Annotated in this window: 52 protein-coding genes (2 of these 52 only partly in view); 19 read left to right on the top strand and 33 right to left on the bottom strand. The window is 56.5% G+C overall.

Features of this window, described 5'->3' with window-relative positions:
* Positions 1-12 carry the end of an aminotransferase family protein gene (locus tag AC0J4F_RS09810; protein ID WP_133951902.1) on the top strand. Its footprint begins 1,371 nt before the window's first position, so the window shows 12 of its 1,383 coding nt (coding positions 1,372-1,383); its start codon lies beyond the left edge, outside the window; the stop codon is at positions 10-12.
* Positions 13-114: 102 nt separating this feature from the next.
* On the opposite strand, the gene AC0J4F_RS09805 is transcribed toward AC0J4F_RS09810, so the two are convergent.
* The 12 genes from AC0J4F_RS09805 to AC0J4F_RS09750 all read right to left on the bottom strand — a co-directional run bounded on the left by AC0J4F_RS09805 (position 115) and on the right by AC0J4F_RS09750 (position 16,341).
* The gene (locus tag AC0J4F_RS09805) at positions 115-2,556 is read right to left on the bottom strand and encodes a GcvT family protein (RefSeq protein ID WP_473026105.1); all 2,442 of its coding nucleotides are present in this window, start codon (positions 2,554-2,556) and stop codon (positions 115-117) included.
* A gap of 53 nt (positions 2,557-2,609) precedes the next feature.
* Positions 2,610-5,057 carry a GcvT family protein gene (locus tag AC0J4F_RS09800; RefSeq protein WP_473026104.1) on the bottom strand — a complete coding sequence of 816 codons (2,448 nt, stop codon included), beginning with the start codon at positions 5,055-5,057 and terminating at the stop codon, positions 2,610-2,612.
* Positions 5,058-5,126: 69 nt separating this feature from the next.
* A complete protein-coding gene (locus tag AC0J4F_RS09795; protein ID WP_133951896.1) occupies positions 5,127-5,675 on the bottom strand; it encodes a helix-turn-helix domain-containing protein in 549 nt (182 codons plus the stop codon).
* Between the two features lie 126 nt (positions 5,676-5,801).
* On the bottom strand, positions 5,802-6,950 hold the full coding sequence (locus AC0J4F_RS09790; RefSeq protein ID WP_473026103.1) for an acetate/propionate family kinase: 1,149 nt from the start codon (positions 6,948-6,950) through the stop codon (positions 5,802-5,804).
* Positions 6,951-6,973: 23 nt separating this feature from the next.
* Positions 6,974-8,743, bottom strand: coding sequence for a sulfoacetaldehyde acetyltransferase (gene xsc / locus AC0J4F_RS09785; RefSeq protein ID WP_473026102.1), 1,770 nt, complete (start codon positions 8,741-8,743; stop codon positions 6,974-6,976).
* Positions 8,744-8,881: 138 nt separating this feature from the next.
* Positions 8,882-10,339, bottom strand: a complete 1,458-nt coding sequence (gene pdxR, locus AC0J4F_RS09780; protein WP_473026101.1) for a MocR-like pyridoxine biosynthesis transcription factor PdxR — start codon at positions 10,337-10,339, stop codon at positions 8,882-8,884.
* A 162-nt stretch (positions 10,340-10,501) separates the two neighbouring features.
* The gene (gene nqrF / locus AC0J4F_RS09775; protein ID WP_133951888.1) at positions 10,502-11,722 is read right to left on the bottom strand and encodes an NADH:ubiquinone reductase (Na(+)-transporting) subunit F; all 1,221 of its coding nucleotides are present in this window, start codon (positions 11,720-11,722) and stop codon (positions 10,502-10,504) included.
* Between the two features lie 12 nt (positions 11,723-11,734).
* On the bottom strand, positions 11,735-12,343 hold the full coding sequence (gene nqrE, locus AC0J4F_RS09770; protein WP_008195880.1) for an NADH:ubiquinone reductase (Na(+)-transporting) subunit E: 609 nt from the start codon (positions 12,341-12,343) through the stop codon (positions 11,735-11,737).
* Positions 12,343-12,996 carry an NADH:ubiquinone reductase (Na(+)-transporting) subunit D gene (locus tag AC0J4F_RS09765; protein WP_055670668.1) on the bottom strand — a complete coding sequence of 218 codons (654 nt, stop codon included), beginning with the start codon at positions 12,994-12,996 and terminating at the stop codon, positions 12,343-12,345. Before AC0J4F_RS09765 ends, nqrE begins: the two co-directional genes overlap by 1 nt.
* Positions 12,996-13,802: a Na(+)-translocating NADH-quinone reductase subunit C gene (locus tag AC0J4F_RS09760; protein ID WP_209174590.1), complete on the bottom strand. Its 807-nt coding sequence runs from the start codon at positions 13,800-13,802 to the stop codon at positions 12,996-12,998. The genes AC0J4F_RS09765 and AC0J4F_RS09760 overlap by 1 nt, the downstream gene beginning before the upstream one ends.
* Positions 13,795-14,994, bottom strand: a complete 1,200-nt coding sequence (locus AC0J4F_RS09755; protein WP_133951884.1) for an NADH:ubiquinone reductase (Na(+)-transporting) subunit B — start codon at positions 14,992-14,994, stop codon at positions 13,795-13,797. The genes AC0J4F_RS09760 and AC0J4F_RS09755 overlap by 8 nt, the downstream gene beginning before the upstream one ends.
* 3 nt (positions 14,995-14,997) lie before the next feature.
* A complete protein-coding gene (locus AC0J4F_RS09750; protein ID WP_133951882.1) occupies positions 14,998-16,341 on the bottom strand; it encodes a Na(+)-translocating NADH-quinone reductase subunit A in 1,344 nt (447 codons plus the stop codon).
* Between the two features lie 112 nt (positions 16,342-16,453).
* On the opposite strand from AC0J4F_RS09750, the gene AC0J4F_RS09745 reads away from it, so the two are divergent.
* Positions 16,454-17,545 carry an FAD:protein FMN transferase gene (locus tag AC0J4F_RS09745; RefSeq protein ID WP_473026100.1) on the top strand — a complete coding sequence of 364 codons (1,092 nt, stop codon included), beginning with the start codon at positions 16,454-16,456 and terminating at the stop codon, positions 17,543-17,545.
* Positions 17,546-17,569: 24 nt separating this feature from the next.
* Positions 17,570-17,800, top strand: coding sequence for a (Na+)-NQR maturation NqrM (gene nqrM, locus AC0J4F_RS09740; protein ID WP_008195323.1), 231 nt, complete (start codon positions 17,570-17,572; stop codon positions 17,798-17,800).
* 27 nt (positions 17,801-17,827) lie between these two features.
* On the opposite strand, the gene AC0J4F_RS09735 is transcribed toward nqrM, so the two are convergent.
* Positions 17,828-18,004, bottom strand: a complete 177-nt coding sequence (locus tag AC0J4F_RS09735) for a hypothetical protein (RefSeq protein ID WP_166672807.1) — start codon at positions 18,002-18,004, stop codon at positions 17,828-17,830.
* Positions 18,005-18,088: 84 nt separating this feature from the next.
* On the opposite strand from AC0J4F_RS09735, the gene AC0J4F_RS09730 reads away from it, so the two are divergent.
* Positions 18,089-18,610, top strand: coding sequence for a CBS domain-containing protein (locus AC0J4F_RS09730; protein ID WP_133951880.1), 522 nt, complete (start codon positions 18,089-18,091; stop codon positions 18,608-18,610).
* 96 nt (positions 18,611-18,706) lie between these two features.
* Here the strand turns inward: AC0J4F_RS09730 and AC0J4F_RS09725 are convergent, their stop codons facing one another.
* Both AC0J4F_RS09725 and AC0J4F_RS09720 read right to left on the bottom strand, forming a co-directional pair.
* Positions 18,707-19,357 carry a peroxiredoxin gene (locus AC0J4F_RS09725; protein ID WP_008189344.1) on the bottom strand — a complete coding sequence of 217 codons (651 nt, stop codon included), beginning with the start codon at positions 19,355-19,357 and terminating at the stop codon, positions 18,707-18,709.
* A 115-nt stretch (positions 19,358-19,472) separates the two neighbouring features.
* Positions 19,473-20,132 (bottom strand): GntR family transcriptional regulator, encoded by a 660-nt coding sequence (locus tag AC0J4F_RS09720; RefSeq protein WP_133951879.1) that lies wholly within the window; start codon positions 20,130-20,132, stop codon positions 19,473-19,475.
* Between the two features lie 153 nt (positions 20,133-20,285).
* Between AC0J4F_RS09720 and AC0J4F_RS09715 the strand changes: the two genes are divergently transcribed.
* From AC0J4F_RS09715 to AC0J4F_RS09670, 10 genes are all read left to right on the top strand, one after another.
* Positions 20,286-21,089: a transporter substrate-binding domain-containing protein gene (locus AC0J4F_RS09715; RefSeq protein ID WP_473026099.1), complete on the top strand. Its 804-nt coding sequence runs from the start codon at positions 20,286-20,288 to the stop codon at positions 21,087-21,089.
* Positions 21,090-21,241: 152 nt separating this feature from the next.
* Positions 21,242-21,904 (top strand): amino acid ABC transporter permease, encoded by a 663-nt coding sequence (locus AC0J4F_RS09710; protein WP_209174595.1) that lies wholly within the window; start codon positions 21,242-21,244, stop codon positions 21,902-21,904.
* 10 nt (positions 21,905-21,914) lie between these two features.
* Entirely contained in the window at positions 21,915-22,577 is a 663-nt protein-coding gene (locus AC0J4F_RS09705) for an amino acid ABC transporter permease (protein WP_473026098.1), read from the top strand.
* Complete coding sequence (locus tag AC0J4F_RS09700; protein WP_473026097.1) at positions 22,574-23,296, top strand: amino acid ABC transporter ATP-binding protein; 723 nt, start codon at positions 22,574-22,576, stop codon at positions 23,294-23,296. The genes AC0J4F_RS09705 and AC0J4F_RS09700 overlap by 4 nt, the downstream gene beginning before the upstream one ends.
* An 83-nt stretch (positions 23,297-23,379) precedes the next feature.
* Positions 23,380-24,339, top strand: a complete 960-nt coding sequence (locus AC0J4F_RS09695; RefSeq protein WP_473026096.1) for a dihydrodipicolinate synthase family protein — start codon at positions 23,380-23,382, stop codon at positions 24,337-24,339.
* Positions 24,330-25,262, top strand: a complete 933-nt coding sequence (locus tag AC0J4F_RS09690; RefSeq protein ID WP_473026095.1) for a 4-hydroxyproline epimerase — start codon at positions 24,330-24,332, stop codon at positions 25,260-25,262. Before AC0J4F_RS09695 ends, AC0J4F_RS09690 begins: the two co-directional genes overlap by 10 nt.
* 14 nt (positions 25,263-25,276) lie before the next feature.
* On the top strand, positions 25,277-26,707 hold the full coding sequence (locus tag AC0J4F_RS09685; RefSeq protein WP_473026094.1) for an aldehyde dehydrogenase family protein: 1,431 nt from the start codon (positions 25,277-25,279) through the stop codon (positions 26,705-26,707).
* A gap of 19 nt (positions 26,708-26,726) precedes the next feature.
* Positions 26,727-28,010 (top strand): NAD(P)/FAD-dependent oxidoreductase, encoded by a 1,284-nt coding sequence (locus AC0J4F_RS09680; RefSeq protein ID WP_473026093.1) that lies wholly within the window; start codon positions 26,727-26,729, stop codon positions 28,008-28,010.
* A gap of 22 nt (positions 28,011-28,032) precedes the next feature.
* A complete protein-coding gene (locus tag AC0J4F_RS09675; protein ID WP_473026092.1) occupies positions 28,033-29,136 on the top strand; it encodes a cis-3-hydroxy-L-proline dehydratase in 1,104 nt (367 codons plus the stop codon).
* Positions 29,137-29,145: 9 nt separating this feature from the next.
* On the top strand, positions 29,146-30,171 hold the full coding sequence (locus AC0J4F_RS09670; RefSeq protein WP_473026091.1) for a trans-3-hydroxy-L-proline dehydratase: 1,026 nt from the start codon (positions 29,146-29,148) through the stop codon (positions 30,169-30,171).
* Between the two features lie 106 nt (positions 30,172-30,277).
* Here AC0J4F_RS09670 and guaD read toward each other — a convergent pair whose 3' ends face one another.
* The 5 genes from guaD to xdhA all read right to left on the bottom strand — a co-directional run bounded on the left by guaD (position 30,278) and on the right by xdhA (position 38,022).
* Entirely contained in the window at positions 30,278-31,627 is a 1,350-nt protein-coding gene (gene guaD, locus AC0J4F_RS09665; protein ID WP_473026090.1) for a guanine deaminase, read from the bottom strand.
* A 67-nt stretch (positions 31,628-31,694) separates the two neighbouring features.
* A complete protein-coding gene (locus AC0J4F_RS09660) occupies positions 31,695-33,278 on the bottom strand; it encodes a permease family protein (protein WP_473026089.1) in 1,584 nt (527 codons plus the stop codon).
* 65 nt (positions 33,279-33,343) lie between these two features.
* Complete coding sequence (gene xdhC, locus AC0J4F_RS09655; RefSeq protein WP_420339924.1) at positions 33,344-34,198, bottom strand: xanthine dehydrogenase accessory protein XdhC; 855 nt, start codon at positions 34,196-34,198, stop codon at positions 33,344-33,346.
* Positions 34,199-34,202: 4 nt separating this feature from the next.
* A complete protein-coding gene (gene xdhB / locus AC0J4F_RS09650) occupies positions 34,203-36,545 on the bottom strand; it encodes a xanthine dehydrogenase molybdopterin binding subunit (protein ID WP_473026088.1) in 2,343 nt (780 codons plus the stop codon).
* A 13-nt stretch (positions 36,546-36,558) separates the two neighbouring features.
* A complete protein-coding gene (gene xdhA / locus AC0J4F_RS09645) occupies positions 36,559-38,022 on the bottom strand; it encodes a xanthine dehydrogenase small subunit (RefSeq protein WP_473026087.1) in 1,464 nt (487 codons plus the stop codon).
* A gap of 201 nt (positions 38,023-38,223) precedes the next feature.
* Here xdhA and AC0J4F_RS09640 point away from each other — a divergent pair, with 201 nt between their 5' ends.
* Entirely contained in the window at positions 38,224-39,141 is a 918-nt protein-coding gene (locus AC0J4F_RS09640) for a LysR family transcriptional regulator (protein ID WP_473026086.1), read from the top strand.
* Positions 39,142-39,200: 59 nt separating this feature from the next.
* On the opposite strand, the gene uraH is transcribed toward AC0J4F_RS09640, so the two are convergent.
* The gene (uraH, locus tag AC0J4F_RS09635; protein WP_209179649.1) at positions 39,201-39,554 is read right to left on the bottom strand and encodes a hydroxyisourate hydrolase; all 354 of its coding nucleotides are present in this window, start codon (positions 39,552-39,554) and stop codon (positions 39,201-39,203) included.
* Positions 39,555-39,733: 179 nt separating this feature from the next.
* Positions 39,734-39,877 carry a hypothetical protein gene (locus AC0J4F_RS09630; RefSeq protein ID WP_473026085.1) on the bottom strand — a complete coding sequence of 48 codons (144 nt, stop codon included), beginning with the start codon at positions 39,875-39,877 and terminating at the stop codon, positions 39,734-39,736.
* Positions 39,878-40,055: 178 nt separating this feature from the next.
* On the opposite strand from AC0J4F_RS09630, the gene AC0J4F_RS09625 reads away from it, so the two are divergent.
* On the top strand, positions 40,056-41,483 hold the full coding sequence (locus AC0J4F_RS09625; protein ID WP_473026084.1) for a uracil-xanthine permease family protein: 1,428 nt from the start codon (positions 40,056-40,058) through the stop codon (positions 41,481-41,483).
* 440 nt (positions 41,484-41,923) lie between these two features.
* On the opposite strand, the gene bhcD is transcribed toward AC0J4F_RS09625, so the two are convergent.
* The 4 genes from bhcD to bhcA all read right to left on the bottom strand — a co-directional run bounded on the left by bhcD (position 41,924) and on the right by bhcA (position 46,296).
* The gene (bhcD, locus tag AC0J4F_RS09620) at positions 41,924-42,889 is read right to left on the bottom strand and encodes an iminosuccinate reductase BhcD (protein WP_133951849.1); all 966 of its coding nucleotides are present in this window, start codon (positions 42,887-42,889) and stop codon (positions 41,924-41,926) included.
* 62 nt (positions 42,890-42,951) lie between these two features.
* Positions 42,952-44,115: a 3-hydroxy-D-aspartate aldolase BhcC gene (gene bhcC, locus AC0J4F_RS09615; protein WP_473026083.1), complete on the bottom strand. Its 1,164-nt coding sequence runs from the start codon at positions 44,113-44,115 to the stop codon at positions 42,952-42,954.
* Positions 44,116-44,137: 22 nt separating this feature from the next.
* Positions 44,138-45,109 (bottom strand): beta-hydroxyaspartate dehydratase BhcB, encoded by a 972-nt coding sequence (gene bhcB, locus AC0J4F_RS09610; RefSeq protein WP_473026082.1) that lies wholly within the window; start codon positions 45,107-45,109, stop codon positions 44,138-44,140.
* Positions 45,106-46,296 (bottom strand): L-aspartate--glyoxylate aminotransferase BhcA, encoded by a 1,191-nt coding sequence (gene bhcA, locus AC0J4F_RS09605; protein WP_473026081.1) that lies wholly within the window; start codon positions 46,294-46,296, stop codon positions 45,106-45,108. The genes bhcB and bhcA overlap by 4 nt, the downstream gene beginning before the upstream one ends.
* Before the next feature lie 170 nt (positions 46,297-46,466).
* On the opposite strand from bhcA, the gene bhcR reads away from it, so the two are divergent.
* Positions 46,467-47,321, top strand: coding sequence for an HTH-type transcriptional regulator BhcR (gene bhcR / locus AC0J4F_RS09600; protein WP_473026080.1), 855 nt, complete (start codon positions 46,467-46,469; stop codon positions 47,319-47,321).
* On the opposite strand, the gene AC0J4F_RS09595 is transcribed toward bhcR, so the two are convergent.
* The 7 genes from AC0J4F_RS09595 to AC0J4F_RS09565 form a co-directional block, all read right to left on the bottom strand.
* Positions 47,299-48,201 (bottom strand): heparin lyase I family protein, encoded by a 903-nt coding sequence (locus AC0J4F_RS09595; RefSeq protein WP_473026079.1) that lies wholly within the window; start codon positions 48,199-48,201, stop codon positions 47,299-47,301. The genes bhcR and AC0J4F_RS09595 overlap by 23 nt on opposite strands.
* A gap of 134 nt (positions 48,202-48,335) precedes the next feature.
* Positions 48,336-49,061: an amino acid kinase family protein gene (locus AC0J4F_RS09590; RefSeq protein WP_473026078.1), complete on the bottom strand. Its 726-nt coding sequence runs from the start codon at positions 49,059-49,061 to the stop codon at positions 48,336-48,338.
* A gap of 87 nt (positions 49,062-49,148) precedes the next feature.
* Entirely contained in the window at positions 49,149-50,441 is a 1,293-nt protein-coding gene (locus AC0J4F_RS09585; protein WP_473026077.1) for an amidohydrolase family protein, read from the bottom strand.
* A gap of 13 nt (positions 50,442-50,454) precedes the next feature.
* Positions 50,455-51,399, bottom strand: a complete 945-nt coding sequence (locus AC0J4F_RS09580; RefSeq protein ID WP_473026076.1) for an ABC transporter permease — start codon at positions 51,397-51,399, stop codon at positions 50,455-50,457.
* A complete protein-coding gene (locus AC0J4F_RS09575) occupies positions 51,396-52,478 on the bottom strand; it encodes an ABC transporter permease (RefSeq protein WP_473026075.1) in 1,083 nt (360 codons plus the stop codon). The genes AC0J4F_RS09580 and AC0J4F_RS09575 overlap by 4 nt, the downstream gene beginning before the upstream one ends.
* Complete coding sequence (locus tag AC0J4F_RS09570) at positions 52,475-54,022, bottom strand: ABC transporter ATP-binding protein (protein ID WP_473026074.1); 1,548 nt, start codon at positions 54,020-54,022, stop codon at positions 52,475-52,477. The genes AC0J4F_RS09575 and AC0J4F_RS09570 overlap by 4 nt, the downstream gene beginning before the upstream one ends.
* Positions 54,023-54,134: 112 nt before the next feature.
* On the bottom strand, positions 54,135-55,142 hold the full coding sequence (locus AC0J4F_RS09565) for a BMP family protein (protein WP_473026073.1): 1,008 nt from the start codon (positions 55,140-55,142) through the stop codon (positions 54,135-54,137).
* 438 nt (positions 55,143-55,580) lie between these two features.
* On the opposite strand from AC0J4F_RS09565, the gene AC0J4F_RS09560 reads away from it, so the two are divergent.
* Both AC0J4F_RS09560 and AC0J4F_RS09555 read left to right on the top strand, forming a co-directional pair.
* Positions 55,581-56,501: a sugar ABC transporter substrate-binding protein gene (locus tag AC0J4F_RS09560; RefSeq protein ID WP_133951829.1), complete on the top strand. Its 921-nt coding sequence runs from the start codon at positions 55,581-55,583 to the stop codon at positions 56,499-56,501.
* Between the two features lie 80 nt (positions 56,502-56,581).
* Positions 56,582-57,671 carry the 5' portion of a sugar ABC transporter ATP-binding protein gene (locus AC0J4F_RS09555; RefSeq protein ID WP_473026072.1) on the top strand. It continues 479 nt past the right edge of the window, so the window shows 1,090 of its 1,569 coding nt (coding positions 1-1,090); it begins with the start codon at positions 56,582-56,584; its stop codon lies beyond the right edge, outside the window.

Below are 57,671 nucleotides of genomic sequence, written 5' to 3'. Positions count from 1 at the left end.
GTGTTCAGTTAAGGATCGGAATCCGGCCAATCCAGCGCCGGTTATCCCAGCTGGTTAAAGAGCAAAAACCCCGGCTTCTGTCCGGGGTTTTTCGTGAGTGACGGATTTTTCTGTTTAGACCTTCATGCGGCTGCTCGTCGGATCATAGAGCGGCTTGAGGCTCGCGGTTGCCGGCACGCGAGTGCCCGCAATCTCGATTTCATAGGCCGAGCCTAGAACATCAGCAGCACTTTCCCCCTCGCACGGCACGTAGCCAAGGCCAATCGCGGCGCCGAGTGCGTGTCCATAGGCCCCGGATGACAGGTACCCGCAGACCTCGCCCTCACGAAGGATCGGTTCGGCGTGGTAGAGCATGGGCTCCGGATCCTGTAGCTGGAACTGTACCAATCGGCTTTTAGGACCAGTTTCCTTGCGCTCTAAAATGGCGTCCCGACCGATGAAACCAGGCTTGGAGGTTTTGGCGGCAAAGCCGAGACCGGCATCGATGACATGGTCTTCGCAGGTGATGTCATGGCCAAAGTGCCGGAAGGCCTTCTCCATCCGGCAGCTGTCCATGGCATGAAGGCCGCACAGTTTCAGCCCCTCATCCCGGTCGGCCTCCCAAAGCGTTTCGAAGACATGCGCAGCAAACTCGGTTGGCACATAGATCTCCCAGCCGAGTTCGCCGACGTAACTGACCCGGTGGGCACGAGCGAGTGCCATGCCTATTTCAATATCCTGAGCCGTGCCGAACGGGTTGGTTTCATTGGTAAAGTCGTTTGGAGAAACCCGGCCAAGCAGCTCCCGTGACATCGGTCCCATCAAAGCCAGAACCGCTTCACCGGAAGTCACATCGGTCAGCACCACTTGGTTATCACCCAAATGACGCCGCAGCCACGTCTGGTCCGCCAGTCGGGTGGCAGCCGGAGTGACCATCAGATAAGCGGTTTCGCTCAACCGCGTGACTGTGACATCGGCCTCGATACCGCCAGCCTCGTTGAGCATCTGCGTGTAGACAATCCGGCCTGCCGGCACGCTCATGTCGGCACCGCAAACGTGATTAAGGAAACCTTCTGCATCCGATCCTTCAACGCGGATCTTTCCGAAGGAGCTCATGTCATATAGTCCGGCGCTTTCCCGGATCGCCATGTGTTCACGGGCGCTGTTCTCAAACCAGTTCTGGCGTTTCCAGGAATACTCATAGGCGCGGTCCTGTCCGGGATCTGCGAACCAATTCGCCCGTTCCCATCCGGCCAGTTCTCCCATCACAGCCCCCTGATCCAAAAGATGCCCATGGAGGGGTGTTCGCCGGATCCCACGCGCAGTCGCCTTTTGCCGGTAAGGGAAATGATCGGCGTACAACAGCCCGAGCGTTTCCTTCGATCGTTCAAACAGATAGGTCTTGTTGCCCTGAAACGGTTGCATCCGGGAGATATCGACATCCCCGAGATCAAATGGTTTTTCGCCGCTTTCCATCCAGGCGGCCAACGCCATACCAGCGCCACCTGCGGACTGGATCCCGATGGAATTAAAGCCTGCCGCGACCCAGAAATTCTCCAGTTCCGGGGCAAGACCCAGATGGTAGGCATCGTCCGGCGTAAAACTCTCAGGCCCATTGAAGAAGGTATGGATCCCCGCCTCGGCCAGCATCGGCATGCGTTCGACCGCAGCTGCAAGGATCGGTTCGAAATGATCAAAGTCTTCCGGCAGCTGGTCGAACTCGAACTGGTCGGGAATGCCGGTCATTCCCCAGGGCTTGGCATTTGGCTCAAATGCGCCAAGTAGCATCTTGCCGGCGTCTTCCTTGTAGTAGGCACACTCGTCCGGGACACGCAGGACCGGCAGTTGCCCCAGGCCGTCGATCTGCTCGGTCACGATGTAAAAATGCTCACATGCATGCAGTGGAACGTTGACCCCTGCCATCCGGCCAACCTCATGCCCCCACATGCCGCCGCAATTGACCACCATCTCGGCTTCGACAAATCCGGTTTCACCGTCTTGCTCCCAACTGACGCCGGTGGCTCTCCGGTCTTTGACCTCTATCCCGGTCACTTTGACCCGCTCCAGGATCTTTGCGCCTTTTTGGCGCGCTCCCTTTGCCAGAGCCAGTGCGATGTTTGCCGGGTCGCCCTGACCATCAAGCGGCAGGTAGACAGCTGCGGTCGCGCCACTTGTGTTGACATGCGGATAGCGGTTCTGGACTTCGCCGAGTGAAATTTCTTCAACCTCCACCCCGAACGCCCGTGCCATGGAGGCCTGACGCAGAATTTCCTCCCGGCGTTCTGCGGTCAGCGCCATCGTAATCGATCCGCATCTTTTGAAGCCGGTCGATAAACCCGTTTCGTCTTCGAGAGAGCCGTAGAGCTCCTGGCTGTATTTGGCGAGACGGGTCATGTTCTGGGTTGCCCGAAGCTGCGCAATCAGGCCGGCTGCGTGCCAGGTCGTTCCGCTGGTGAGCTGCTTGCGTTCCAGAAGCAGGATATCGCTCCAGCCTTGCTTGGCCAGGTGGTAGGCAACTGAACACCCGATGACCCCGCCACCGATAATGACAACGCGGGCTTTTGAAGGAATGGCCATGACTTATCGTCCAAATCTGGATTGAAAAAACTGACGCTTTGAAAGAGTAAAAATCACGCTTTTAGCCTGAGATTCTGCGGATCCCAGAGTGGTCCATCCGGCTGCACCGTGACGGGAAATCTTTGTCCGTAGACTTCGACTTCAAGATCCGTGCCCGCTTGGGCCAGATCCGCCCGGACCATGCCCAACGCGACGCAGGCATCTACGCGGAACCCGAAAGCCGAAGACGTGGTTTCGCCGACGATGCTGCCGTTCATCCAGATGTTCGACATGTAGGGCGGGTCGATTTCCTCGCTATCGACAAGGAAAGTGACAAAGCGCTGTTTTGGACCTTGCTGCTTTTCATTCAAGAGCGCGACCTTGCCGGGGAAGTCTTCCGCCTTGTCCAGCTTCACGAACCGATCGAGGCCGGATTCCAGCAGGGTATAATCCGTGCTCAAATCGCCTTTCCATGCCCGGTAACCTTTTTCAATCCGCAAGCTGTTGAGGGCATACATGCCAAAGGGCTTTGCACCCGCGCTGACAACTGCGTCATAAAGTGCCGGAATATCGGACATTGGCGCGTGAATTTCCCAGCCCAGCTCCCCGGCAAAACTCACCCGGTAAAGCTCGCAACTGGTCCCCGCCACCTCAGCTGTTTGAATGCTGAGCCATGGCAACTCCAGGTCGGCTGTTGTTCCGATTTTCTCGAAAAGGTCCCGGGATTTCGGCCCAGTTACGATTAGCGTCGAAAGCTCCGAAGTGATGTCGGACAGCTCAAGACTGTCTGGCAAATGTGCAGCCAGAATTTCAAAATCGTGCCACTGCGCGGATGCTGCGGTGATCAGTACAAAGTCGTCCTCGCCCTTCCGGATGATCGACATCTCCGTGTGTACCCGGCCCTTGGACGTTGGAAAATAGGCGAGCGTCATCCTCCCAACTTTCGGCAGGCCGCCAGAGATACGGCCCCGCAACCAATCGGCAGCTCCGGCACCTGACAGTTTGAACCTCGAAAATCCCGGAAGATCCAAAACGCCAACACCATCGCGAACGGCCAAGGCTTCTTCGCGCACACGCCCGAACCAAGGGCCTTTGCGCATCCAGCTTTCTGTCGCTTCAATCGATATGTCGTCGCCGTCTTCTGCAAACCAGTTGGCACGTTCCCAACCGTTGTAAACTCCAAATTGGGCACCGGAGGCTTTCAGTTTTTCATGCACCGGGGACAGCTTCTTGTCTCTCCCTTCCGGCCACTCATAATGAGGATAATGCATTGCGTATTCATGGCCGTAGACTTCCATGCCCTTGGAAACGCAATAATCATGATCTGTATAGTCCGTGAAACGGCGTGGATCGAGGCCCCAGCAATCCCATTCGGTTTCGCCTTCGGTGATCCACTCGGTCAGGATCTTGCCAGCGCCACCGGCTTGAGCAATTCCGAACGTGAAGACACAGGCTTCAAAGGCATTTTTCACACCCGGCATCGGGCCAATCAGCGGGATGCCATCAGGTGCATAAGGGATAGGGCCGTTGATAACTTTTGAGATTCCCGACATGCCAAGCAGCGGCACACGGGCCATGGCGTCTTCGATATACCATTCCAGCCGGTCAAGATCGTCGGGATAAAGCTGGAAGCTGAAATCGTCCGGCATCGGATCATCCGGCGTGACCCAGTGTGCCTTGCAGTTCCGCTCATAGGGACCAAGGTTCAGTCCGGTGTTTTCCTGCCGCAGGTAATAGGACGAATCCACATCCCGGAGCAGCGGCAGTTTCCGGCCATGCTCCTTGGTCCATGTTGCAAGCTCGTCCATTTGTTCGGTCAACAGATACTGGTGGCTCATCACCATCATCGGCACGGTGCGCCCGCCATAGGGTTTGAACCACTCGCCAACACGCTGGGCATAGTACCCCGCTGCGTTGACAACATATTCGCACCGGATCTCACCCTTTTCCGTTTCGACGATCCACTCGTCATTTTCTCGCCGGACACCGGTCGCAGGTGTAAACCGCACCACCTTCTGCCCCATGGCCCGCGCGCCCTTTGCGAACGCCTGTGTGAGCTGTGCAGGATCCATGTCGCCATCGGTCGGGTCCCAGAAACCGCCCGCAAGATCGTGCGTCTCCATGAAGGGATAGGCGTCCTTCAGATCCGCGACCGACATCATGTTAGTTTCGATGCCTTGCCGGCGGGCCATGGAGTTCGCCCGCTCAAACTCCATCATGCGGTTCTTGGAATGCGCCAGCCGGACAGATCCGGTCACATGATAGTTGATCGGATAGTCCACCTCATCGCCGAGACGCCTGTAGAGCTCGGTCGAATAGCGCTGCATGTTCATGACCGCCCAGGAGGACGAAAAAGTCGGGATGTTTCCCGCAGCGTGCCATGTGCTGCCAGCGGTGAGCTCATTCTTCTCCAGAAGGACACAATCGGTCCAACCGGCTAGTCCGAGATGATAGAGAACCGAGGCGCCGACCGCGCCTCCACCGATGATCACGACACGAGCTGTAGTGGGAAGGTCCGACATTGCTGGCTCCGGTTTGATTTGGGGTAGAGGCTCGATTAGGGCCTGGCTTCAAAGGGTTAGGTTCAAGGGTCAATAAACGGGCGGTGAGATGATCCAGACAGCGATCGCCGGTTCAGAATAAGGGTTTGCCCAGCGGTACTTGTTGCCGCGAATGCGGAAGGAATCGCCCTTTCGAATGAGAAACGGTTCGCCCTCGAGCCAGATTTTCAGCTTGCCAGACACCAGAAACGCGAGTTCCTGAGTTGGCCGCATGATTTCATCGTTGCGTTCAGACCCTGGAAGAAACGTGGAATGAATGACCTCAAAACTGTCGGTCAGATCCGGGGACAGCAATTGCTCAACAAGTCCGGGAACCCGCTCACCGATCATCCGGCGATCGGATGCGCGAACGATTTTGCCATCTTCCTTGGGGTTTGGTCCCTGCCTTGCGCCCAAAAGCGACGGCGGCACGTCAAACACGCCGGCCATGCGATCGATGTCTTCGCTCGACAGTTTCGAAATGCCGCGCTCGATCTGACTGAGCCAGCCGACCGACTTGCCGAGCCGTTCGGCAAGTTCTGCTAACGTCAACCCTTTTGTCTTGCGAAGTGCGCGCAAATCCGCACCCAAATTGGCCATGACCGTCTCGCCAGCGTGAAATTATTTCTAAAAATTTCACACAGAAAATGAAAAAAAGAAAGTTATTTTCACGACATCTGTTGTCGAATTGCGACATGCCAATGAGTTTGAGAGAATAAAAATTCGCTATGCGATGAGTTTTTGCGTCTCGGCTGCGATCGTTTTCTCTTCTTCGGCCTTTACGATCCAGATCGGAACGGCTGAGCCAAACACATGAATGCGGGACCTGTTGCTCTGATTGGACTGCGGATCGCAGGTCGCACCAAGAAATCCCAATCCAGAAATGATCTTCTGGCGCACAACAGCATCGTTTTCACCAATGCCACCGGTGAACGCAATTCCATCCAATCCGCCCATTGCCGCAATCATCGATCCGGCATGGCGAACAGCCCAATAGCAGAAATGCTCGACAGCAAAACGAGACGCGTCTGTCTCTGCCGCATGCAGGGCGCGCATGTCGGACAATCCCCCAAGACCCAGGAGGCCGCTCTTTTTGTTTAAGAGCTCTTTAGTGTCTTCAATTCCGTTTTCTTCGGCCAGCCGCAAGACCAGATTCCCATCAATACTCCCGGTCCGGGTGCCCATGGTGAGACCTTCCAGAGGCGAATACCCCATCGTCGTTGCCACGGATTGTCCGGACTTGATCGCACACAGGCTTGCACCATTGCCAAGGTGAAGGGCCAGCAGGCGTTCCGGCGCATCGGCCTGCACGTCTTTAGCCAGTGCCCGGACAAGCCCCTGATAGGAAATGCCGTGAAAACCGTAACGCCTTAGTGTTTCCAGCTCCGGCCGGTCGGGTAAGGCATATCGGCGGGCCACATCCGGGTTTGACGCATGGAATGCCGTATCGAAGCAGGCCACTTGCACCAGGCCCGGCGCCAAATCTCTGAGGGCTAGGATGGCAGCCAGATTGTGCGGATTGTGTAAGGGGGCCAGCTCATTGCAACGTTCGATCTCAGCAATGACTTGCCCATCTACACGGATCGCCGATTGAAGCACCGGACCGCCATGGACAACGCGGTGACCAGCACCGGTGAGTTCGGCAATGTTAACGCCAGCGGACCGGATGACATCCAAGATCGCGCTGAGCGCGGCGTTGTGATCCGGCAGGACGGCCGTTGTCTCTTCAGATTTCAATGTCTTGGATGAGACTTTCAAACGCGAAACGCCACCGATTTCAGTGGCGCTTCCAGACAGCGTTTCATCCAGGCTTTCATCGAATAGAGCGAACTTGATGGACGAAGATCCAGAGTTCAGAACAAGGATACCGCCCATCAATCACTTCCCTTTCCAGGACTTTACTGCGGCCGCATATCTGCCGGATCGATTCCGGCAACAACAACCGGTTTCTTCATGGCATCGCGCCGGAATGGCTCGCCGAGTTCCTGATTGATCAGAACTTCAACCAGCGTGGTCTTGCCGTTTTCCATCTGGTCCTTGACCGCCGCATCCAGCTTTTCGGTCAGCTCGTCCATCGTGCGCGCAACCTCCCCCTTAAGACCACAAGCCTTCGCAATGGCTGCATAGCTGACATTGTCGTCGAGTTCGGTGCCGACGAAATTGTCGTCATACCAAAGCGTGGAGTTCCGCTTCTCCGCCCCCCACTGGTAGTTGCGGAAGACAACCATGGTGATTGCCGGCCATTCGCTGCGGCCAATGGCGGTCAACTCTGTAACAGCAATGCCAAAGGCTCCGTCGCCCGCAAACCCGACGACCGGGGTATCCGGACAGCCAATTTTTGCTCCAACGATCGCCGGAAGGCCGTAACCGCAGGGACCGAACAGCCCGGGCGCAAGGTATTTCCGGCCCTCCTCAAAACTTGGGTACGCATTACCAATAGCGCAGTTATTGCCAATATCAGAGCTGATGATCGCTTCACGGGGCAAAGCGGACTGAATTGCCCGCCACGCCTTGCGCGGGCTGAGCCAATCCGGCTTTGCGGCACGGGCGCGCTCGTTCCAGCTCGTTCCCGGATCGTCGTCTTCGTGGTCCATGGACGATAACTGTTGCGCCCAGCGGGATTTCGTCTGCGCAATCTCGTGCTTGCGCTCTTCCCGCCCGGCATCACCTGCGTTGGGAGCCAGTTTTGAGAGGAGTGCCTGGGAGACTTTCTTTGCATCCCCGACAATACCAACGCTCACTGGCTTGGTCAGACCAATCCGATCGGGATTGATATCCACCTGAATGATCTTGGCATTTTTCGGCCAGTAGTCGATGCCGTAACCTGGCAAGGTCGAGAACGGATTGAGGCGCGTGCCAAGGGCTAGAACGACATCAGCCTTGGCGATCAATTCCATGCCGGCCTTTGAACCGTTGTACCCGAGAGGTCCGGCAAACAGGCGGTGTGAGCCTGGGAACGCATCATTGTGCTGATAACCGCAGCAAACAGGCGCATCCAGCCGTTCTGCAAGCGCAATCGTGTCGCCGATTGCATCGGCCAAGACAACGCCAGCACCGTTGAGGATGACCGGATGCTTGGCGTTGCTGAGCAAGTCTGCGGCTTCCTGAATGGCTGTATCACCGCCGGATGGGCGTTCAAAATCCACAATCGGCGGAAGGTCAATATCGATCACCTGCGTCCAAAAATCGCGCGGCATGTTGATCTGGGCCGGTGCGCTGGCACGTTTTGCCTGAAGGATGACACGGTTCAGAACTTCGGCAACGCGGGATGCGTCACGGACCTCTTCTTGATAGGCAACCATGTCCTTGAACAGGGCCATCTGCTCAACTTCCTGAAAACCGCCCTGCCCCAAGGTCTTATTGGCGGCCTGCGGCGTAACAAGAAGCAAGGGCGTGTGGTTCCAGTAGGCAGTTTTCACCGCCGTGACGAAGTTTGTGATACCCGGTCCGTTCTGGGCAATCATCATGCTGAGTTTGCCTGTCGCCCGGGTATAGCCATCGGCCATCATCCCACCCGAGCCTTCGTGCGCGCAATCCCAGAACGTAATCCCCGCCTTTGGAAACAGATCGGAGATTGGCATGAAAGCAGAGCCGATAATCCCGAAAGCATGCTCAATCCCATGCCGTTGCAGGACTTTTACGAAGGCTTCCTCTGTCGTCATTTTCATTTGAAACGCACTCCCTCACCCGCTCGCAATACGGGTACACGATTAACTTGAAATGATTTCATGCCGCGCTGCGATGAGAGGTCTTAGGGCCAGATCAATTCACTCGGTATATCCAGATACTAAGGCGATGACATCGCCCTACCGGATTACATCCGCGATCCGTTGAATCCCCTCCGGAATGCGCGCGGAGGGAATGGATGAATAAGCAAGTCGATAAAACTGATGATTGTCGTCTTCGCGTCCGAAAAACGCTCTGCCCTGATCAATCACGACCCCACTCTTTCGAAGTTTGAGTGCCAACTCGCTGGTGTTGACGCCCTCGGGCGCGCGCATCCAGAAGCTTGATCCACCATGACTGCCACCGCTGGCAATATGCAGGCCGTGGTCCCGAATTGCTTTATCCATGACGGAGCGTCTGCGCCGGTAAGCCTGCCCCATCCGGTTCACCATGGCATCATGATATCCAAGAGACAGAAAGTAGGCCGTGGTCCGCTGAATGTGACCAGGCGGATGCCTGAGCACCAACGCCCGCAGCGACCGTGCTTCCTGGATCAAGGGTTTGGCAGCGACGATATATCCAAGGCGTAATCCCGGGAACAGAGACTTTGAAAACGAGCCGACGTAAATAACGCTCCCCGCCCGGTCGAGGGACTTGAGCGCAGGCGTCGGCGCTTTTTGGAATGCCATTTCGAATTCGTAGTCATCCTCTACGATCACAAACCCTTCTTCCACGGAGCGGTTCAGCAATGCGCGGCGGCGGTCAATCGGCATGGTTGTATTGGTCGGACATTGGTGGCTGGCCGTGGTGAACACCACTTGGCAGTTGGCGGGAATGTCATCCGGGGGCAAACCATCTTCATCGACCCGCACTTCCGTAATTTGGCAACCTGTTTGATCGAGAATGTCGCGCAGTCCTGGATAACAAGGGTTTTCGATTGCCGCGACGCGATCCTTGTTCAACAAGACTTGCGCACAAAGCCAAAGCGCATTCTGCGCCCCCATCGTCACCAGGATCTCGTCTTGCTGTGCGGAAATCCCGCGGCGCGGCAAAATGTTTCTCACGATGTATTCGATCAGTTTGGGGTCGTCCTGTTCATAGGGATCGGCCGTCATGCTCTCAAAGTTCTTTCGGCCCAACGCCTCCAATGCACACCGGCGCCAGTTGTCATGATCGAAAAGGCGCGCATCCGGCTGGCCATAAATGAAGGGATACGGGTAATCACGCCAATCCGATGGGCGCACCAGGCTGGAGCGGTAGGAATACCGGGAGCTGACCATTTCGTCCCAGGCCACCGCGTCCTGCCGGTCTCCCTCCGACTGATTGAGCATCGGTGGTGGTGGCGCGCTCTCAGAAACGAAGTAACCCGATCGCCCCCTCGATGTCAGGTAGTCGTTGGCCACCAATTCTGCATAGGCCAGGGTGACCGTAATTCGGCTGACCCCGAGCCACTCAGCCAGTTTCCGGCTGGACGGCATACGTTCACCGGGCAGGAACCGGCCCGACAACACGCCTTGGCTGACCAGGTGTTGGATCTGTTGCTGGAGGGTGCCTTCAAACTTGGGGTCCAAATGAAACTGTTCGGATTTGATCGCCACGTCTGGATCCATTGTAGATATCAACTGGACCGACAGACTGTCATCAAAGCGGCAATTGTCCAACACCTTCTCAGCAAAAAAGCATCGGGCCCTGCTTCAGTGAGTGCGATCCATGCCGCACACCGAAACAGGGCCCGAAGTAAATCTTGGTTTTCTGACGGGTTAACCGCCGAAATCGTCCAACATGATGTCTTCGCGATCAACACCAAGATCGAGCAGCATGTTGATGACGGACTGGTTCATGATGGGAGGACCACACATGTAGAACTCACAATCCTCAGGCGCCGGGTGGTCTTTCAGGTACTCGTCGTAGAGTACATTGTGAATGAACCCGGTGTAGCCTTTCCAGTCGTCTTCCGGCAACGCGTCAGACAGCGCCACATGCCACTCAAAGTTCTCGTTCTCACGCTCCAGCATGTCGAAGTCTTCGACATAGAACATTTCGCGCTTGGAGCGCGCGCCGTACCAGAAAGTGACCTTTCGATCAGTTTTGATCCGGCGCAGCTGATCGAAAATATGCGAGCGCATCGGCGCCATGCCGGCACCACCGCCCACGAAGACCATTTCCTTCTTGGTGTCGCGCGCAAAGAACTCACCAAACGGGCCTGAGATCGTGACTTCGTCGCCCGGCTTCAGGTTGAAGATGTACGAAGACATCTTGCCGGCTGGAATTCCCTGGGACCCGGGAGGTGGCGATGCAATCCGGACGTTGAGCATCACGATGCCCTTTTCTTCCGGATAGTTGGCCATGGAGTAGGCCCGCTCAACCGGCTCGGCAACTTTCGAGCTTACGTCCCAGATTTTGAAGCGGTCCCAATCCTCATGGTACTCCTCGCCGACATCGAACTCCTTGTAGGAAAGCTCATAAGGCGGGCATTCGATTTGGATATAACCACCGGCGCGGAAGTTAACGTCCTCGCCTTCTGGCAGTTCCAGGACCAGTTCCTTGATGAAGGTCGCCACGTTGTCGTTCGAGCGGACCTTGCAGCGCCATTTCTTGACACCAAAGACCTCTTCAGGAACCTCGATTTCCATGTCCTGCTTGACGGCAACCTGACAGGACAAGCGGTCACCGCAAGCAGCTTCCCGCTTGGTAATGTGACCTTCTTCCGTTGGGAGGATTGACCCGCCGCCGGAAAAGATCTTCACCCGGCACTGGGCACAGGTGCCACCGCCGCCGCAAGCAGACGGAACAAAGAGTTTTTGTTCGGCAAGTGTTTGCAACAACTTGCCACCCGCTGGCACCGAAATCGTCTTCTCGCCGTTGATGGAAATGTTGACATTGCCCATCGACACCAGCCTTGAGCGGGCGGCGAGAATGATCGTGACCAGCGCCAGAACGATCAGGGTAAAGAGAAGTATGCCTAGTCCAAATGTGGCCACAGGGCGCTCCCGTTACAGTTTGACGCCGCTGAAGGACATGAAGGCAAGCGCCATCAAGCCAGCGGTGATAAATGTGATGCCCAGGCCCTGCAGGCCGTCCGGGATATCGGAGTATTTCAGCTTCTCCCGCACACCAGCCATGGCCGTAATCGCCAAAGCCCAGCCAAATCCGGAAGACAAACCGTAGGTCACGGATTCGCCGAAATTGTAGTCCCGCTCCACCATGAAAAGGGATCCGCCGAGGATCGCACAGTTCACCGTGATCAACGGCAGGAAGACGCCGAGCGCGTTGTAGAGCGGCGGGAAGTATTTATCGAGCACCATCTCCAGGATCTGAACCAGAGCTGCAATCACGCCAATGTACGAAATGAGCCCAAGGAAGGTCAGATCTACATTGCTGAAACCGGCCCAAGCCAAGGCGCCGGGAGCCAGGAGATAGGTTAGGATCAGGTTGTTTGCCGGTACGGTGATCGCCTGAACGATCATGACCGAAATACCAAGGCCAATCGCAGTTGAGATTTTCTTCGAAACAGCGATGAAGGTGCACATGCCCAGGAAAAAGGACAGCGCTAGGTTCTCAACAAAGATGGCCTTTACGGCGAGTGAAAGCATATGTTCCATCAGTGCGCATCCACCGTTTGGATCTTGTACTCGCGCTCTTCAACCTGCTCCGGCTTCCAGGACCGGAACGCCCAGATGATAAGGCCGATAATGAAGAAAGCGGATGGCGGCAGCAGCAGCATGCCGTTCGGGACATACCAACCACCGTTGTTGACAGTCTCAAAGATCGTGATGCCGAACAGGCTGCCTGCACCAAACAACTCGCGAATAACACCAACCAGCATAAGGATCAGGCCATACCCGAGACCATTGCCTGCACCGTCAATAAAGGAGGCAATTGGCGGGTTCTTCATGGCAAACGCCTCTGCACGGCCCATCACAATACAGTTGGTGATGATCAGGCCCACGAAGACCGAGAGAGTTTTCGAAATCTCGTAGAGATACGCCTTCAGCACCTGATCAACGAGAATCACGAGAGATGCAATGATGACCATCTGCACAATGATCCGGATGGCTCCTGGAATGTGATTGCGCAGCATCGAGATGAACATTGAGGAGAATGCCGTAACGAATATCACCGCAAGTGACATGACAAACGCCACCTGCAACGAAGATGTCACAGCAAGGGCTGAGCAGATCCCGAGAACCTGAAGGGTAATCGGGTTGTTATCGACCAGCGGATCGATAAGCATGCTTCTCTTGGTTTGCGCCATCAGATCTCTCCTGCTTTCAGATTTTCCAGGAAGGGTGCAAATCCGGCCTCGCCCATCCAGAACCGTACCAGGTTGTCGACACCAACCGTCGTCAGAGTTGCGCCCGCCAGCGCGTCGACATGATACTCTTCACCTTCTGGAGGAACGGTCTTGGCGACAGTGATCAGCAGATCTCCGCTGTCATCGGAAAGTTTCTTGCCATTCCACTGTGATTTCCAGCGCGGGTTATCAACCTCGGCCCCGAGGCCCGGGGTCTCACCGTGGCTGTAGAACTGGAGACCAAAGATGTCATTGCCGTTTTCTTCCAGGGCAATGAACCCGTAGAGCGTAGACCAAAGTCCGTAGCCATGGATCGGCAGAATGACCTTGTCGAGACTGCCATCATCATTCCGCAGCAGATAAACAGTGACGTATTTTGATTGCCGTCCAATGGAAGCCGGGTCGTCCGTCAAAGCAATCGAGGTCTCCGGATCATCTGCTGCAGCGCGATCATCGAAGGTTGCCGGATCGAACTTGTCGGTGAATTTTCCGGTCGCAATCTCAAGAACTTGCGGCTCAAACACCTCAAATGCCTCAGCGACATTCGAGCCGGGTTCGTAAAGGCCGGCAACCTGAAGGATGTTGATCTGCTTATCCTTCAGTTTGTTGACTTCCTGCAGAGGGCGCAGCGACACAGCCGCCGCAGACACCACCATGGACGCCACCAGACAGATCGACACGGCCACGAAGATGGTCTTCGGGACAGAATCCACCGGCAGATCAAGGAACCGGCGGATGAAGCCTTTGTTTTCTTTATCTTCAGGCATGTCGCTTCGCCCTGCGCTTGATGTTTGCCTGCACTACGAAATAGTCGATCAGCGGTGCAAAAACGTTACCGAACAAAATCGCCAGCATCATTCCTTCCGGGAAGGCTGGATTGATAACGCGGATCATCACAACCATCACGCCGATCAAGGCACCATAAATGTAGCGGCCAAGATTGGTATGCGACGCTGAAACCGGCTCTGTGACCATGAAGGCCAAACCAAACGCGTAGCCGCCAATCACCAGATGCCAATACCAAGGCATTGCAAACATCGGGTTGGTGTCGGAGCCAATCAGATTGAGCAGCGTCGAGAATGCGATCATACCAACCAGGCAGCCGACCACCAACCGCCAGTTGGCGATCTTTGTGATCAAAAGGAAGGCAAGTCCGATGAAGCACGCCAGTGCCGAGACCTCACCGATGCTGCCCTGTATCGTGCCGAGGAACGCATCCATCCAGCTCACCCCGTGAGCTGCCAACTGCTGGTAACCGTCCGATGCACCAACCGACAATGCGGTCGCACCCGAGAACCCATCAACCGGTGTCCAGATGGTGTCGCCGGACATTTGCGCCGGGTATGCAAAGTACAGGAATGCGCGGCCTGTCAGCGCCGGGTTGAGGAAGTTCTTGCCTGTTCCACCGAAAACCTCTTTGCCGATCACAACACCAAATGCAATGCCCAGTGCGACCTGCCACAGCGGTGCAGACGGCGGCAAGATCAGCGCATAAAGCATGGATGTTACGAGGAACCCCTCGTTCACTTCGTGACCGCGCACCGTTGCAAAGATCACTTCGCAAATGCCGCCGACGACCAGCGTCGTAATGTAAATCGGGAGGAAATAGAGTGCCCCATGCAGGATATTGGCAAGCGGGTTGGCCGGGTTGAATCCGATCCCTAACGCCTCAATGATCCATGCACGCCAGCCGGATGCTCCATATGTGGCAATTGCCGAATTGACCTGGAAGCCGACGTTGTAAAGACCCACGAGAATACAAGGGATCGTCGCGATAACCACGTAGGTCATGATCCGCTTCATATCGATGTAAGAGCGCGCGTGCGGCGCGGCTGTCGTTACGGTCTTTGGGGTATAGAGAAAGCTCTCCACCATTTCATAAATGGGGAAGAATTTCTCGTATTTGCCGCCCTTGACGAAATTTGGCTCGATGCGGTCGAAGAAGTTGCGCAGACCCAAGGCCTAGCCCTCCTTTTCGATTTTGGTGAGGCAATCGCGAAGCGCCATGCCATATTCATACTTGGCTGGACAAGCAAAGCCCACCAGACCCAAATCTTCTTCATCCAGTTCCAGCGCCCCAAGGGCCTGTGCCTGATCTGTATCCATAACCAGCAGGGAACGCAAAAGCTGGGTGGGTAGAAAATCCTGCGGCATCAATTCCTCAAAGGTGCCAATCGGCACCATTGCGCGGCGTCCACCGTTCAAATTGGACGTCAACGCGTAGAGTTTCTTCGAGAAAGCCGAGCCCAAGACAGGTTGGAGTGCAAACTTGGACGGCATTGGCCGAATCCAGCCCATCGGGATCTGTTTGTGATCTTCCTCAATCAGGGTCATCTGCCGTGCATAGCGTCCAAGATAGGCGCTTACGCCCTCTCCCAATCGGCCGCTCAACACCGATCCGGAGATCATTCGAACCGGAACATCGCCTGAAATTTCACCATTACTCAATTCGATCATTGAAGCACCGGAGATAGTGCGGATCAAACGCGGCTTGGTGCACAACGGTCCCGACAGGGCAATGATTCTTGAGGAGTCCAGCTTACCGGTTTCAAGAAGACGTCCGATCGCGATGACGTCCTGGTATCCAATGGTCCAGACCGTCTTTTCTGCGCTTGGCGTGTCCAGGAAGTGAATATGCGTTCCTGCAAGTCCAGCCGGATGCGGGCCGGAAAACCCTGCAACTTCGATCCCAGGCATCGTGAGGCCGGGAATATTGGCTCCGGTTTCACAGCACAAATAAGTCTTGCCCGAACTTAACGTTGCAACCGCGGCAAGGCCTTTTTCAAACGCTTCAGCCTGGTCCGCGATCACGATCGTCGGATCGGCGGTCAATGGCTCCGTGTCCATGGCTGTCACGAAAATGGCAGCAGGACGCGATTCCGGGTCAGGAACTTTCGAATAGGGACGCGTGCGGAATGATGTCCAAAGCCCGGACGCACATAGTCGTTCTGTCAGCCCTTCCGGCGTTGCGGCATCACCGACGTCTGAGAAGTCAACCGGATCGGCAGCTGACGCATCAACTTCGATTTCGACGCTGATGAGAACACGGCGTGCACCGCGGTTAACTGCCTTCACCCGGCCAGAAACCGGAGCCGTGACCATGACGTCAGGCGTGTCCTTGTGGAAGAAAACAGGCGCACCCGCCCCGACCGCGTCACCTTCTTGAACGAGCAGACGAGGCTTCAATCCGATATAGTCTGCCGCAATGACTGCAGCGTTCTGGATCTTGTCCTTTGCGTCAATTTCTTGAACCGGCGCTCCCGTGATGGGTAGATCAAGACCTTTTTTCAGCTTAAAACTTTGCACGCATCCGGCCTCCAGAATTCGTTAGGGCGCCATATGCTATGTTTTCACGAGTTGAAAAAGCATTTTTTTGCCCTAGTCGTCCATTTTTTTGTTGAATCGGTCCTGAAAACCAATGAAAAGCGCCGCAGAACGCGCGACACTTTTCGCAGATGATCAATCGGAGATGCATACCGTGCCAAACAATATCGTATTTTCCCGGCGCAGCTTCATCCTGATGTCGCTGACCTTGGCGGCCTGTAAAGGTGGATCGGATATCGTTGAGCTTTCCGGCTCTACGATGGGAACCAGCTACACAGTTACCGGGGTTGATCATAATCGGAATGTTGACCAGGCAGCGCTTAAGAAAGCGTTGGAGGCAAGCTTGGCTCTGGTCAATGCTCAAATGTCCAACTGGGACGCATCCTCGGAAGTTTCACGCTTCAATGCGCTGCGCTCCACCGCGCCGGTCACAGTCTCCGAAGGCTTTGCAGAAGTTGTCCGCGTTTCTCGTGAGATCAACGCTGCCAGTGCTGGCAAGTTCGACATCACACTCGGCCCGGTAATCGAAGCCTGGGGATTTGGTTCCAAAGGCGGAGGCCGCCCGGCAACAGCTGAAGCAAACGCTTTGGCAGCCGCGCGCAAGGTTTCCGGCCAAACAGATGGCCTCAAGGTCAACGGAACGCAAGTCAGCAAAAGCCATCCGGAAGCCGAACTCTACCTGCCATCCATCGGCAAGGGGTATGGCGTCGACCAGATGGCCAAGGTTGTTGCCTCCTTTGGCATCAGCGATTTCATGGTCGAGATCGGCGGCGACCTCTATGTTTCCGGGCGCAACGCTGACAGCATGGATTGGCAAATCGGCATCGAAACGCCGACCGCTTACACCCGTTCCGCATACCAGGTGGCCAGCGTCACCAACATGGGCATGGCGACATCCGGCGACTACAGAAACTATTTTGAACGCGGCGGCAAGCGGTTCTCCCACATCATCGATGCGCACACCGGAGCACCGATCACCCACAAGACGGCATCTGCAACGGTGCTTGCTGAAAACACCATGCTTGCGGACGCCTGGTCGACTGCCATGCTGGTGCTCGGAACCGAGCGTGGTTTGGAAATCGCGAATCAACGTGATATTGCTGTTCTGTTCATTGATCGCAGCACCGATGCGGAAAACGGCTTCGCTTCAGTCGCCAGCGACAAGTTCAAGCAACTTCAGGCCTGATAACCGAATCAAAGGGTGTCCATCGTGGAAACGTTTGTTCTGGCTTTCGCGCTGCTCTTGACCGTCATCCTTGGTATGGCGATCGGCGTGATTTTTTCTGGCAGAACAATCAAGGGAAGCTGCGGTGGATTGAATGCAATTTCCGGCGCAGACCATTGCATGGTTTGCAAAAAGGAAATCGACCCGGATAGCCCGCTCCGCGACCGCCTGCAGTGCCCACGCGCACGCAAGCAACTTGCTGAAATGGAAGGCTGACCGGCAGATTCGGCCGGTGTTCTTGATCTACTGGACCGGAACAAAGGCGACCAACGCCAAACATCCACCGGCAGCAAGACCGTAGGCCCACAACTGCCAGCTCGGTCCTTCCTTCACCCAAACCCGCCGATATTGGTACCCGGAAAAGCACGCGATGACGAAGATGATCGTCGCGACCAGCGGCGTAAGCGTGAAGTCAGCCAATTTCTAGAGTTCCTTAAACCGCTGAGTTTCGGGTAAGCTGTTCGTCCATGTCATACTTGGACATAGCAACAGGGAGCGATATTCATGCCGAGCTCTTATCAGGCCCCGAGCCGAAAAGACAAGATTCAAGAAAAGACACACAGCCAGACCCCTGTAACCAATGCGTCGGCAGAAACCGCGACCGTCGGCAAGATTTTGGAGTCCAAAGGCAAGGACGTATTTTCCCTGAGGCCACAAAACACGCTTCATGAAGCTGTTGTGCAGCTGAAAGAAAAGCGGATTGGTGCCTTGATCGTCAAAGATGCTGCCGGAAAGCTCCAAGGCATCTTGTCTGAACGGGACATCGTGCGGCGTCTTGCAGAGACACCTGGTCAAACACTTTCGCAGAAAGTGGAAGACATCATGACCCGGGACGTAAAAACCTGCTCCCCGGAAGACCGATTGATTTCAGTTCTTCAAACCATGACCAAAGGCAAATTCCGGCACATGCCAGTGGTCAACGGCGATATTGTGGTCGGGATCGTGACGATCGGCGATGTGGTCAATTACCGGCTGCAGGAGCTCGAGTACGAATCGCTTCAGCTCAAGCAGCTGATCGTCGGCTAACGCTCTTCTAAGGAAGCCTCGCAGAGACCCAAAGTCCCGCGAGGCTTGTTTGCCAAATGTCCAAGCTCTCAGATCCCAGAGAGCTGCCGCATTGTCTTAGGCCGGCATTTTTGTTTTACGCAGGTAAGGAAGAACGGCGTCAAATGTGCCGAACTTTGCCTTCGCATCTTCATCACTCACGCTTGGCGGAATAATCACATCCTGACCAACCTCCCAGTTGGCGGGCGTTGCGACACCTTTCGCAGACGTTTGCAGCGCGTCGAGCGCGCGCAGAACTTCGGCAAAGTTCCGGCCAACAGTCATCGGGTACGTCATTGATAGCTTCAACTGCTTGTCCGGACCAATGATGAACACGGAGCGCACAGTCGCGCTGTCAGCCGGAGTCCGGCCATCGGGGAGATAAGCTTCAGCCGGCAGCATATCGAACGCTTTTGAGACTGCCAGACCTTCATCGGCAATAATCGGGAAGCCGGCGGCCGCGCCGCCCACCTTCTCAATATCCGTCTTCCATTTCTTGTGATCTTCCGCACTGTCCACGGAAACACCGATGACCTTCGTGCCACGCTTTTCCCACTCAGCCGCCAGTTGCGCTACAGCGCCAAATTCCGTGGTGCAGACCGGTGTAAAGTCTTTCGGGTGGCTGAAAAGAATAGCCCAGCTGTCGCCAATCCAGTCGTGAAACGTGATTTGCCCCTGATCCGTTTCAGCGGTGAAATTCGGAACAACATCATTGATACGAAGTGACATGACAAAGGTGTCCTTTCAGCAGAAAACTAAAACATAGCCATCAGCGAGACGGGGCTGAGGCCGCTCTGTGTTACGCCTATGTAAGCGGGAAGACAAACAGAACAATGAGTTGGCTTCAAGCTTTCGGCAAAAACTGAAGCAGCGACTTTTTCGCACCCTCTATATGAGCCTTGGTCAACTCGGCCGCCGTGTCAGCCTCACCGCTCTCACAAGCGTCCAGAATGGCGAAATGCTCCTGGCCGGCCCGTTCCATCCCATTGCTCATGACAAGTTGAGCCCGGATCTGCCGCTCAACCCGATCGATCGCATTCCCGGCAATTTCCAGGAAGTAACTGAGGTTGCTCGCGCTGTAGAGCGTCTCATGAAAGTCCCGGTTCAGGTTGCCCCATTCCATCGGGTCTTTGGACTCTGAAAATGCGGAACACTTCGCGCGCGCTTGGTCCAGCACTTCTTTGGACATCCTCGGCACAGCGTTCTTGATGATCTCGGGTTCTACAAGTGCTCGAAGGTTGAAGATTTCTTCGACCTCCTCCGGCGACAGACCGGCGACCACCGCGCCTTTGTACCGCTGCGTTTTCACCAGGCCCTGTTCCTCAAGCCGTGAAATCGCTTCGCGGACAGGGATCCGGCTCGTGTTGAAAAGGCGCGCGATTTCATCCTGGCGAAGGGGTTCACCCTCCTCCAGCTGCCCTTCGATAATGGCGTTCCGCAAAGCATCAAAGACAATCGACGAGGCCGACGCTGTGGCGGAAATATCCATTGATTTCAGTTTCATACCAACGCCTCTCCATTCCCTGTCTTTTTTAGTCGAACGCCCCGGCCCGGTACAGCAGGAACTTTTTTGAATATTTTATATTGAATATTGGATCCAATTTGGATTATCAATTTGGCGCTGACCAAAAATCTTCGAAAATAAGAGGGGAAAATCATGTTCAGGAATTTCACGGCCGCCGCGCTGTTCTCACTCGCAGCGGCGCTTCCAACCCAGGCAGATACGCTCGATGATGTCGTCGATCGCGGGGAGCTGCGCTGCGGCGTTGTGCTCGACTTTCCGCCAATCGGGTATCGGGACGCAAACAACGAACCAGCTGGCTTTGACGTCGACTACTGCAAAGACCTCGCCGCCGCGCTAGAGGTCGAGGCAACCATTTATCCGGTCACCTGGGCCGAGCGCCTGCCAGTTATCGTGACGGGCCGAGCCGATGTTGTCTTTGGCGCGACATCCGACAGTCTGGCGCGCGCGCGCACCGTCGGCTTCACAATTCCTTACGCGATCTACTACGCGCAAGGTGTCGTCAACGCTGACAGCGGCATCGAATCCTTTGAAGACATCCGTGGCAAGCGTGTTGCGGGCGCCATAGGCACAGTCCCGGAACAAGAATGGCTGAAAATCGCCGAGGAGTGGGGTGAAGAGCACCTCTACCAAGGCTATCAGTCCGAAAACGAAGTCTTCCTCGCCGTCGCACAGGGCAAGGCTGATATTGGCATCACGACAAATACGGCCGTAAAGCCAATCACCGAACAATATGACACCGTTCTTGCGGGGCCGCGCATGCCCTGGACCACAGACTACACATCGGTTGTCGGCAAGCGCGAAGACGTGACCTGGCTGAACTTCCTCAACCTCTTTGTCACGCACCAAGTCCGCTCCGGCCGTTATGAGGAGCTCTGGGGCAAATATGTCGGTGGTGGTGAAGCGCCTGAACTGCGCATCCCGGGCGTCATGTACTGACGTCCTGCAGGGCATACCACCTCTCCCACCTTGGTATGCCCTGCAACCTTGTTCCCGAAAGCATTCGCGGCCATTGACCCGATGGCTTCGCAAAACCTCAATCCGCAGAACACCAGTCCACTTTGCACTGGTTCTGCCGGAGCATCCCGAGAATGTTTGACTACAATTTCCATTGGCGGCCGGTGATGAAAAGCCTGCCCGATCTCTTGGAAGCGGGCTTGCTCACGCTGCAAGTCGCCACGCTTTCGATGATCGTCGGCATCATCATCGGTCTCGCCTTGGCGCTCATTCGCCTGCACTTGCGTGGACCGCTGCATTGGCTCGCATCAGCGTGGATCGAGTTGGCTCGCAACACCCCTGCCCTGTTCCAACTGTTCTTTTTCGGGTTCGGGCTTGGCGCGTTCGGTTTGCACCTGTCGCCGTTCACCATCGTTCTCGCCGGTCTCAGCTTCAACTGTGCCGGGTATCTTGCAGAGAATTTTCGCGGCGGGTTTCAGTCGGTCCCAGACACGCAACTGCGCGCGGCGCGCAGTCTCGGCATGTCCGCTTGGCAGGCCTACACCCGGATCATCATCCCGCAAGTGTTCCGCATCGTGTACCACCCGCTCACCAACCAGCTGGTCTGGGCTGTCTTGATGTCTTCGCTCGGCATGCTTGTCGGTTTCCGCGAGCTAAGCGGCGAAACCCAATTCTTCGCCAGCCGGACCTTCCGCATCTTCGAGTACTTCGCCGTGACCGCGATCATCTACTACGTGATCGTCAAGGTCATCCTCGGGGCATCCCGGCTGCTTGCCTGGCGTTTGTTCCGGTACTGAGGAGGCTGATATGCAACAATCCATAAGTTTCTTCAGTGGTTTTGGTTTCAACGACCTGTGGTTCTTGGGCGAAGCAGCCCTCCGGACCCTCTGGATTTCCGCAGTCTCGATATCCGCCGGCACGGTTTTTGGAATTCTCTTCGGCTGGATCCTCCATGAGGCGAAATTCCTCGGCGCTGTCACCCTGGCCCCGGTTCTGGATATCTTCCGCTCCGTTCCACTGATCATCCAGCTGGTTCTCTTCTACAATTTCGCTCCGATCATCGGACTGGATTTTGGTCCGTTCGGCTCCGGCGTTGTCGTGTTGACGATCTACACGGCGTCGCTTGTTGCGAACGTTGCCCGCGGCGGCATCGAGGCCGTCGGAAAACCGATGCGCCGGGCGGCCCGTTCACTCGGCCTGAGCTACTGGCAGGACATGCGCCATGTGGTGTTGCCGATCGGTGGCCGTGCCGTCTTCCCCTCGTGGGTTGGTGTTGCCCTCGGCGTGATGAAGGACAGCGCGCTGGTCTCTGTCCTTGGCTATGTCGAACTCCTGAAAGCCAGCCAGATCCTCATCACAAGGACACAGGAACCCTTCCTGATCCTCGCTATCGCTGGCGCGTTCTATTTCGCGCTGTCCTATCCGATCTCGCGCTATGCCGCACAACTGGAAAAAAGGTGGGCCCAATGATCGAGATTCGCGGTCTTGAGAAATACTTCGGCGCGCTTCAGGTCCTCAAAGGCATCGACCTTGACGTTGCAAAGGGCGAAGTTCTGTCTGTCATTGGAGCATCAGGCTCCGGCAAATCGACGTTGCTCTACTGCATCAATGGCCTGGAACCGATCCAAAAAGGATCTGTTGTTGTCGACGGAACCGACGTCCATGACAAAGCGACCGACATCAACAAACTGCGCCAGAAACTCGGCATGGTGTTTCAGCAATGGAACAGCTTCCCGCATCTCACAGCGCTGGAAAACGTCGCTCTGTCGCCTCGAATTGTAAAAGGCAAGTCACGGGCGGATGCCCAAGAAATTGCTGAACAGCAGCTCAAACATGTTGGATTGGCAGACAAGCTCAATGTCTATCCGAATGCATTGTCGGGCGGGCAGCAGCAGCGGCTAGCCATCGCACGCGCCCTTGCGATGGAACCAACCTACATGTTGTTCGACGAAGCCACATCGGCACTCGATCCGGAACTGGTTGGCGAGGTTCTCGATACCATGCGCCTGCTTGCCGAAGAAGGCATGACGATGATCTGCGTGACCCACGAAATGGGCTTCGCGCGTGATGTCTCCGACAGGGTCGCCTACTTTCACCACGGTGTCATGGAAGAGATCGGACCTGCAGGTCAGGTCTTTGGCGATCCGCAGTCCGAGCACACGCGCAAGTTCCTGTCCAACGTCCGCTAACAGCACTGTTTCAAAATTCGGCCCTAACGGTTTACGCTCAGAATTTCCGGCGGCCGTCCGGCTCGACTCCAAAGGAGAAGGCAATGTCCTCAAACATCTTTTCAGGCACCATTCCCGCACTGATGACCCCTTGCAACGCAGACCGGACACCGGACTTCGATGCCTTGGTCAAGAAGGGCCAAGAACTCATTTCAAAGGGCATGTCAGCAGTCGTTTACTGCGGCTCCATGGGCGACTGGCCGCTTTTGACTGACGCAGAACGGATGGAAGGCGTTGAGCGCCTGGTCAAGTCCGGCGTGCCGACCATCGTCGGAACAGGTGCGGTTAACACAAAGTCAGCCGTGGCCCATGCACGCCATGCCGCTGACGTTGGCGCGCATGGTTTGATGGTGATCCCACGGGTTCTCTCTCGCGGCATTTCTCCGATTGCCCAGCGCAATCACTTCAGCGCAATTCTGTCTGCGGCGCCAAACCTTCCGGCCGTCATTTACAACAGTCCCTATTATGGTTTTGCGACCCGCGCCGACTTGTTCTTTGACTTGCGCAAGGAGTTCCCGAGCCTGATCGGCTTCAAGGAGTTCGGCGGTCACGATGATCTCCGCTATGCTGCGGAAAACATCACATCCCAGGACGCAAATGTGACCTTGATGGTGGGGGTCGACACTGCTGTCTACCACGGCTTTGTCAATTGCGGCGCAACCGGTGCCATCACCGGCATTGGCAACGCCTTGCCAGACGCCGTTCTGCATCTTGTGGCTCTCTGCAAAAGGGCAGTGCAAGGAAACGCCGAAGCACGGACCCGCGCGAAAGAACTGGAAGAAGCCCTTGGCGTATTGTCGAGCTTCGATGAAGGCCCGGATCTTGTTCTCTATTACAAGCACCTGATGGTGCTAAACGGCGAAGACGAATACCGGCTGCATTTCAATGAAACAGACACCCTGACGGATGCCCAGCGCGGTTACATCGAGGCGCAATATCAGCTTTTCAAGACCTGGTATGCCGACTGGTGCGGCCAAGGCGGAGTGCTGGCGGAATGCGCGTAATCGACAGCCACACCGCAGGCGAACCAACCCGGCTGGTGGTCGAGGGAGGTCCGGATCTTGGGTCCGGCTCCCTCATCGAAAAGGCGGCCCGGCTGGAAGCTGAGCATGTGGATTTCTGCGCCTCCGTGGTGCTCGAACCGCGCGGCCATGACGCGATTATAGGCGCCTTGCTACTGCCACCGAGCCAGCCGGATTGCGCCGCGGCCGTGATCTATTTCAACAACCTGCAGAACCTTGGCATGTGCGGTCACGCGACCATTGGCCTCGCGGTAACGCTCGCGCATATGGGCCGGATTGAGCCCGGCCGGCACAAGTTTGAGACGCCCGTTGGCATCGTCGAAGTGGATCTCAAGGACCCAAACACTGTGTCCGTGGTGAACGTTGAAAGTTATCGCCTTCACAAGGACATTTCGGTTGACGTTCCCCGTCACGGCAGGGTCACTGGAGATGTGGCTTGGGGCGGGAACTGGTTCTTTCTCGTCAAAGATAGCCCGATCGAACTCACGCTGGAGAACGTTCCGGCACTGACGGCCTACACCAAGACCATCCGGCAAGCCCTCGAAAATGCGGGCGTAACCGGGACAGGCGGGGCCTGGATCGATCACATCGAACTCTTTGGACCACCGAAAGATCCATTCGCGCAAAGCCGAAACTTCGTTCTTTGCCCAGGCGGGGCTTATGACCGCTCCCCCTGCGGTACAGGGTGTTCTGCCAAACTTGCCTGTCTTGCAGAAGACGGTGTGCTTGCACCTGGAGAAGACTGGATCCAGGAAAGTGTCATCGGCAGCACTTACCGGATCAGCTACCAACCGGGCACCAGCAAAGGCGTCATTCCAACGATCACCGGACAGGCCTTTGTCACCTCGGACGCACACCTGATTTTCAATCCGGCCGATCCCTACCGCTTCGGGATCCGGCCCTAAAATTGGACAACCTCATGGATTATAATAACTTTATCGGTGGAGCATGGCTAGCGACAGCCGAGAGCACTCCCAATGTGAACCCGTCGGACACGACCGACATACTTGGCCATGCAGCCAAGGGGACTGTGGCGGATCTCGACAAAGCCATCGACGCTGCGCATGCAGTGGCTCCAGAGTGGGCCGCTTCCACGCCACAGCAACGGTTCGACGTGCTCGATTTCATCGGAACGGAAATTCTGGCGCGGAAGGAAGAGCTCGGCACGCTGCTCTCCCGTGAGGAAGGCAAGACATTGCCGGAGGGTATTGGTGAAGCCGCGCGTGCGGGCCAGATCTTCAAGTTCTTTGCCGGCGAAGCACTGCGCCAAACAGGTGACCGGCTCGATTCTGTCCGGCCTGGCGTGGAGATCGACATCACCCGCGCACCGGTCGGCGTCATCGGATTGATCACGCCATGGAATTTTCCGATCGCCATTCCGGCTTGGAAGCTCGCACCGGCGCTTTGCTACGGCAATACCGTCATCTTGAAACCGGCGGAACTGGTGCCTGGATGCGCCCATGCACTTGTCGAGATCATCTCCCGATCTGGCCTGCCAGCAGGTGTCGTCAATCTGGTCATGGGCCGGGGCTCCGAGCTTGGCCCGCACATGATCGACAGCGACAAGGTCAATGCGATTTCCTTCACCGGCTCGGTCCCGACGGGCCGCGGAATAGCCGCAGCCTGCGGGGCAAAACTAAAAAAGGTCCAGTTGGAAATGGGCGGCAAGAACCCAATGGTGGTTCTGGACGACGCCGATCTGGAACTCGCAGTCGATGCTTGCTTGAATGGTGCTTTCTTCTCCACCGGTCAGCGCTGCACCGCCAGCTCCCGGTTGATCGTCACAGAGAAGATCTACGACCAGTTTGTAGCAACGCTCTACGATCGGATGATGGCGCTCAAGGTCGGTCATGCGCTTGAAACCGGCATCCAGATGGGACCGGTGGTCGATCAACGCCAGCTCGAGCAGAACCTTTCCTATGTCGAGATCGCTGGCAAAGAAGGTGGCAAGGTTCTGGGCGGCCAACAATTGGATCTCGCCACCAAGGGTTTCTTTATGGCTCCGGCCTTGATCACGGAGACAAGCAACACAATGCGGATCAACCGCGAGGAAGTGTTTGGACCTGTCGCGTCCGTCATTAGGATCAAGGACTATGACGAGGCATTGTACGTGGCCAACGACACGGAGTTCGGCCTCAGCGCAGGCATCTGCACCACCTCGCTGAAACACGCGCAACATTTCAAAAGGAATGTCCAAGCCGGAATGGTGATGGTCAACCTGCCAACCGCTGGCGTCGACTACCACGTTCCGTTTGGCGGCACAAAGGGGTCCAGCTTTGGCTCCCGCGAGCAGGGACGCTACGCGGCAGAGTTCTACACGACGGTCAAGACAGCCTACACCCTGCCGTAAGCCATTCCCTGTCCCGCCAATGACCTATCTGGCGGGGCAGCCTCTCAAGATTTTATCGGATCCCAACGTGCAAGATGTGATTGTCATCGGAGCCGGCGTAATCGGCATCTCTGCAGCCCTCGCCCTTCAGGCAGATGGCCGCAAGGTAACCGTTCTCGACCGCCAAGACAGCAGTCCACGAGCCTCGGACATGAACGCCGGTGCTTTTGCGTTCGCGGACATCATGCCGCTTGCCGCGCCTGGCATCTTGCGCAAGGCGCCAAAGTGGCTGCTGGATCCCTTGGGACCTTTGTCCGTTCCCCCTGCTTATGCGTTCAAGATCCTTCCATGGCTGGTGCGTTTCTGGCGGGCCAGTTTGCCGGGCCGATACCAAAAGAGCCTCTCGGCACAGGCCAGTTTGATGAAGCTGTCGCAGGATGCTCTTGAAAGGCTGATCAGTGACACTTCAGCTGAAGAGCTGATCCGCAGAGACGGCCAACTGCAGCTTTACGAGAGCGAACGGGAGTACCAGGCAAGCCTGCCCGGTTGGGAGTTGCGCCGGAAACATGGTGTCAATTTCAAGCTTCTAAAGTCCGCGGAAGAGATCGCGGACATCCAGCCCGGCATCGATAGTCGCTTTTCTTTCGCCGGCTTCACGCCGGATTGGATCAATACCTGTGATCCAGCGGCCTGGCTTTCCCATTTGACGAACGTCTTCCGGACGCGTGGCGGAAACGTGATCGAAGCAAATGCAACGCAGCTCCGGTCAACGGGCGACGGCGTTGAGATCTATGCGGCAAACGGGACCCACTGCGCGTCTCAGGTCATTGTTGCTGCCGGTGCCTGGTCGCACCACTTGGCCAAAACGCTCGGCGACACGATCCCGCTGGAAACCGAGCGCGGTTACAACACAACACTTCCGTCAACTGGCTTCGATTTGAAGACGCACCTGACCTTCCCGGGCCACGGCTTTGTAATTACGCGCATTAACGATGGCATCCGGGTCGGCGGGGCAGTTGAATTGGGCGGCTTGCAGCTTCCCGCCAACTACAAGCGGGCCGAGATCCTTCTTGAGAAGGCCAGATCCTTTTTGCCCGAGCTCGATAAGAAAACCGGACACCAATGGATGGGTTTTCGCCCTTCCTTGCCGGACAGCCTCCCGGTAATTGGGCGCTCATCGAAAGACAAACGGGTCATCTACGCCTTCGGACACGGCCACCTCGGACTGACCCAATCAGCCGGCACCGCCGAACTTGTCCGTGCGCTTGCAAACAAAACACAGCCACCAATCGATCTTGCGGCGTATTCACCCGACCGCTTTTAAAATCCTTCATCGGAGGAACACCATGAAAATCAATGCGATCAACGTCTATCAGGTGGATCTTCCCTTGAAGGAAGGTCGCTACAGCTGGTCGAATGGCAATTACATTGATGTCTTCGACAGCACCATCGTGGAAATCCTGACCGATGAGGGCCTCACAGGCTATGCGGAGTGCTGTCCGCTCGGATCAGCCTATCTGCCAAGCTACGCCCTTGGCGTGCGCTCCGGCATCCAGGAACTGGCACCGCATCTGATCGGCCTAGATCCACTCAATATCGGTGACGTCAATCGCGTTATGGACGCAGCCTTGCGCGGTCATCCTTACGCAAAAGCGCCAATCGACATCGCCTGCTGGGATCTCCTTGGTAAGGCAACCGGCCAACCGGTCTATACGCTGCTTGGTGGCGCGGCGCAGGACGATGTTGTCCTCTACCGGGCGATCAGCCAAGAAGCGCCCGAAACCATGGCCGCCAAGATCGAAGGCTATGCGGCAGAAGGCTACACCAAGTTTCAGCTTAAAGTCGGCGGCGACGCAAATGACGATATTGAACGCATTCGGGCCACACGAGCGGTCTTGAAACCCTCAGACATTCTGGTTGCCGACGCCAACACAGGCTGGACCCGGCATGAGGCGGCGCGTGTTGCTGGCGCGGTCTCTGCGCTGGATGTCTATATCGAGCAACCCTGCCTGACATACGAAGAGAGCGTGTCTATCAGGCGCCGCACCGCTCTGCCCTTCATCTTGGATGAAGTCATCGACGGGCCGAACATGCTGGTGCGTGGCCTTGCCGAAGATGCCATGGATTGCATCAATCTGAAGATCTCCAAGGTGGGTGGCCTGACCAAGGCAAAGCTGATGCGGGATTTGTGTGTTGTGCACGGCATCCCGATGACCATTGAAGACACATGGGGCGGCGATATCACCACGGCCACGATCGCCCATCTGGCCCGGTCTACACCGGCTGAATTCACGTTCTCAGCAACCGACTTCAACAGCTATGGCACGGTCGATATCGCGGAGGGTGCACCAAAACGCGAAAACGGCCGGATGACAGCCTCAAACCGGCCAGGCCTCGGCATCACACCAAACTTCAACGCGCTTGGCGATCCCGTCGCCTCCTATTCATGAGGTGTCCATATGCGCAGCTTGAAAACCGTGCACATGATTTCCTGCCATGCGGAGGGTGAAGTCGGAGATGTCATCGTCGGTGGTGTCGCGCCGCCGCCAGGAGAAACCCTCTGGGATCAGCGCAGCTTCATCGCGCAGGATCAGACCCTTCGAAACTTCGTTTTGAACGAACCGCGGGGCGGTGTTTTCCGGCATGTCAATCTCTTGGTGCCCCCAAAACATCCAGAGGCGGATGCAGCTTTCATCATCATGGAGCCGGAAGACACGCCGCCCATGTCCGGCTCCAATTCGATCTGTGTCTCGACGGTCCTTTTGGACAGCGGCATCATCGAAATGAAAGAGCCGGTCACCGAGCTCACTCTGGAAGCACCGGGCGGGCTGGTGCGCGTGCGAGCCGACTGCCGAAATGGCAAGGCTGAGCGTATCCATGTCCGGAATGTTGCCAGCTTTGCCGACAAGCTCTCCGTTCCACTGGAGGTTAAGGGACTGGGCACGTTGACGGTCGATACGGCCTTTGGCGGCGACAGTTTCGTGGTTGTCGATGCTACCACCCTTGGCTTTGAGATCACAGAGGGCGAGGCGAAAGACATCGCCCATCTTGGCGTTCGCATAACCAATGCGGCAAACGAACAGCTTGGGTTCAAGCACCCCGAAATGCCGGACTGGTCTCATATCTCCTTTTGCGCGTTCGCAGGAACCCTGTCGGAGACGCAAACAGGCCTCGCAGCTCGGTCCGCTGTTGCCATTCAACCGGGCAAGGTCGACCGTTCACCCACCGGAACAGCCGTATCCGCGCGGATGGCCCTGCTCCATTCCCGCGGTCACATGAAAGCCGGGCAGACCTTTGAAGCAACATCCATCATCGGCTCGACATTCACGGGAAAAATTTCCGAAGAAACATCGGTTGGCGGAAAGCCTGCCATTCTTCCCGAGATCAGCGGCCGTGGATGGATCACCGGAATTCACCAGCACATGCTGGATCCGGATGATCCCTGGCCCACCGGTTATCGCCTCAGCGACACCTGGGGGGCTTAAACGCCAAAGAAATCATTCGCGGAGAGCGGTTATCGGATTTCGTTGTGACCAAGACAGCCCCGGCGAACACTAGTGAGTTCGCCGGAGCTGCTTTCATCCTGAATGATCAGGCAAGCTCCAGAACGCGTTTAAACTCGGGAATGGCCGCCGAACGGCGCCCGGATTTCTGAGCTTGGCCAGCAACATAGACCTCCTCAACGGCGCGATCATCGCCAAGCATCTGCAAGATAAACAGTTCTTCAGACAGATTTGATGCACGTTCCATGCGCAGCGCCATGGCATCTGTGGCTTTGGAATTCAGCACGACCACATCGGCTTCCGTCCCCGCATCCAGGGTTCCGATCTTGTCTTCCATGCCAAGCGCCACAGCGTTGCCACGGGTCATCCAATGGAAGGCACGAAGTGGATGAAGCTTCTGGTCCTGCAGCTGCAGGATCTTGTAACCCTCGTTCAGCGTCTGCAGCATGGAATAACTGGTTCCGGCGCCGATATCCGTTGCAATGGCACTAATGATCCCGGTCTTCCGCATCCGTTCTTCATCGAACAATCCGCTGCCAAGGAAGAGATTTGAGGTCGGACAGAACACCGGGCGGGATGCGGTTTCCGCCATCACGGCAACCTCGCGCGGCTCCAGATGGATCGAGTGACCGAGCAACATCTTGTCGCTCAGCAGGTCATATCTTTGATAGACATCGAGATAGTCCCGCGCCTCCGGATAAAGCTCCAGTGTGTAGGCAATCTCGTTTTTATTCTCAGACAGATGTGTCTGGATGAAACAATCCGGATGTTCATGTACCAAGGCCCGCGCCATTTCCATTTGCTCTGGCGTTGAGGTGATCGCAAATCGGGGCGTAATCGCATAGCTCGCGCGCCCCTTGCCATGCCATTTGGCGATCAGGTCCTTGGAGTCATCATAGCCGCTTTGCGGTGAGTCACGCAGCCCGTCAGGTGCGTTCCGGTCCATAAGCACCTTGCCGCCAATGACACGCATATTACGTTGTTCGGCCTCTTCGAAGTAGGCTTCGGCAGAGCCCTTGTGAACGGAACAATAGGCAACGGCAGAGGTCGTGCCGTGGTTCGTAAGTAGGTCGAAAAAACGGCAGGCCATAGCCGCCGCATGGTCATCATTGGCAAACCGCGTCTCTTCCGGGAAGGTGTATGTGTTCAGCCAGTCGAGTAACTGTGCACCCCAGGATGCGATTACCTGAACCTGCGGGAAATGGATGTGGGTGTCGATGAACCCGGCCATTAGCAGATTCGGGCGATGGTCGACGATCTCAGTCCCTCCGGCATCGCCGATCAGATCGCTGAACTCGCCTCTAGCCAGGATCATACCGTTTTCAATCAGCAATGCGCCGTCTTCGATGTAATCGTAGGCGGACGTATCCTCGGCTCCGAAAGGTTCCGCATTAAACGTCAAAAGGCGTCCCCGGAGCATCAGGCGATCAGATTGCATGGTCACATCTTTCTGAAGGTTGGGAAGCCGGGGCAGAGTGCTTGCCCCGGCTTTGTTTCAGTTTGGATTACTCGCCCGGCGCGGCTTGAGGGCGGGGCAATCCTTCTGCTTCCGGAACAATCGCTTCTTCCTTGTGGAAGATCGGATAGATGACCAGGAAGGCTGCAGCGATCAGATAGCCGAGGCTCACGGCGCCAAACTCGGGCAGGTGCAAGGTTGCTGAATGGATCACACCCAGCGACGCCATCACAAAGGCCGCAAAGGCAAAGCCAGCAGCGATCCGGAATTTGCCATCAATGACACTTGCAACGATTGCGCCCCAGATCAGTCCGGTCAGGATCGCGCCCTGGCTCAGGGCCAAATGCCCGGCGTAATGCGCGCCTTGTTGCATCAGTGCAGCCGTCAACTCGGGTGAACCCAGCGGTAGAACATCCTGAGCTCCCGTCGCATTGAGCGCACCCATCAAGGAGCCCCATTTCACCACCAGAAACGCGGAGACATGCGGCATCATCGCGATCGTGACGGCCGCCATATGCTCAACCTTGACCGCATGGGCGGTGTTGGTAATCAGGCTGAGGGCAACAAAAACGAGAACCGGAGCGGCTGCGGCGACCGGGATCAGATTGCTCAAGAAAGCGAGGAACCCGAACATGGCGGCCAGCGGAATGACTAGGCCGACTCCGATGATGTAGCCGGAATGAGCCCCCATCCGCTTGTAAGCCGGGTGTCCGATATAGGCGGTGGTCGGGAACGGAGACCCGAACAGCGCACCCACCATTGTACCAGCGCCATCAGTGATCTGGCAGGCCGCAACCGGATAGTGATCCCCGGCAGCTTCCGCGCTTTCCACGTTGTTCATCGTTTCAATGAAATTGTAGATCTGGACTGGCACCAGAACCAGGAACAGCTCCGGGTTGGCAAAGAGGTGCTGGATACCCGCAATCAGGTCGCCGAAGTACGGCAGCGGCGGATAGAAGCCGACACCTTCAAAGCTGATTGAGGATTGACCGATCAGGAGCGCGACGACCGTTCCGATGATCAGAGCCAACAACCCTGCCGGAATGTTGAACGGCAGGCGGAACCGGCCAACCAGCCCCCAAAGGATGATGATCATCGACGCAAAGCCGATGAATGGGTTCTCAAAGATCGTCGCCAGTGGAACCGAGCCAATGAACACCAGGGCAATGCCGCATAAGGTGCCGAGCATACCGGCCCGCGGTGTCACCTTTTTGAGCCATGGACCGATGATGGCGCCCAGCGCTGCCACGATGCCGCCAAGGAAGCCGGCACCAATGCCAACCTGCCAGGCCAAAACTGGGTCGTTGGTCGACCAGTAGATCGGACCAATCACACCGAACAGATAGACGAACATCACCGGAGTGGAGATGCCGTAGGGAAGTGCCGTCACATCCCGTCCGTGTTCCGCAGCAGCACGCCGTGCAAGCAAGACATAGACCGCAACACCGGCCAGGATTGCCACAGCGGCGCCTTGTATGATCCGGCCATAGACGATCTCTGCCGGCATTTGAAAGACGAACTGACAGATGCCCGCAAGCACCATCAGATTGACAAGGTTGTCGGTGAACAGTGCCCAAAAGGCGCTGAAATCGCCCCTTGAGAACAGTTTGTATTCGTAACTCCCAACCCGCATACCGGGTCTCCTTTCAGTCAAAAAGGCAGACCTCGCCTCTCCTCAGGCGCGGCAAGCCCATTGGTTCACTGCGCAGCTTCGAGCAGCGCAGCCTCCTCCCCGCTGTCCGAGACATGCTGAACCGTCGTTACAGCGGTCAGCACTTCGGCAGCTACAAATGCAGCGATGATTTCCGGCCGTTTGTCCCGGCTGGCCGTTGCCCCAATCGGGCAGGTCAGCTGGTCGATCGTCAGGCCGTCGCAATGGGTCCGGCACCAGGAGCGCAGTTTCGCGCGTTTGGTGGCCGACCCGATCATTCCAACGTATGCGGCATGCCCCAATTCCAGCGCCGCAGATGTCAAAAGAAAGTCGAGGCCATGGTCGTGGGTGAGCACGATGAAGGCGCTTTTGGGCGGCGCGTTGAACACATCCACCTCAGGCAGTGCGCGCAATCGCTTGTCGACCGTGGCCTCACACTTCTGCAGCTCCTCCTGGCGCATGTCGACCAGAACGCATGTCACGGGAGCATGCTGAAGAAGATCAGCGATCGCGCGTCCAACATGCCCCGCACCCATGATGTAAACGTGCGGCTGCCTGGCCTTCTCCTTGCGGATCCGGTAGAGCGCTTCCTGGCGATCCGCACGGCTCATCCAGCTCAAGCGGAGGCGAACATGCCCGCCGCAGCATTGGCCGATTTCCGGCCCTAGCGGCACATCCAACATGTCGCAGAGCTGCCGGGTCTCCAACATCTCTCTGCCACGGTCTATTGCAATCTGCTCTAGCCGCCCGCCGCCAATGGTTCCCTGGAGCAACTTTGCCCCGACGAACATCTCCGTTCCCGCCTCCCTTGGAGACGATCCACGGACTTCAGTCACCTCGACGCGAATGATCGCGCTTTCTGCATCAAAAAACGCGGCCGCATTGGCAGAAAGCGCGGTCATGACATTAACCCCCTGCTTTCAGCCGTTCGACGGCCAGCAGAACCCGTTCAGGGGTGGCGGGCGCATCGAGACGCGGACATTCCCGGTAATCGGCAACGCTGGCCACAGCCATCGACAGGGCCTCAAACACGGACACTCCGAGCATGAACGGCGGCTCGCCAACGGCCTTGGACCGTTTGATGGTCAGTTCCCGATTCTCGGACCAGTCGGCCAGATTGACGTTGAAAACACGCGGCCGGTCGGAAGCCAGCGGGATCTTGTAGGTGGATGGCGCATGGGTGCGCAGGCGCCCGGCTTTATCCCACCACAGCTCCTCGGTCGTCAGCCAGCCCATTCCCTGAATAAACGCACCTTCTACCTGTCCCTTGTCGAGGACTGGGTTCAGCGACCGGCCGACATCATGCAGGATGTCGGTCCGCTCCACCCGGTACTCCCCGGTCAACGTGTCGATGGAGACTTCCGAGCACGAGGCGCCATAGGCGTAGTAATAGAACGGCCGCCCCTTGCCGGCCGCACGGTCCCAATGGATCTTCGGTGTCTTGTAGAACCCGGCAGCCGACAAATGCACACGGGCCATATAGGCTTTGCGAACCAGGTCGCTGAAGGATACGACGTCCTGACCGACCTGCACCATGTTGTTGCGGAAGATGACCGCCTCTGGCTTGACAGACCAATGATCGGCGGCGAAGTCGGTCAACCGCGCCTTGAGCTGCTTAGCCGCATCGAGGGCCGCCATTCCGTTGAGATCGGTCCCGGAGGACGCAGCCGTTGCAGAGGTATTGGGAACCTTTTCAGTGGTGGTCTTAGTGATCTTGATACGCTCAAAATCGACCTGCAGTGCATCGGCCACCACCTGTGCGACCTTGGTATTGAGCCCTTGGCCCATTTCCGTTCCACCGTGGTTCAGGTGGATCGAGCCGTCATTGTAAATATGGATCAGCGCCCCCGCCTGATTGTACCAGGTGGCGGTGAAGGAGATGCCGAACTTTACCGGAGTGAGGGCAATTCCCTTCTTGATTACTTTTGGCGTCTTGTTGAAGGCGAGGATCGCGTCCCGGCGCGCCTGATACTCAGCTGTTTCCTCAAGCTCGGAAATCAGCCGCGGCAGAATGTTGTCTTCAACCTCCTGATGATACGGCGTCAACGTACGGCCATCTTCCGCACTGCCGTAAAAATTCGCCTTGCGGACTTCCAGGGGATCCTTGCCAAGCGCGTAGGCGATTTCCTCGATCATGCGTTCGGCCGCGACAACGCCTTGCGGCCCGCCAAAGCCGCGAAACGCTGTGTTCGAAACCGTGTTGGTTTTCATCGGCCGGCTGCGCAAGCGGACGTTCGGATAAAAATAGGCGTTATCAGCGTGAAACAGCGCGCGGTCGGTGACCGGGCCTGAGAGGTCCGCCGAGTAGCCGCAGCGCGCGGCAAAAACACCGTCGACGGCCTGGATGTGGCCGGTTTCATCGAACGCGACATCGTAATCGACCACGAAGTCGTGGCGCTTGCCGGTCGCCGTCATATCCTGATCCCGGTCGGGCCGGATCTTGACCGGGCAATTCCATTTCTTGGCCGCGACCGCGGCAACAGCGGCAAAGAGGTTCATCTGGCTTTCCTTGCCACCGAACCCGCCGCCCATACGCCGGACGTTCACTGTTACCGCATTGGAGGGCACGCCAAGAACATGCGCGACCATGTGCTGGGCCTCGCTCGGGTGCTGGGTCGAGCAATGCACGACAACATCGTCATCTTCTCCCGGAATGGCGAAGGCAATCTGGCCTTCCAGATACATGTGGTCCTGGCCACCGATTTTGATCTGCCCCTTGATCCGGTGGTCTGCGTCAGAAAAACCTTGTTCAATTTCACCGCGCTCGAGCTTAAGCGGCGCCGTTACAAACGGATGGCCTGCTTCCTGCGCTTCCAACGGATCAAGCGCATGCGGCAAGATTTCGTATTTGATCTTGGCCAACTCTGCTGCCCGGCGCGCTGCGTTCCGGCTTTCGGCGACCACGGCAAACAGCGGCTGGCCATGGAACTCGGTTTTTTCCGTCGGGAAAACCGGCTCGTCCTTCAGACCTGTCGGACTGATGTCATTGACACCTGGAATGTCTTCGGCTGTTAGAACACCGACCACTCCCGGAGCCGTCAAGACTGCAGACAAGTCCATGGATTTGATCAAGCCATGCGCAACCGAAGAGACACCCAAATAGGCGTGTAATGTGCCCTGCGGCTCGCCGATGTCATCACAGTATTCCGCGCGGCCCGTGACATGTTTTTCCGCGCTGTCATGGTGCCGGTTGGTGTGAACAGTGCCGCTGACGGTTTGGGTCGCTTTGGTGATTTTGTCGTGTTTCATGGGATTCTCGTCATCAAGCGGACAGAAGATCGGCCGCTTCTGCGGACTGATCGTCATGGGCGAGGAAAAAGCGTTGCAGCAGATTGCGCGCAACGGTGATCCGGTACTCGGCGGACGCCCGCCAATCGGACAGCGGCTGGAAATCGGCCTCAAGCGCCTTGCCTGCGGCTGTGAAAGCGGCTCGTCCCCAGGGCTGACCGGTCAGCTCGGCTTCCGCCGCAGCTGCGCGTTTCGGAGTACCGGCCATGCCGCCGAACGCCAACCGGCATTCGGTAATCACACCGCTTTCCACCGTCACACTGATCCCGGCCGCGACAGAGGAAATATCCTCGTCGCGTCGCTTGGAGATCTTGTAGGCGCCGTGACGCTGAAGTTCAGATGCACGCGGGATCGAGATGCATTCGACAAACTCATCTGGGGCGCGATCCTGCTTGCCGTATTCGATGAAGAAGTCTTCCAGCGGCAACCAGCGTGTAACGCTACCTTTGCGCAGCTTGACCTCAGCCCCAAGTGCAATCAGGACTGGCGGCATATCCCCGATCGGTGACCCATTGGCAATGTTGCCGCCAATCGTTCCCATATTGCGGACCTGCTGACCGGCAATCCGGTCCCAGTAGGCTTCAAGATGCGGGAATTCCTTGCAGAAGCTCTCCTGCGCTTCGGTGTATGTCACACCTGCCCCGATCTGCAGAGCATCCTTAGTTAGTGCAATGGATTTAAGCTCTTCAAGGTGTGCAATGAAGACAGCCGGACCTATGGGGCGCATGAACTTGGTGACCCAGAGCCCGACATCGGTTGAACCAGCCACAATGGTCGCTTGCGGAAATTCGGCCAGAACGTGAGCGAAATCGTCAAGACTAGAAGGAACAATCGCTTGGTTGTCCTTTGGACCGCAAACGACCCTGCTGCCATCCCGCAAGGCTATGAGGCGGTCTGTAATTGCCTCGCGTTCTTTGATCAGAAAATCATTCGCCGGTGTGCCAAACCGATTCGCCGCCATGGCCGCTGCGACGATCGGCTGATAACCGGTACAGCGGCAGAGGTTCCCCTGGATCGCTGTCTCAACTTCCGTTTCAGTCGGCTCCGGGTTTCCCATCCATAGCGCGTAAAGGGACATCACAAAGCCCGGTGTGCAGAAGCCACACTGACTGCCGTGAAAGTCAACCATGGCCTGCTGAATCGGGTGCAATTGGCCGTTTTCGCCGCGCAGATGCTCAATGGTCACCACATGACAGCCATCAAGCGACGCCATGAACCGAATGCAGGCATTGACGGTCTCGTAGATCAACTGCCCGTCTAGCAGCCTGCCGACCAGTACCGTGCATGCACCGCAATCGCCTTCCGCGCAACCTTCCTTGGTTCCCGTCAGCCGGCGGTCCAGGCGCAGAAAATCGAGTAGGGTCGCGTCGGCTTCGACATCTTTGACTGCGACGTCACGGCCGTTCAGAAGAAACCGGATTTCAGTGCGGTGGTTCATTGCGTCCTCGGCAAGCTCTCATCTCGCCATGGACCGTACGGCCGCGTTCGCCTCTAAAAAATCTGGCTAAACCGGAAATTCTTTCAACAATCCATTGAAAATGCCTGTGCGATAATCGGGCTAGAACCACGCCATTGGATCAATGGTACGGCTCGGAAGAACGATCGCGACCGGACACAGCTGAACGAGGGAGGACTGCTGATGGCCTATCTGGAAAGCCTGCGGGTCTTCACGCGGGTGGTTGAGCTCGGCAGCATAACGGCGGGCGGCCGGGATTTGCGGATGACGCCAGCTGTTGCCAGCAAGCGGATCAAGGAGTTGGAGAAGCATCTTGGTGCCCGGTTGTTCAACAGAACGACCCGGTCCCTGACGCCGACAGAAGTGGGCAAGGTTTTCTACGAACATGCTGTAAAAGCTCTAGAATCCATCAATGACGCAGAGGCAGCGGTTGCGAGTTTCTCCGATATGCCGCGCGGTGTTTTGCGGATCACCGCGCCGCTCGGTGCCGGACGCCGGATCATCTCGCCGCTCGTGCCTAAGTTCGTTGAACAGTTTCCCGCAACAGAAGTTCACATGCGTTTATCCGACCGCAAAGTCGACATCATGTCGGACGGTTTGGACGTTGCTTTCTTTATTGGTACGCCTGAAGATTCCAACTTGAAACTGCGGAAGATCGCTGATTGTCCGCGCGTTCTATGCGCTGCTCCGGGATATCTTGAAAAGCACGGAAAACCACAATCGCCGGATGATCTTTTGACCGGCGAACACAACTGCCTTTTGCTGCGCTATCCGCATTCTCCGGAATATTTTTGGGTTCTGGAGACCAAAGAAGGGCCACGAAAACTGCAAGTTTCCGGGAAATTCGACGCCGATCATAGCGACGTTCTTACAGATTGGGCCTTGAGCGGATACGGCATCGTCAACAAACCCCGGTTCGATGTTGCCGAGCACTTGCGGAAGGGAGATCTCGTAGAGATCTTGTCCGACACGCCACCACCGCCGACAATTTTCGGCTGCCTTTATCCGCACCGCCGTTTGCAGGATCCCAAAATCCGGCACTTTGTCGACTTTGTCATCAAGCATGCCGATCTCAGCGATCGCGCCACAGCAGCAGAATAAAACCAGAGGCAGGTCCCCTGCCCCTGGCTTCCTCAAAGCTGAAAACAATATCCGGTCAATCAGCTCCCGCGGTAAGTCGAATAGCTAAATGGCGAGACGAGGAGCGGCACGTGATAATGCGCTTCCTCCGACATGCCGAAGCGCAACGGGACGACGTCCAAGAACTTTGGGTCCGGCAGGGATGTTCCAGCTTCATCGAAATATGCGCCTACATGAAACTCGAGTTCATAAGTACCGGTTTCGAATTCATCGGCCGGAAGTATGTGGCTGTCTGTGCGGCCATCATTATTCGTCACGAGGCTACGAACGAAAATGCGACTGTCACCGGAGATCCGGTAAAGGTCGATCTTGATCCCCTTGCCGGGACAGCCTTGGGCGGTGTCGAGAACATGGGTGGTGAGATATCCGGCCATAAGGCTCTCCTGAATTATCATTGTTGCCGCCAATCATGCTGAGCACAGGCCTTGTTTTGCACCAGCCGATATCCGAAAGCACCTTCTGATTTTACAAGAAAGTCAGAAGATTATTTTGCTTTATAAGAAAAATGACAGCAATTGTTAGACGGGTCAGAGAACATGCCTGGATCCCCGGATCACTTTTCCGGACGGAAACTACAGGCTCCGGTCGCCGATAATCCGGCAACCGGCTCAGATCCTGCGGGTGCAAGTACATCAACGCCTTGCAGTGTGCTGTCCCCATCGACCTTCACTACAACGACCAGAAAAGACCTGCGCACGGTTCTCTCACGCTATGCGCGAAGCAGGCTGCTCACCTTTTCAAAGCCTGCCGTGCCGGGAGGGCCGGCAGTCACATCCGTGGGGATCACACCAGAACAGGTTTGAGATTCACAAAAAGGATGATCCCGGTCCATCAAACGAGACAGGGACATCCGATCGACCTTCAGAGGAGAAACCATGAGTAACGCATCGATCGGATCGCCGGAGCAATTGCGCGATCCCAACTATACTCCGCCTTTGGCAAAGGCAATCCCGCTCGGGATCCAGCACGTCCTGGCCATGTTTGTTTCAAACGTGACCCCCGCGATCATCGTGGCAGGAGCCGCCGGTTTCGGCTTCGGTTCGAATTCACCTGATTTTCCCGAGCTTCTTTATCTGATCCAGATGTCGATGCTGTTTGCCGGCGTGGCAACACTGCTTCAAACCATCACGCTCGGCCCGGTCGGCGCAGGGCTGCCAATTGTACAAGGCACATCCTTTGCCTTCCTGCCGATCATGATCCCGCTTGTCGCCGGCAAAGGCGTTGACGGGCTCGCCGCCGTCTTCGGCGGGGTCATCATCGGCGGCATGTTCCATGCGGTACTGGGTATGTTTATCGGTAAAATCCGCTTTGCCCTGCCGCCGCTTGTCACAGGATTGGTCGTTACGATGATCGGTCTGTCGCTGGTAAAGGTCGGGATCCAATATGCCGCCGGCGGAGTACCGGCCATCGGCACTCCGGAATACGGGTCTTTGCTCAACTGGTCTGCGGCGCTGGTGGTCATCTTCGTCACCCTTGGGCTCAAGTTCTATGCCAGAGGTATGCTGTCGGTTTCTGCAGTGCTGCTGGGCCTGATTGCCGGTTACATTTATGCCCTGATGACCGGGATGCTGACTTTCGACACCATTGCATCTTCCTGGTCAAATGCCAGCGCATTCGCCCTGCCGCAACCTTTCAAGTACGGGTTTGAAATCTCCGCAGCTGCGGTCATCGGTTTCTGTCTCATGGGCTTTGTTTCGGCAATCGAAACCGTGGGCGACGTCACCGGGATAACAAAAGGTGGTGCAGGCCGCGACGCAACGGACAAGGAGATTTCCGGCGCGACCTACGCCGATGGTCTGGGCAGCACCGTCGCCGGCTTGTTCGGCGGGTTTCCGAACACATCTTTCAGCCAGAACGTCGGCCTGATCGCCATGACCGGTGTCATGAGCCGGCATGTAGTGACATGCGGCGCCATTTTCCTGATCATCTGCGGGCTGGTTCCGAAGGTCGGTGGTTTGATCCGCACCGTCCCGATTGAGGTTCTTGGCGGCGGCGTCATCGTCATGTTTGGAATGGTTGTCGCTGCGGGTGTCTCAATGCTCTCGGATGTAAACTGGAACCGCCGCAACATGGTGATCTTCGCGATTGCCTTGACCATCGGACTTGGTCTTAAGCTGGAACCGGGCGCGCTGCAGCATATGCCGGATACAGCTCGGATCTTGCTGACAACGGGGCTTCTGCCTGCAGCAGCGATCGCCATTGTCCTTAATCTGATCCTTCCAGATGAACTGTCCGAAGAAGCGACCGAAGAAGTTTCCGGCGGCATGGCCGGCCATGGCAAAGGCTCTTTGCCGGCGGAGTAATCCGAGTGCGTAAGGACCCACGAAATCGATTGGGCCGCTTCTGCGGCCCTTTTCTTTTTGGCACTCAGTATCTCAGTAAATTCGGCTGCCCTTGTGATCAGCCCTATTCGTCTTGATCACTCACATTGGCCCCGGATCAAATCCGGGGCGGCGCAGCGCTAGCGTCGAACGCCAGCTCATTAAAAACAGCGCACAAGTGTAGTGAACTAACGCCAGTTGTTAGGTGTGCACTGTTACTGACAACTATTTGCCGCCGTCCCGGCCTCCGAGCCGGGACCTGCTCTCAATCTACGGCACATACATTAATTGCCCCGTAACAACGTTCGGGACGGCGCAAGACTGAAAAGAATCACAAATGAAATCCGCACCAACAAAAAAGAGGGCCAGCGTCTCCGCCGGCCCCAGGCAAGGTTCTTAGAAAATTGATTGGCCGAACGCCGTTAGAAATCAACGTTGATCGCAACACCTTTTTCGACCGCAAGGTCGACAACCGCTGAAGCAACAGCCAAGTCCTGCAGACCAACACCCGTACCGTCGAACAGGGTGATTTCATCCTCTGACGTCCGACCCGGATGTTTACCGTTGATGACAGCCCCGATTTCGTTGATATCGCTTTCAGAAATCAAACCGCTTGCGACAGCGTGCTGGCACTCGCCGATGGTCGAGGACTGGGCGACTTCATCCGTGAAAACGGTGGCCGTGGCCACCAGTTCAGCTTCGACTTCCTGTTTGCCTTTGGTGTCTGTCCCCATGCACGCAAGGTGCGTTCCGGATGTGACCTGCGCTGCTTTAAGGATCGGGTCGAAGCTGGATGTGATTGAAATGACCACATCGGCTTCCGCCCCCAGACGATCAAGATCTACGGCCTCAAAAGGTAGACCAAGCTCCTTGGCGGTCTCGTCCAAGCGGGACAGCATTTCAGGATGCAGGTTCCAGCCGATCACCTTCTCGAAAGACCGCTGCTCGGCAGCCGCCCGCATTTGAAACGCGGATTGGTGACCTGCGCCGATCATACCAAGAACCTTGGCATCCTTGCGTGCCAAGTGCATGATCGAGACGGCAGAAGCGGCCGCGGTGCGCAGCGCCGTCAACAGATTGCCGCCGACAATAGCCTTGGCTTTGCCAGTATCTGCATCAAACAGAAATACCGTAGACTGGTGGTTGGTCAGACCCTTGTCGGCATTACCGGGCCAGTACCCGCCGGACTTCAATCCCAATGCCAGAGATGACCGGTCAAAGCCGGACTTGAAACCATAAAGTGCATCCGCATGCCCGATGGCTTCCCGGATGACCGGAAAGTTATAGGCAGCGCCGCTCGACATGGCAGCGAATACGCTTTCGACTGCCTCAAAAGCTTCGGCCCGCCCCAGAAGGGCTGGTATTTCCTTTTCAGGAACAATGATCATAGGTGTCTCCACAAAAAAGCCGAGCCCGCTCGGGGCTCAGCCATATCGAACAACGTGATGGATCAGTAGGCCTTGCCGCGGGCGGAGACCGGCCAGACCGTCTCAACCTTGCCATTGCGGACCCCAACGTACCAATCATGGACATTGGCCGTCGGGTCACAGTGGCCCGGGACAAGCTTCAGCTTCTCGCCAACCTTCAAGACACCATCTGGATCGGCAATCACCCCATGCTCGTCCGAGCATTTGACGTATTCAACATCAGATCTACCGAAAATGAAGGGCAGACCACTGTCGACCGACTGGGCTTTCAAACCGGCATCGCAGATCGCCTTGTCGGCCTTTGCGTGGCTCATCACCTGGGTGAGAATGAAGAACGCATTCTCCCACTCGCCCTGGTCAATGCGGTTGCCGTCCTTATCCAGGATCCGGCCATAGTCCGCATCCATGAAAGCATACGACCCGCACTGCAACTCGTTGTAGACACCTGAATTGGATTCGAAATAGTAGGACCCTGTGCCGCCACCGGAGACCAGTTCCGGCTCCAGACCGGCCGCTTTCAATCCTGCGACTGCATCCTTGACCATGGCAATGGCAACGTCGAGCTTCTCCTGGCGCGCCTCGTATGTATCGAGATGCTGCATGGCGCCCTGATAAGCTTGGATACCGGTAAACTTCAGCCCCGGCGCTGCATCAACGGCTTTCGCGATTTCAACGACCGCCTCCGTCGTCGTGACACCGCAGCGGCCGGCACCGCAGTCGATTTCAATGAAGACTTCCAGCGTTGTCCCCGCCTCCGCTGTCGCTGCCGAAAGTTCAGCTATATTGTCGATATCATCGACACAAACCAAAGTGCGGGCACCGAGCTTCGGCAACTGCGCCAAGCGCTTGATCTTCACCGGGTCGCGCACCTGGTTGGATACCAGAACATCCTTGATGCCGCCGCGGGCAAAGACCTCGGCTTCACTGACTTTCTGGCAGCAAACACCGACAGCCCCGCCGAGGCGTTCCTGCAATTTGGCGACATCGACGGACTTGTGCATCTTGCCGTGCACGCGGTGGCGCATACCATGCGCTTTGGCATAGTCGCCCATCTTCTTGATGTTGCGCTCCAGTGCATCCAGATCGAGCACCAGGCACGGCGTTTGGATGTCCTTTTCGTCCATCCCCGGGACAGCCGGAACGTCGTACCCAACCTCAAGTTTTTCAAATCCAGTAATTGCGTTCATCAGTTTGATCTCCGAAACGGCTTCAAAGGGTCCAAGGGAGTTTGTTCAGGTCGACGTTGCCGCCGGTGATGATGACACCCACGCGCTTGCCAGCGAAGATGTGCCTGTTCTTCAAGATTGTCGCGAGCGGCACCGCAGAGGACGGCTCCATCACGATTTTCATGCGCGCCCAGGTCAGCCGCATGGCCTCAACAATCTCCTGCTCCGACGCCGTCAAGACGTCCGAGACGTAGTTGGAGACAAAGTGCCAGGTCAGATCCTTCAGCGGTACTTTCAGGCCGTCTGCCACTGTGCTTGGAGCATCATCCGCGATGATGTGACCGGCGCGAAAGCTGCGCGCTGCATCGTCCGCCTGTTCCGGCTCAGCCGCGAAGATCTTTACCTCCGGCGCCAGGTTCGACAGGGTCAGGCATGTACCAGACACCATGCCACCGCCACCAATCGGCGCGATCACCATGTCGAGACCGTCAGTCTGTTCCATCAGTTCCTTGGAACAGGTTCCCTGCCCCGCGATCACACGGTGGTCATTGTAGGGATGCACGAATTCTGCGCCGGTCTTTTTCTCCACTTCGGCGAAAACGGCTTCCCGGCTTGAGGTCGACGGTTCGCATTCGGTGATGATGCCGCCATAGCCGCGAACGGCATCTTTCTTGGCCTGCGGCGCTGTGCGCGGCATGACCACGTGACACGGGATGCCCCGCCGGCCCGCTGCATAGGACAAGCTCAGGGCATGATTGCCCGAGCTGTGGGTGGCGACACCCGTTTTGGCCGTTTCTTCATCCAGGCCGAAGACCGCATTGGACGCGCCGCGAACCTTGAAGGCACCGGCTTTCTGAAAATTTTCACACTTGAAGAACAGCTCAACGCCGGTCAGATCATTCAGGAACGAAGACGTCAGAACAGGTGTCCGATGTACGTATGGCTTGATCCGTTCATGCGCAACCAGCATGTCCTCCAGGGTTGGGATGTAGGAGTTCAGGGCGTCGGTTTTCATGCGGCCTCCTTTGAGGAAACGGCCTCCTCAGTGCGGTAGTAGTCTTGAGCCGCGGCTACGCCTGAGCCCAGTTTGATGGATAGCCCAAGATCAGCCATGACCATTTCAGCCGTTGCCAGGCCAGACAAGGTCATGACGTCAGTGAGGCTGCCGAGGTGCCCGATCCGGAAGACCTTGCCGGCCACGTCCCCGAGGCCAACGCCAAACGCTACACCGTATTTCCCGGCTGCATGGGTGACGATGTCGGTGGCGTTGAAGCCCTCGGAGGTTCGAATGGCGCTGACCGTGTCGGAATAGACATCACGGGATCTCGCACAAAGCTGAAGCCCCCAGGCATGGACCGCCGCGCGCACGCCTTCTGCGATCCGATGGTGCCGGGCAAACACATTATCCAGTCCTTCGGATAACAGCATGTCACAGCTTGTTTTCAGGCCATTGAGCAGTCCAACCGCAGGTGTATAGGGGTAGGCATTGACCGCATAAGACTTCCGCATGTCGCGAATATCGAAGAAGGTTCGCGGCAACTTCGCCTTGTCGACAGCCGCCTGCGCCTTGGGTGATAATCCGACGATTGCCAGACCAGCAGGAAGCATGAAACCCTTCTGCGATCCCGTGACTGCGGCATCGACACCCCATTCATCCATGCGGAAGTCCATGGACGCGATGGAGCTGACACCGTCGACATACAGCAGCGCCGGATGCTTGGCATTATTGAGCGCGCGGCGGACAGCGGCAATGTCCGATTTAACGCCCGTTGCCGTCTCATTGTGCGTCGCAAGCACTGCCTTGATTTCATGATGCGTGTCTGCGGCCAGAAATTCTTCATAGCGATCCGCTGGCAAACCGGTTCCCCACGGCGCATCAACAATCACAACATCCAGCCCGTGACGCTGACAAAGGTCGATCCAGCGATGGGAGAACATGCCGTTGCGAGCAGCCAGGATCTTGTCACCCGGGCTTAGTGTGTTCGTGATCACCGTTTCCCATCCACCGGTACCGGTCGATGGAAAGATGAAAACCTCTGCAAGTTCGCTCTTGAGTATCTTTTTTACACCCGACAGTGCCGGCTGGAGTATTTCGCCAAACAGCGGTGATCGGTGATCCAGTGTCGGCATATCGCACGCCTTGCGAAGCGCCTCCGGTATGTTTGTGGGACCTGGAATAAAAACAGGATTTTGAAAGCTCATGGCCGTTTCCTCTCACGGTTTCATGAAACGGTAACGGAGTGCAGCCGAAGTGCGCAATTTTTTTAAAAAACTTTTTTAAAAATAGAAACCCAACAAAACATCAATATTGTCAGGTAGATATATTTTTCATATGATGAATTAGTTTTTCAATATTATGTTGAGACAGTCTCATGCCAGAACGCGAAAACGACTTGATCACCGGGAGAAAGGCACGGGGGCGGCCGCGCGCTTGGGATGACAAGAGCGGTCAGAACACCATCAAATCACTCGATCGGGCAATGGCGGTTTTCGAGCACTTGAGCACCCAGTCCGGTGTCTCCTTGTCGGCACTCTCCGACCAGACCGGAGAATCCACTGCGACGCTCTACCGGATCCTGTTTACGCTTGAAACGCGTGGGTTGGTCGAGTTCGACCAAGCCCAGCAACTCTGGCACATCGGGCCCGCGGCCTTCATCGTGGGGGCCCGCTTCCTGCGCCGAACCAGTCTTGTCGAGCGGGCACGGCCAATCTTGCGGGAGCTCATGGAAGAGACAGGCGAAACCGCCAATCTCGGCATACAAAAAGGAGATCAGGTGCTGTTCGTCAGTCAGGTGGAAACGCACGCCAGCATCCGGGCCTTCTTTCCGCCTGGCTCCTTGTCTCCCCTGCACGCATCCGGGATCGGCAAGGCCCTTCTCGCCTTCATGCCTGACACTCAGTGTGAGAAGATCCTGAAGAGCTCCAAGCGGGAGAGGTTTACCAGCTACACATTATGCGATGCAGCGCTCCTGAAAGCCGATCTGGCCCAGGCGCAAACGCGCGGTTATTCGATTGACGGGGAGGAAAAAAACCTCGGCATGCGCTGCATCGCAGCGCCGGTCTTCAACCACTATGGCGAGATCGCGGCCGGCTTGTCGATCTCGGGACCAACAAGCCGGGTAACAGAGGACAAGATTCAGAGCTTTGGCTCCGCCGTTATGAATGCAGCAGGCCGGCTGACATCAGCACTCGGCGGAGAACCGCTTATTGAAACATCGGATCGGTAAGGCCGATGTCGGCGGCAGAAGCGCCTCTGCCATACCCGTTATGGTAAGCCGTGAAGGGCACATCAAATTCCCGAACGGTGTAAAGCCCGATCTTGAAGTAATAGCCATTGACCTCTTTGTCGGTATAGCCAGTCGGTCCGTTGTAGCGGATGAACTCTTCCCAGACGCCATTTGTGCAAGCCAAATCGATGGGTTGGCATTGACGCCGCCAACCGACAATTTCACCATCATCTTGAGGCGACCAGACGACTTTGTAAGCGTATTCGTGAAACACCTCGCGCTGCAATTCCGGCTGCGAATGAAGGATCTCACCGTCACCCTTCTTGGATCCAAGTTTCTTGATGCGCTCACCGTTCCATAGGGTGACAACAAACCGTCCATCCCAGAGGCGATGGGACAAGGGCGGCCGCAGGCTTTCCTGACCTTCGTTCACTCGCTCGTGCCATTGTGCCATCACCAATCGGTGCTTTGACTCCATTGGAAAATCACCGGGCAGAAGCGTTGAGAACCGGTACCAGGTTTCATCCCCGTTTTTGGCGACGTGCATGTCGCGCAACTCAGCACGGGTTCCGGAAGAAATCTTTTTGTCATCAGGAGATATCGTGAACTTGATGGCCGCGATGCTTTCCCCAGGCAGGTCAATTTCGACAAGTTCTGCGGAATTGCAGTCCACCAGCCGCTTGACGCTGATGTCCTTGGGAACGTCGGCGGGGTCAATATCGCACTTGATCGATTCTTCGGTGACCACAACCGGAACACCCTCGATCACGACCTCTTCTTGAGCCGCCATCACACCACCAGCTGCACAAAACAATGAGACAAAAACACCGGCAAGCCGGGTCCAAATCGGCTGCAACCTTAGAAAAACTGTGTTTGGCATTCGCAATCCACCCATCAAATACACCTGCGACCCGGCGTCGCTTTCCGGCAAGGGTAAGAACATCCCTTTGATCACACAAGCCGCAACCATGACTTGGCGCTTGTCCGGTTGGCAGTGACGCGCGAAACTGGAACTCAGTAAAATTTGCTTTCAGCGTCGCGGGACACACGCGTACCAACAGCATCGCTGGCAACCGCGTCGACAACATCTATGCCCGTATCAACACCAATGACATGCACATGAACGTTGTGCTGTTTGGCCAAGACCAAAGCCGAACGATCCATGAAACCCAAAGAGTTGGTGATCGCGGTCTCAATAGAAAGTGTGCGATACCGTTTTGCGTCCGGGTTGGTCTTCGGATCGCTGTTATAGACCCCATCAATACCGTTTTTCAGACAGAGAACACTGGCACATTCCAGCTCCACTGCACGCTGGACAGACGGATAATCTGTAGTCACAAAGGGCTGCCCGATCCCACCACTCAGGATGACGAGCCGGCCTTTTTCCAGATGCCTCAGCGCCCGCCGGCGAATATATTTTTCGCCAATTGCCGGAATATCGACGGCCGACATCAGCCGGACTTCAATGTCCGATGTTGCTTCCACCTTAGCCCGAAGAAGAATGCCATTCGCGATGGTCCCGAGCATGCCGACATTGTCCGCTTCGACATGCTCAATGTTCCAATCTGAGGAGCTGGTGCCCCGGAATATGTTTCCGCCACCGACGACAACCGCAACTTCGTGACCGTTTTCGGCAAGCGCAACGAGGTGAGAACACACTCTAGAAATCGCAGCGTCAGAAAAGACACCTGCGGATCCTTCGGCCAGTGCTTCACCGCTTACTTTGACCAACAGTCTCATCGCGCCACCCCTGTCTTGAACCGAACAGATCAATGGCATCGGATGTGAACGGATGTGTCAAGCACAGCTGTTCCAATTGGTAAGGACTCAGTGTTCACTTGGAGCGTAATCTGCCGGATCGACCATCCCCGGGCGGCCATCAATCGCAAGACGTGTGTGCCGGGGTTCGGATGTTGCGATCACCTTGCCGGATTTGACAACTGCCAACCGGGCAGCCTTAAGCCGGATCGCCTCGATAGTATCGCGCGCTTGCAGAAGCACAAAATCTGCCTTGCAACCCTTCTCCAAACCGTACCCTTCAAGCCCCATCGCCTTGGCTGGATGGCTGGTCACGCATTCATAACAATAGCGGATCGCCTCACGGCTTGTCATCTGAGCCACGTGCAGGCCCATACTCGCAACTTCCAACATGTCTCCGGAACCCATCGAGTACCATGGGTCCATCACGCAGTCATGCCCAAAGGCAACGTTGATGCCATAGGAGCGCATTTCCGGAACACGCGTCTGACCGCGTCGCTTTGGATAGGTGTCATGCCTACCCTGAAGCGTGATGTTGATCAGCGGGTTCGCGATCGCGTGCACCTCAGCTTCGGCGATTAACGGCAAGAGTTTTGAGACGTAGTAATTGTCCATGGAGTGCATCGAGGTCAGATGCGAGCCGGCCACCCGGCCTTGCAGACCCAACCTCTGCGTTTCATAAGCGAGCGTCTCGATGTGCCGGGACATCGGGTCATCGGTCTCATCGCAATGCATGTCGACCATCAGGCCACGTTCGGCAGCAATTTCGCAAAGACGACGAACGGACTTCGCCCCATCGTCCATAGTTCGTTCGAAATGCGGAATACCACCTATGATATCAACGCCCATGTCGAGCGCTTTCAGAAGGTTTGTTTCAGCACCCGGTGAGCGGTAAAGACCGTCCTGCGGAAAAGCGACAAGCTGAAGATCGATGTAATCCTTGACCTTTTCGCGCACTTCCAAAAGGCCCTGAACGCCGGTGAGCTTGTCATCACAAACATCGACATGGGTACGGATCGCAAGAAGCCCTTGGGCCACAGCAAGATCACAGTACTTCAACGCCCGCTCGACCACGGCGTCAACGGTCAGGATTTCTTTCAACTCGCCCCAGAGCGCAATGCCTTCCAAAAGTGTGCCGCTCTGGTTCATGCGCGGCAGACCAAGCGAGAGGGTCGCATCCATATGAAAATGACTGTCGACAAAGGGCGGAGACACCAGCTTGCCAGTGGCATCGATCACCTGACCCGCGTCCGCAGTCATTCCGGCCTCGACGGCCGCAATCCGACCATCCTTACAGGCAATGTCTATGCCCGTACGGCCATCCGGCAAGTTTGCGTTTTTAACGAGAAGATCAAAGGACATCGAGGAACACCTGTCAGCGTTGGCCGCGGAAATATGGAACAAGCAACGCCCGCGGATAATCAGCTTTCCTGGCTACCACGATCAACGCGATGATGGATAGGATATACGGCATCATCAGGAAGACCTGTCCGGGGATGAAGCTGCCAACTTCTGTCTGAAGTCGAACCTGGAACGCATCAAACGCACCGAACAACAGCGCACCGATCAGCGCTTTTCCGGGCCGCCACGAGGCGAAGACGGTCAAGGCAATGCAGATCCAGCCGCGGCCATTGACCATGCCGAAGAAGAAGGCATCAAAGGCCGACATGGTCAAAAACGCCCCACCCAGCGCCATGATCGACGAGCCGACAACGACTGCGCCCATGCGCAGGCCGTAGACCGAGAGCCCCTGAGATTCGACAGCCGACGGGTTGTCGCCCACAGCCTGGATCGCAAGGCCGAGCGGTGTGCGATAAAGTACATAGCCTGTTGCAAGCACCAGGATGAGCGCAAGAAGTGTCAGCGAGGTCTGCTGGAACAAGGCAGGCCCGAGAAACGGCAGATCAGACAGGATTGGGATATCCAGCGGTTGAAACGCTTCAATCCGCGGCGGCGACGACACATCCGGCAGAGCGGTCCGGTAAATAAAGTAACTGAGCGATGTCGCGAACAGTGTGACGCCGATCCCCGAGACATGCTGAGACAACCCGAGCGGCACTGTCAGGATGGCGTGAAGCAACCCGAACAGCCCACCGGCCAATGCGGCGACAAGCACTCCGCCCCAAAGCCCTGCTCCGAGCCAGACCGCCATCCAGCCAGCCATGGCACCTGCGGTAAAAATGCCTTCGATCCCAAGATTGAGCACCCCGGCCCGCTCACAGATAAGCGCGCCGATGACACCGAATATCAGCGGCGTGGCAATCCGTAGAGAGGCTGCCCAAAAATTTTCGGAGACAAGAATATCGAGGATCTCGATCATTTCGAGGCCTCCTTGGCATGCGGCGCGCCGACAAAGCGGATCTTGAACCTCAAAAACAAGCCGGAAACGAGAACGCACAACAGTGCCATCGCAACGATCAGATCAGCCAGATAATTTGAAACACCGGTGGCGCGGGACATGGAATCGGCCCCAACAAAGATGCTTGCAATAAAGAGCGCGGCAAAGACAACGCCAATCGGCGACAGTCCTGCCAGCATGGCAACCACGATACCGGAGTATCCGAAACCCGGTGACAGGTCCGCGGTCAGATATCCTTTCAGCCCTGCAACTTCACCCACACCGGCAAGGCCTGCCAGCGCTCCGGAGAGCAATCCGACCCGAATAAAGGTTGCCGTGACCGGGATACCAGCATGACGGGCTGCGGACGCGTTTTCTCCGACTGCCCTGATTTCAAAACCCCAGACCGTGCGTTTCAAAAGAAAATAAACGCCAAGCGCGGAAATCAACGCGATGATGAGACCCCAATGGATGCGCATCCGGTCCATCAGCTTGGGCAACGCGGCTTCATCCAGAATGGGTTCCGATTGCGGCCATCCCATCCCCATCGGGTCCTTCATGGGGCCCTCCAGCATCATCTGCACAAACAGCAGAATGACGAAGTTCAGGAGAAGCGTCGTCACCACTTCATCAACGCCGAGCCGGGTTTTCAATAGGGTCGGTCCCAACATGACCAGCCCGCCCATCAGGGCCCCGGCAAGAATGACGGCGGGGATAAGCACGAAGGAAGGCCCGGAGATAAACCCGGTACCGACCGCAACAGCGGCCAACGCTCCGGCATACAGCTGCCCCTCGGCACCGATGTTCCAAAGCTTTGCCCGAAAAGCAACGGCGGCGGCAAGTCCCGTCAGGATCAACGGCGTTGCGCGGGTCAGCATTTCGGTAAAGGCAAAGGCTGACCCAAAAGCGCCCTTGATCATAAGGCCATAGGCTTCAAAAACAGACAGACCTGCGAACAGCATCGGGACAGCCGCCAGAACGAGGGCGGCAACAGCGGCTGCCACGGTCACGCTGATGACTTTGGAAACGGCAACCGGACCTCTGGGTTCAAAACGGATCATGCAGCTTCTTCCCCATCGTGCCCAGCCATACGCAGACCGAGCTTGCCACGATCGAGGTCTTCCGTCGGTTCTGCTTGTGAGAGTTGGCCGCGATGAATGACGGCGATGCGGTCGGAAAGACGCATGAGTTCGTCCAGATCTTCAGAAATGAGAATGACGCCTGCCCCGCGGGCGCGTGCGGCAAGCAGACGTTTGTGAACGTCGGACGTGGCACCGACATCTAGCCCGCGCGAGGGCTGGGCGGCGAGCACGACCTTGGGCTCCGTTTCAAGCGTCCTGGCCAAAACGATTTTCTGGATATTACCGCCAGACAGCAACCTGGCCGGACTTGCCTCACTCTGGCAGCGAATATCATAAGCCTTGATAAGATCCTTCGCCCGGTCCCGCATCGCCGAAAACCGGAGCATCCCGAAGCGCTGGTTTTCTGGTTTGCGGATCCCTTCAATCGCCAAGTTTTCAGACACGGTCATCGCGCCGACGATGCCATCATGATGACGATCTTCAGGTATGCGCGCCAGACCGATGTCAATCATTTGACGCGCAGAAACTTGCCCGAGCTCATCGCCTTCCAGCATCAATTTGCCAGCCGACACCGTCTCTAGACCGGAAATAACCCGTGCCAGCGTGGTTTGGCCATTGCCAGACACCCCGGCTATGCCAAGGATTTCACCGGCTCGTAAGTCCAGCGAAACATCGGAGATTGCGTCGCGACCGTGTCCCGCCGCAACGCCGGTCAGGACAAAAAGCGGCGCACCCGGAGTACCGGGCTCGCGTACGGTTTCAGAAATCTCGTGCCCCACCATGAGCTCGGCCAATTGGCGTTGCGAACTGCCTTCTGTCGGCAAGTCCGCCACCTTGCGGCCTCCGCGCAAGACCGCAACGCGGTGGGAGGATGCCATCACTTCTGCCAGCTTGTGCGAAATGAAAATGATCCCGAGCCCATCGCCTGCAAGCTTCGTCAACGTAGCAAACAGGGTTTCGGATTCCTGCGGTGTCAAAACAGCGGTCGGCTCATCAAGGACAAGAACCCTCGCATCCCGATAAAGCGCTTTCAGGATCTCAACGCGCTGTTTTTCCCCGACCGAGAGATTGGAAATGCGCATGTCCAGATTGACCGCCAATCCGGATCTATCCATCAGCTCATCCAGCTTCTTGCGTGCCGGCAAACGGGCAGACTTGATGGCGGACAGAGGCTCTGTGCCCAAAAGGATATTGTCGAAGGCGCTCAGGTTTTCTGCCAGCGTAAAGTGCTGATGCACCATCCCGATGCCAGCATCCAGTGCGGCATGGGGAGAGCCTGGCTCCAACTCTTCAAGCGCGCCATGCGACCCCAAGACAAGTACCTGTCCTTCATCGGCCACATAGTGACCGAAAAGAATGTTCATCAGCGTGGTTTTGCCGGCACCGTTTTCTCCGAGAAGTGCAAGGATTTCACCTCGTCTCAGGTCCAGCGACACATCGCCATTGGCTGTCAACGCGCCAAAGCGCTTGGTGATGCCTTTAAGCCGCAACAGGACGGGGGCATCATTTGCTGGCGGCGCCATGCCAACCTCCGGTGGTTTTTGAATTCTTGGCCGACAAGGGAGAACATCGGCATGTCACTGGCGGTCACAGGTGTCGAACCCAATGACCGCCAGATAAAACAGCAGGCGCTGCTTACATCGTGGATTTCGGTTCGCTGTCGTTCACATTGACGCGGAACAGGCCATCAAGAATTTCCTGTTCTTTTTCTTTTGCGGCAGCAACGGCATCAGCCGGAGCAAGGCCTTCATCGACAATGAAGCTGCCACCGCCATAGCTCATGAAGCTATAACGGCCAAAATCTGCCGGTTCGAAAGTGCCTGCCTTCACCTGCTCAAGAGCACGATCAATTGTCGGCTCCATATGCCAGAGGGCTGAAGAGAGGATCGTGCCCGGATAATCGGCTGAAGTGTCGATGACGTTGCCGATGGCGAGAAGGCCCTTCTCCTTGGCCGCATCCGAAACACCAAAGCGCTCTGCGTACATGATATCAGCGCCCTTATCGATCATCGCAAATGCAGCTTCTTTAGCCTTGGGCGGATCGTACCAAGAGTTGATGAAGGTCACGAGGAACTTCACGTCCGGGTTCACGGATGTTGCCCCATCCATGAACGCGTGCATCAGACGGTTCACCTCCGGAATGGCATACCCGCCGACCATACCAATGATGTTGGATTCGGTGGTCGCGCCGGCGATCATGCCGGACAGATAGCTCGGCTCATGGATCCAGTTGTCGAAAACGGCAAAGTTTGGTTTTCCAGGGCCGAAAGAAGACCCCATCAGGAACGCTGTATCCGGATACTCTGCGGCGACCTTGCGTGCGGCCCGCTCCACAGCGAATGCTTCCCCGACAACAAGATCCATGCCCTGCTCTGCGTACTCGCGCATCACCCGCTCGTAGTCGGTGTTCGCGACGTTTTCAGAGAAGGTATAAGTGATGTCGCCACGCTCTTCGGCAGCTTTGAGCGCCTTATCAATACGGCTCACCCATTGCTGCTCGACCGGTACGGTATAGATCGCAGCAACTTTGATTGGATCCGCCGCTTGTGCAGCTGACATCGGCATGGCGGCAATGGCTGTTACAGTCATTGCAGCCGCCAAAAGGCCCCGGCGGACCTTTGAAAACGGTTTAACGGTGAACATCTGGAAACCCCTGGAGTGCTTTTTTTAACCCCAAAAGATGATCACAAATCCGGCGTGCCCACAAGTTAAGCAGAGCCTGCAAGAGCAATTTTTTTGAACAAACGGCAAAAAACGGCGCTCGTTTTTTGTGCGGTTCTCGCAAACGCCGCATGGCTCAACAGGCGAAATTTCCGGATCCTTAGCCGCGACATCTTTCGTTGTCATGATTTTCCGGCAACCACCGAAGCTTTTTGGAGAACTCATTTAAGTTCGTTTTATCAGACACTTCCGCACGCCTGGAGAATGCCTCAAAGATGAAAAATAAGCATCTATTTTTGAATGCATTCAAAAAAATGAAACGTTTCATATTGACCTGTTTCGGGAGTCATGCTTTCATTTAAGAGCCTGTTCACCTGCCAGTCTGGATAGAGGGACGGCAGTCTTCTTTGGGAGGAAATAATGAAGATATTCAAGCTCGCTGCCGCCGCAGCGACCGGTCTCGCTTTGCTTGCTGGCACCGCCATGGCAGATGACAAGCCGAAAGTCGGCCTCATCATGAAATCACTCGCAAACGAGTTCTTTCAAAACATGATGGCAGGTGCCGAAGCCCACCAGGAAAAGCGTGGCGACTATGAACTTCTGGCCGTCGGCATGCAGAACGAAACCGACTTCGAGAGCCAAATCAATGCCGTCGAAAACTTCATCACGCAGGGAGTGGATGCAATTGTGGTGGCTCCTGCCGACAGCCGTGCCATGGTGCGCCCGCTGAAGAAGGCGATGAAAGCGGGCATTGTCGTGGTCAACTTCGACGTCGCGCTCGATGAAGACGCCAAGAAACAACAGGGCATCGAGCTGGCGTTTGTCGGCCCGGACAACCGCGGTGGTGCGAAACTTGCCGGTGATGCATTGGGCAAAAAACTTGGCGAAGGCGGCAAGGTTGTCATCATCGAGGGCAACCCGGGCGCGGACAATGCAAACCAGCGCCGCATGGGCTTTGAAGACTCGGTCGCAGAATACAAGCTCGACCTTCTAGACAGCCGCACCGCGCATTGGGAAACGGAAGAAGCCAACACCGTCTTCTCCAACATGCTCACCGCGCATCCGGACATCCAGGGCGTGATGGCTGCCAACGATTCCATGGCCATCGGCGTGGTGAAAGCGCTAGAAAGCGCCGGCCGCACCGACATTATGGTTGTCGGTTTCGACAACATCCCGGCTGTAAGCCCGATGATCGAGGACGGCCGAATGCTAGCAACTGTCGACCAATTCGGAACCGACATGGCCGCAAACGCCATTGATCTGGCGCTCGAGGTCGTCGGCGGTGGTGATGAACTTAAAGGTTGGGTCAAAACCCCGATCGAATTGGTGGCCGCTCAATAATCGGCCCCATGTGCCCCCGCTTGGTCAGCCTTGAGCGGGGGCAAATCCAACTCTTCCAATACAATATGACTGGACGCACCATGGTAGCAGCGACGCAAACCGCGGCGCAGGCCCCCGCGCATTCCACGCCGTTTCTATCAGTTGAAGGACTGAAGAAATACTTCGGCGGCGTGAAGGCCCTCGACGGCGTGAGCTTTTTCCTCGAACAAGGAGAAGTGCATGCGCTGGTCGGTGAAAATGGCGCTGGTAAGTCCACCTTGATTAAGATCCTGTCTGGCGTATTCCCTTTTGATCACGGTGCGATCTTCTTGGACGGGCAGACGTACCGCCCGCAGTCGCCACATGAGGCCAAGGAACGCGGTGTTCAGGTCGTTCATCAAGAATTCAATCTCCTTGAGCATCTAACAATTGCGGAAAACATCTCGATCGAGAAGTTGCCACGCAACCGGTTTGGGCTCCTGGACCGGCATGAACTCAACGCTCGTGCTCGCAAGGCGTTGGACGCCATCGGGCTGACCGATATAGATGTCAAAGCTCCTGTGAGCACCCTTGGCATCGCCCACCGGCAGCTTGTTGAAATCGCGAGGGCACTGCAGTCCGATAGCCAGATTCTGATCCTCGATGAACCGACCGCCACGCTGACGGAACGGGAAACCAAGCGTCTCTTCGAACTTGTCTCGCGGATCAAGGAAGACGGCGTGACAGTCGTTTTCGTATCGCATCACCTCGACGAAGTCTTCGAAATCTGTGATCGGGTCACAGTGTTTCGCAACGGCCGCACAATCGCCACTGATCTGATAGCCGAGACCACACCAGACGGTATTGTCCAAAGAATGGTCGGCCGCCAGCTCGCCGGAGAGATGATTTCTGGCGATGAACATAAAGAGTTCGGCGACATCGCATTGAGTGTCCAAAATGTATGTACCCAGGCCAATCCCTCCGACACCGGTGTGTCTTTTGACCTGAGGTATGGCGAAATCCTCGGGATCGCCGGGCTGGTCGGAGCGGGCCGCACTGAAATCCTGCGCGGAATTTTCGGAATTGATCCGATACGGTCCGGACAAGTGCAACGGGATGGCAAGACCGCCCGTTTTTCAGGTCCAGGCGACGCAATAGCTGCCGGGATCGGCTTCGTAACCGAGGACCGAAAGGACGAAGGCCTGATCCTGG

Source organism: Roseibium sp. R5 (genome assembly GCF_055755305.1).
Note: the sequence above shows the minus strand (reverse complement) of the source record. Positions and strands in the feature narration are given on the sequence as shown.

Coding starts and splice junctions, on each gene's coding strand:
- AC0J4F_RS09805 (WP_473026105.1), bottom strand. CDS start 2,556: ATGGCCATTCCTTCAAAAGCCCGCGTTGTCATTATCGGTGGCGGGGTC.
- AC0J4F_RS09800 (WP_473026104.1), bottom strand. CDS start 5,057: ATGTCGGACCTTCCCACTACAGCTCGTGTCGTGATCATCGGTGGAGGC.
- AC0J4F_RS09795 (WP_133951896.1), bottom strand. CDS start 5,675: ATGGCCAATTTGGGTGCGGATTTGCGCGCACTTCGCAAGACAAAAGGG.
- AC0J4F_RS09790 (WP_473026103.1), bottom strand. CDS start 6,950: ATGGGCGGTATCCTTGTTCTGAACTCTGGATCTTCGTCCATCAAGTTC.
- xsc (WP_473026102.1), bottom strand. CDS start 8,743: ATGAAAATGACGACAGAGGAAGCCTTCGTAAAAGTCCTGCAACGGCAT.
- nqrE (WP_008195880.1), bottom strand. CDS start 12,343: ATGGAACATATGCTTTCACTCGCCGTAAAGGCCATCTTTGTTGAGAAC.
- AC0J4F_RS09765 (WP_055670668.1), bottom strand. CDS start 12,996: ATGGCGCAAACCAAGAGAAGCATGCTTATCGATCCGCTGGTCGATAAC.
- AC0J4F_RS09760 (WP_209174590.1), bottom strand. CDS start 13,802: ATGCCTGAAGATAAAGAAAACAAAGGCTTCATCCGCCGGTTCCTTGAT.
- AC0J4F_RS09745 (WP_473026100.1), top strand. CDS start 16,454: ATGAAAAGCGCCGCAGAACGCGCGACACTTTTCGCAGATGATCAATCG.
- AC0J4F_RS09730 (WP_133951880.1), top strand. CDS start 18,089: ATGCCGAGCTCTTATCAGGCCCCGAGCCGAAAAGACAAGATTCAAGAA.
- AC0J4F_RS09725 (WP_008189344.1), bottom strand. CDS start 19,357: ATGTCACTTCGTATCAATGATGTTGTTCCGAATTTCACCGCTGAAACG.
- AC0J4F_RS09720 (WP_133951879.1), bottom strand. CDS start 20,132: ATGAAACTGAAATCAATGGATATTTCCGCCACAGCGTCGGCCTCGTCG.
- AC0J4F_RS09715 (WP_473026099.1), top strand. CDS start 20,286: ATGTTCAGGAATTTCACGGCCGCCGCGCTGTTCTCACTCGCAGCGGCG.
- AC0J4F_RS09710 (WP_209174595.1), top strand. CDS start 21,242: ATGTTTGACTACAATTTCCATTGGCGGCCGGTGATGAAAAGCCTGCCC.
- AC0J4F_RS09705 (WP_473026098.1), top strand. CDS start 21,915: ATGCAACAATCCATAAGTTTCTTCAGTGGTTTTGGTTTCAACGACCTG.
- AC0J4F_RS09700 (WP_473026097.1), top strand. CDS start 22,574: ATGATCGAGATTCGCGGTCTTGAGAAATACTTCGGCGCGCTTCAGGTC.
- AC0J4F_RS09695 (WP_473026096.1), top strand. CDS start 23,380: ATGTCCTCAAACATCTTTTCAGGCACCATTCCCGCACTGATGACCCCT.
- AC0J4F_RS09690 (WP_473026095.1), top strand. CDS start 24,330: ATGCGCGTAATCGACAGCCACACCGCAGGCGAACCAACCCGGCTGGTG.
- AC0J4F_RS09685 (WP_473026094.1), top strand. CDS start 25,277: ATGGATTATAATAACTTTATCGGTGGAGCATGGCTAGCGACAGCCGAG.
- AC0J4F_RS09680 (WP_473026093.1), top strand. CDS start 26,727: ATGACCTATCTGGCGGGGCAGCCTCTCAAGATTTTATCGGATCCCAAC.
- AC0J4F_RS09675 (WP_473026092.1), top strand. CDS start 28,033: ATGAAAATCAATGCGATCAACGTCTATCAGGTGGATCTTCCCTTGAAG.
- AC0J4F_RS09670 (WP_473026091.1), top strand. CDS start 29,146: ATGCGCAGCTTGAAAACCGTGCACATGATTTCCTGCCATGCGGAGGGT.
- guaD (WP_473026090.1), bottom strand. CDS start 31,627: ATGCAATCTGATCGCCTGATGCTCCGGGGACGCCTTTTGACGTTTAAT.
- AC0J4F_RS09660 (WP_473026089.1), bottom strand. CDS start 33,278: ATGCGGGTTGGGAGTTACGAATACAAACTGTTCTCAAGGGGCGATTTC.
- xdhC (WP_420339924.1), bottom strand. CDS start 34,198: ATGACCGCGCTTTCTGCCAATGCGGCCGCGTTTTTTGATGCAGAAAGC.
- xdhB (WP_473026088.1), bottom strand. CDS start 36,545: ATGAAACACGACAAAATCACCAAAGCGACCCAAACCGTCAGCGGCACT.
- xdhA (WP_473026087.1), bottom strand. CDS start 38,022: ATGAACCACCGCACTGAAATCCGGTTTCTTCTGAACGGCCGTGACGTC.
- AC0J4F_RS09640 (WP_473026086.1), top strand. CDS start 38,224: ATGGCCTATCTGGAAAGCCTGCGGGTCTTCACGCGGGTGGTTGAGCTC.
- uraH (WP_209179649.1), bottom strand. CDS start 39,554: ATGGCCGGATATCTCACCACCCATGTTCTCGACACCGCCCAAGGCTGT.
- AC0J4F_RS09625 (WP_473026084.1), top strand. CDS start 40,056: ATGAGTAACGCATCGATCGGATCGCCGGAGCAATTGCGCGATCCCAAC.
- bhcD (WP_133951849.1), bottom strand. CDS start 42,889: ATGATCATTGTTCCTGAAAAGGAAATACCAGCCCTTCTGGGGCGGGCC.
- bhcC (WP_473026083.1), bottom strand. CDS start 44,115: ATGAACGCAATTACTGGATTTGAAAAACTTGAGGTTGGGTACGACGTT.
- bhcB (WP_473026082.1), bottom strand. CDS start 45,109: ATGAAAACCGACGCCCTGAACTCCTACATCCCAACCCTGGAGGACATG.
- bhcA (WP_473026081.1), bottom strand. CDS start 46,296: ATGAGCTTTCAAAATCCTGTTTTTATTCCAGGTCCCACAAACATACCG.
- bhcR (WP_473026080.1), top strand. CDS start 46,467: ATGCCAGAACGCGAAAACGACTTGATCACCGGGAGAAAGGCACGGGGG.
- AC0J4F_RS09595 (WP_473026079.1), bottom strand. CDS start 48,201: ATGCCAAACACAGTTTTTCTAAGGTTGCAGCCGATTTGGACCCGGCTT.
- AC0J4F_RS09590 (WP_473026078.1), bottom strand. CDS start 49,061: ATGAGACTGTTGGTCAAAGTAAGCGGTGAAGCACTGGCCGAAGGATCC.
- AC0J4F_RS09585 (WP_473026077.1), bottom strand. CDS start 50,441: ATGTCCTTTGATCTTCTCGTTAAAAACGCAAACTTGCCGGATGGCCGT.
- AC0J4F_RS09580 (WP_473026076.1), bottom strand. CDS start 51,399: ATGATCGAGATCCTCGATATTCTTGTCTCCGAAAATTTTTGGGCAGCC.
- AC0J4F_RS09575 (WP_473026075.1), bottom strand. CDS start 52,478: ATGATCCGTTTTGAACCCAGAGGTCCGGTTGCCGTTTCCAAAGTCATC.
- AC0J4F_RS09570 (WP_473026074.1), bottom strand. CDS start 54,022: ATGGCGCCGCCAGCAAATGATGCCCCCGTCCTGTTGCGGCTTAAAGGC.
- AC0J4F_RS09565 (WP_473026073.1), bottom strand. CDS start 55,142: ATGTTCACCGTTAAACCGTTTTCAAAGGTCCGCCGGGGCCTTTTGGCG.
- AC0J4F_RS09560 (WP_133951829.1), top strand. CDS start 55,581: ATGAAGATATTCAAGCTCGCTGCCGCCGCAGCGACCGGTCTCGCTTTG.